We start from the raw sequence: 57,671 nt of genomic DNA on the forward strand, positions 1-57,671 counted from the left end.
TTCGACCTAACTCAGTCAAGGTCAGTGTCTTACATTCAATCAGTGCCTTAGAGGCCAGCATCAAGCTGTTTAATCGTTTTAGGTGAAGTTCTGGGCAGTATTGGTGTAAAGAATGTTGTAGGATATTGGCTTCGCGCATCTTGTTGTCCAAGTGTAGTTTTTAGCGAAACCATTTGATCATGCAACAAGATGCGCTTCCACCCTAATTTGATGATTTATTTGTAAATCATCAGGGGATTCTTCAGAGCAAAGTCACAGATGGGATCATTCCACTCGATTGATATGCCGCTATCATAGGCTATCGACTCGCTTTGAGTTGATAGCCGAATCTGTGGTTTCTGACGTTAGCATTCCTATGAATGCAGAAATCACGCTCCTGATGGAACAGAAATCTTCGATAGTAAATCAAGCAGATAGTACCGTATCTCCTGTGATAGCGGGGGCTTGGAGTCAGTTAGTCCTGCGTAAACATCTTTATTACTTACCGCAGAAAATTGATCTCGACATTGCTAACCAAGCTTATCGAGTCCATGTCTGGCCATTATTTCTTTGGCGTACACGTATTACTTGTGTGGCGACTGGCAGAGTTGTCGTATCCGAATGTTTGGATGTGAGAAGGCGTCGTTCCCTCATCCGTTGGCTATATGCGAGTTTTATAGGATTGTTGCGGGTGCTAAGTTAAAATCGTTAGTTGTTTCAATTTAAAAAATAATACTTACAGTAAATATTATTTAGCCACATAACGAATAACAATAATTTCCATTTTCCGACTCAAGCTGAATCAATGCTGTATGATTTGTATTTTGATAATTTAAATCATGACACTTCAGAATTGCTTATTGTAATATCCGCGCAGTCTAATACTTTCGTTAAATCATTGGGGAATTATGATGAATAAATTATCAATTGTTGCTATCTCTTTATTATCAGCATTAGCGGCCACTCAAGTCTCTGCAGCAACCGACACTACTGGATTTTATGTGGGTGGTGCATTAAATAGAGTCACAGCTGATGCTTTTGATGGTTCAGAAACTGGTACTGGTGTAGGCGTATACGGTGGCTATAACTTCAATGAGTGGTTTGGTTTAGAAGCTAACCTGTTTGCCACTGGTGACTTAGGCGATAAGGATGTTGATATTAGTGCAGGTGCATTAAGCTTCACACCTAAATTTACTGCACAAATTAATGATATTTTTTCTGCCTATGCCAAAGTGGGTATCGCATCTATGGCTGTGAATGTTGATGGCTACGATGAAGACTTTACTGGTTTTGGTTGGACTTATGGTGTAGGTGTTAATGCCGCCGTAACAGAACACTTAAATATCCGTGTAAGCTATGATGTCACTACGGGTGATTTAGATGCAGACCGTAGCTATTTAGGATTAAAAGATATTGACACTGATATTAAGCAATTCGCTGTAGGTATGCATTATCAATTCTAATTTTTTTAGATTTGGCATATTTAATTCATGCCAATGAAAATGAAATGAATTTCAAATAAAAAGGGATGTGAAGATATCCCTTTTTATTGTTTGATTATGAATAAGCTTGTATTGATATAACGAGTAGTAACGTTATTTTATCTACTCAATCCATCGACAGTTCTTTTAATTTCCGCGTTAAGGTATTTCGTCCCCAGCCTAAACGTTTCGCCGCTTCCTGTTTATGGCCTTGGGTATGGCGCAGCGCAGTTTCTAGCAGTATGCGTTCGAACGCGGGCTGCACCTCAGTTAACAGATCGCTGTTTCCTTCCGAGAGTTTTTTGTCTATCCACTCAGTCAGTGCCGATTGCCAATCTTGGCTGCCTTTCGCCGTGTGGGTGACACTCACAGGGTCTTTCAGTAATTCTGGCGGTAAGTCTTGGGGTAAAATTTCTTGCCCCGATGCCATTACGGTTAACCAACGGCAGGTGTTTTCGAGTTGTCGGACATTACCTGGCCAAGGTAATTGGGAGAGTTTTACCGCGGTTTCCTTGGTCATTATTTTAGTTTCTACGCCAATTTCCTTTGCTGCCGAGGCGAGGAAATGGGTAGCGAGCTGGGGAATGTCTTCCCGTCTTTGTGACAGTGGCGGCAAGTGCACGCGGATCACGTTGAGGCGATGGAACAAATCTTCCCTAAAGCCGCCTTTTTGCACTAATAATTCAAGATCTTGGTGGGTCGCCGCTATGATACGCACATCGACTTGCACCGCATTATGACCACCGACGCGGTAGAACTGGCCATCGGCGAGCACTCTGAGTAACCGTGTTTGTACGTCTAACGGCATATCGCCGATTTCATCTAAAAAGAGCGTGCCACCGTTTGCTTGTTCGAAGCGACCTTGGCGGACATTGGCTGCGCCGGTGAAGGCACCTTTTTCGTGGCCGAATAGCTCTGATTCGATCAAATCCTTAGGGATCGCAGCCATGTTCAGCGCGATAAACGGCTTATCTTTACGTGGGCTGTGCTTGTGTAACGCGCCAGCCACTAACTCTTTTCCCGTCCCAGATTGACCATTGATCAGCACGCTGATCGATGAGCGTGAAAGTCTGCCTATGGCGCGAAACACTTCCTGCATCGCTGGCGCTTCACCTATGATTTCGGGTGTTTTGACTTGGGCTTCCTGCGCGGGTGCTGGGCTCTGTTCAGTAGCATGGGTAAGTGCGCGCTCAACCAGAGAGATAGCCTCATCGATATCGAAGGGTTTAGGCAGATACTCAAATGCGCCCGCTTGATAGGCACTCACTGCACTGTCTAAGTCTGAGTGCGCTGTCATAATGATCACGGGAATATGGGGATAATGCACCTGCAATCGTTCGAGCAGGCTTAAACCATCCGTGCCGGGCATACGGATGTCTGACACTATCACGTGCGGTTGCGATATTTCTAATGCCTGCCACAGGGATTCGGCGGCGGCAAAGCTGGCGGTGCTGAGCTTAGCACCTTGCAGTGCCTTTTCGAGTACCCAGCGTATCGAGCTGTCATCGTCGAGGATCCACACTTGTTCACTAATTCGCATCTTGCTTCCTCATACGGTATGGGTAGGTACTGTCGAAATTATTTAGCGCTTAAAATTGGTAATGAAATGATAAATTCTGTGTGCCCAGCGCTGGAGAGGCAATCGATCCTTCCCGAGTGTAAACGGGCAATATTATGGGCAATCGAGAGGCCTAAACCTGAACCTTGCTCACGGCTTGTCACCATGGGATAAAATAATGTGTCCATTAGCTCAGGCGGTATACCGGGGCCGTTGTCGATAATCGATAGGGTTAACACTAGCTTGTGGCGCTGTGATCCTATGGTGACTTGGTGTTGAGTGCGAGTGCGGATCAAAATCTCGCCCCCCGTATGCTCAAGTGCTTGCACCGCATTTTGTAAAATGTTCAGCACAGCTTGCTGCATTTGGTCAGGATCCATCTCGATATCGGGAATGGATGGATCGTAATCCCGTTTGAGCTGGATGTTAGCGGGCAGCGCCATTTCAACTAACTTATAGACCTTTTGCACCACTTGATGGATGTTGTGCAGACTGTGCTGTGTCGGCCTTTGCGGGCCGAGCAGACGGTCCACTAAATTACGCAGCCGATCGGCCTGCTCTATGATGAGTGTAGTGAATTCCTTCAGCGCCGGATCATCCAGCTCCCGCGATAATAGCTGCGCCGCACCGCGAAGGCCGCCTAAAGGATTCTTGATTTCATGGGCTAAGTTGCGCACCAAAAACTGCGCCGCTTGTTGCTGTGCATCTTGACTCAGTTGCTGATGAATGCGTCTTTGTTGGTCGACTTGGCGCAGTTCGAGCAGGCTGAGCTCTGCCTCATCATCGAGGGGAATAAGGGTTAAATCAACGGTATGATGTTGGCCATCGAGCGTGACTAGTGCTGCCGTATTGACCGTTAAGCCTTGGCCGGCTGTTACTGCATCCATTAATAGCTTGGCGTCGACACCGAGGATTTGATAATGCTCAGGCAAAGTTTGTTCTACGAGTCTATGGCTACCAACACCTAATAATTGCTCTGCTGCTGCGTTGGCATAACAAGGCTTGAGATCCTTATCTATGACAAGTACAGCGGTAACTAAATGATTGAGCAGTGTCTCTTTATCCATCGACCATTCCTAGAAATAGGGTTGCACCACTATGGTGCACCAATCTGGTGCAAGCTGCAACTTGTCTTCATCAAACGGTTTAGTCAGGAGGAGTTAATCTAACTTCATGTATTTAAAGTTTTTATACTAACTTTTACTATACAAATAGTGACATTAACGCTTAGCTGCTTGATGAAGAAATATCTTTCTTGGTGAACTTGATGCAAAGACTTTGCCGTTTTGAGTCAAAGCGTCAACGACTAAGGTATGTTCACCTCTGTCGATGTTTTTGAGTTTGAAGGTACCGCCAATTTGCGGCTGACCGACGGGGTTGCCATCGAGCTTGAGGGCCATCAAATACTGACTTTTTAGCTCTGGGGTGATAGTCGCAACGACGTCGAAATCGCCATTGTTATCTCTGACGGTTTCCTCTTCGGTCGGAGAGGTAATATTGACTTGATATTGAATAGATTCAATTGCTTGATTTGAGCTGTTTAAGTCTGTTTTGGGCAGAGGAAGGGCAATTTGATTTAAGGTCTTATCTTTTAGCTCAACGACTTGGGCATTTGGCTGCTGCTCATCGGAGTAATGGACTTTGCCATCTTTATCGACCCATTTATAAACAGTCGCTTGCGCTAACATGCTAAATAGCACTAAGCCGATGAGTGTGAGTGAACGCATGCTAAAGTCCCTGTAGCCTTGAGATAGAGTTAATCAAGATTAGTCTCTTTTACATCAAAAATCATGGTGTTTGTTGCGCTAAGTGGTTAAGGACGTCACCACAGAGAAGGTATAAAGTCGACAGAAAATGGGGAGGCAGAAACAGGGGTTAGTTAAAGTGGGTTAAGCTCGGGCACTAACATGTGCCCGAATTCTATCCATCAATTAAAGGCTTGCATCGAGTTGTTTCTCGATCTCACTCGCTTTGACCCAAGCGGCATGTTGGGATAATTGAGTGGCATAGCGTTCAATGTGTTCAAATTTCGCGAGATCGCCACTGTTCGCCAGTAGTTCTACAACAAAGGACATCATGATATCCGCACCCGTGAGCTTGTCTGCAACAAGATAGATTTTATCGGCCAACATATCATTGAAGTAATGGCTTATCTTACTGACTTCTATCGCCGCATAACCTTCAAGGAAATTGGTTTTACAACCGTCCTTTTGCACGAACATACGCAGTAACAAAGGCAGCATGGCTGAGCTTTCGGCAAAGTGTAGCCATTGCAGATAACTGACATAGTCTGCGCTGTCTCTGGCGGGGGCTAAGGTATCCGCCGCATATTTTTCAATAAGATATTCGGTGATCGCACCCGATTCTGCTATCACTTGACCGTCCATTTCGATAACGGGTGATTTACCTAACGGATGAATTTGCTTAAGTTCGGGTGGCGCGAGAAAAGTCTGGCTATCACGTTGATAACTCTTAATTTCATAGGGTTGACCGAGCTCCTCTAGCAACCAGATGATACGTTTAGAGCGTGATTTATTGAGATGGTGCAAGGTGATCATGGGCTTTCCTTTGGACAGTGAGAGTACATTTTGGCTGTCGCACCATTATGGTGCGACAGCTCTTTTTAACGCATTTAGCACACTTGTGCGCCTGTCTTTGTTCATTCCAAGCTGAGCGTCCGTATTTATCGCTTAGCCTCTCGCATTCAATTGCGCAACTATGGTTTCGGCTACGGCTTCGGATGATCCCGGATTTTGGCCTGTGATCAAATGGCCATCTGCGACGACAAAGCTTGTCCAGTCATCACCTTTGACATAATTGCCACCATTTTTCTGCAGCATGTCTTCAACCAAAAATGGCACGACATGAGTGAGTTGCACGGCTTCTTCTTCAGAGTTGCTGAAACCGGTAACACGCTTGCCGCTGACCAATGGCTTGCCATCACTGGTTTTAGGGTGCAGCAATGCAGCAGGCGCATGACAGACGAGCCCTAGGGATTTATTGGCTTGATAAAACTGTTCAATCAAGACGATAGAATGTTTATCTTCGGTAAGATCCCACAGTGGACCGTGGCCGCCCGGATAAAAAACCGCATCATAATCGGCTGCATTGATTTCACTTAAGCGAGTGGTATTCGCTAGCAGTGCTTGAGCCTCAGGATCTTTGCTAAAGCGCGCAGTGGCTTCGGTCTGAAAGTCTGGCTCATCACTTTTTGGATCGAGTGGTGGTTGACCGCCCAGTGGCGAGGCTAAGGTAATGTCAAAACCTTTATCTTTAAAAACATAAAAAGGTGAGGCAAATTCTTCGAGCCAAAAGCCGGTTTTTAAACCCGTATCACCGAGTTTATCGTGCGACGTGAGTACCATTAATATATTCATTTTCATGCATTTACCTTAGTTGCTCACATCAATCTGTGTGAGCTTTGGGTTTAGTTCATTTGACGTTAGAGGGCTAAAGTCAAAATGTCACGGCTCATGGCTGGGTCAATATTGCCATGTTCGCCGAGTGCCACCATGCCGTGCAGTTCAAGCTGTTTCACTACAGCATCAACGTGGCTGGCATCGAGATCATAGGCAGATAAATGTGTCGGTATGCCCATGGCTTCGAAGAAAGCCTTGGTTTTTGCGATAGCGGCGTCGATACGCTCGTCATCTGTACCTGTGTTGATGTGCCACACACGGTCGGCGTACTGGAGTAGCTTTTCGCGTTTAGCCTCTTTTGTACATTGCAACAGGGCTGGCAATACGATTGCCAATGTGCGCGCATGGTCGATATCGTAAAGTGCAGTTAGTTCATGGCCTATCATATGAGTTGCCCAGTCGTGGGGAACACCGACGCCAATCGTGCCGTTGAGTGCCATAGTGGCAACCCACATTAAGTTAGCGCGAATGTCGTAATCTTCGGGTTGAACTAGCACTTGTGGACCAAGCTCAATCAAGGTTTGTAAAAGACCTTCGGCAAATCTGTCCTGCACGGCGGCGTTAACGGGGTAAGTTAAGTATTGCTCTGTGATATGTACAAAAGCATCGACAACACCGTTGGCCACTTGGCGCTCCGGTAGGGTGAAGGTTTTAGTCGGATCGAGTATTGAGAATTGTGGATAAACCAAATCATTACGGAATGGCAGTTTAGCCTGTAGTGATTTACGGGTTACTACGCTGGCGTTGTTCATTTCGGAACCCGTCGCAGGTAAGGTTAAGACTGAGCCAAAAGGCATAGCTTGAGTCACATTGGCGCCCCAGCTAGTGAGAATGTCCCAAGGTTCACCTTCAAATACCGCTGCAGCGGCAACAAATTTAGTGCCATCGATAACCGAACCACCGCCAACCGCGAGGAGGAAGTCGATATTCTGCTCACGCACTTGGGCGACGGCTTTCATTAAGGTTTCATAGGTTGGGTTTGGCTCAATGCCATCGAATTCGACGACGAAACGATTGCCCAATGATTGTTTAACTTCGTCTAACGTGCCTGTTTTTCTAGCACTGCTGCCGCCAAAGAGGATCATCACTTTAGCATCGCTCGGTACTAGAGAATCAATTTCGGCGATAGTGTCTTTACCAAAACGGATGCGGGTCGGGTTGTAATAGTTAAAATTTAGCATGGATGATGTTATTCCTATTATTACTTTAAATGAGCAGCGTTAATTGAGCTGCATTAATTAATCGCCCGTTAAATTAGTAGACCAGTCGTCTAATTTTGGGGCGTGAAAATGTATTCTTTAAAAATCTGGGCTGATCGATATCAGCAGATATTAGTTTTGAGTCGGTTTAAATTAAGGAACCGTTTTGGGTGTTAAAATGGCTTTAGTCGTTACGAGTGCACGTTCGAGTGCCGCAGGGCTGTGGCCCAACTTGTTCATTAAGCTGGCGCCTAACCACATGTGATACAACATTTCTGCGGTCGATTGCGGATCTTGCTCGGCGATTGATCTATCGGTTATGCCCACTTGAACACAAGTTGTTAACCTCTCTATGATACCGGCGGAACCTTTAAGTAAGGCAACACGCATGGCTTCGGATAAATCGGCCACTTCGGCGCTGAGTTTCACGACTAGACACTTTTGATCTACGCAGCCATCGGCTTGTACGTGCAACCATTGTTGCCAGTATTGCATCAAGCGTTGATGTCCTGTCAGTGTCGAGTCATTGAATAATGCGTCTAAATCGAATTGATATTTTTCAAAATAATCAGTAATAAGCGCTTCGCCAAATTGTTCTTTGGATTTGAAGTAGTGATAAAACGAGCCTTTTGGCACTTCGGCCGCCTGCAGCAGTAGGGATAAGCCGACGCTGGAGAAGCCTTTGCGTACGATCAGCTTGTAGCCGATGTCGAGAATGTGCTGGCGAGTGGATTGAGTTTCAATTTTCATGTGGGATAGGATAAATCAAATTAGACCGGTCGTCTAGTGTTGTTTTTATCGGCGATTTCAACACATTCGATTTAGTATGCTTTGCATTGTGAGTTTTACGCTGCCTTGAGCTAGGTTAATAAAATTGCAAAATTGATAAATGTCAGATGGATAGGGCATTCTGATGGTGAAATGGTGAAATGGTGAAATGGTGAAATGGTGAAATGGTGAAATGGTGAAATGGTTCGGTAGGACAACATACTCACAGTGCTGAGATAAACCGTCACTGTGAGCATTCTATTCACGATTGATGTGAAATATTAATCGTACTGCCACTCAATCGAGATGATTAGAGGTAGCTACAGCAATATTCGGCAATGGCAGTATTGCGGATTTTAAAGCTAACATTCGCAGCCAGCTCAAATTGAGTGCCTTCGCTAAACTCCTGCCATACAGAGCTCTCCGGTAACAACACCTCAAAACGGCCACTGGTGACTTCCATTATTTCGCCTTGGGAGGTTGAGAACTCATATTCCCCTGGTAATACAACACCTAAGGTTTGCTTGCTGCCATCGGCAAAAAATACGCTACGGCTAGCCACTTTGCCATCAAAGTAGATGTTGGCTTTTTTAGATACTGACACTTGCTCGAGTAAACTCATTATTAATCCTCTATAAATTGGCTTGGGGTGAATTTATATGCATATTTAATAAATTTCAATGCATCATTTGTCGCATGGATGTGCGCATTCAATATAAGTTGATGCTAACGTTCAGTTTATTGCTTATTTCCCACTATATCATTTTGTGTGAAATGGTCGGTATGGTGTGGCTGTCATTTAAAGTTATTAATCATTTTTCTACTTAAAAATAATGAGTTGTCGGAATTTTAGTGAACTTTTGATGAAAATAGTCGGCACCGCTTTGTTTAGCTGAGATTCTTCTCCTATAGTTTTAAGGCAGGTTTGATTCTGCAAAGATTGAAGGAATGGAATTCGACGCGCGACAAGGAGTCTCACCATGGGTTTTACTCGTAAAATTCAGCTTATCAGTTTATTGATTGTCCTATTACCCCTCATATTTGCCACCGCAGTAGTGACTTACATTGCTCGCGATGAATTGTTTGCCGAGGCTCAGTCTCGTTTAGTGGCTGTGCGTGAGATCAAGCAACGGCAGATTGTTGGCATGTTTCAGGACTTTTCCGATAACCTGCAGGCCGTCAGCGCCGTAATTGCCAGCCAAAAAAGCCTCGATACTCTTACTGACATAGATCAAACCTTGCAGTCATTAAATAAATCCCTCGGTTTTTATGACCTATTTATTATTAGTGACGATGGCACCGTTTTATATACAGTGGCGAAGGAGTCTGATTTCGGCACCAATTTGCGTACTGGACCCTTCCATGATTCGGGATTAGCACAGTTATTCAATAAGGCATTGGGATCGGCGGGCACAGTATTACTACAAGATTTTTCCGCATACGCGCCTTCAAATGGTCAACCTGCGGCATTTATTGGCCAGTCGATTCAGTTTAATCAGCAAAGATTGGTGGTGGCGGCTCAAGTATCAATCGATCGCATTAACAGAGTTATGCAAATTCGTGAGGGTATGGGTCAAAGTGGTGAAACTTATCTCATTGGCCCAAATAATCGCATGCGTTCTGATTCCTTTCTTGACCCCATTAATCGCACTGTTACGGCTTCGTTTGCGGGAACGGTAGCTCAGAATGGTGTTGATACGCTGGCGGTAAAGGAGGCGCTGGCTGGTAAATCGGGTGTGATGCAAGTGAATGACTATAACAATAATCCCGTTTTATCCGCTTATTCTCCTGTCGTTGAGCTCGGTTTACGTTGGGGTTTGATGGCTGAAATTGATGTGAGTGAAATTGCTGCTCCCGCCTACCGTATGATGTTTATCGGTTTATCTGTTTGTGCAGCAGCCTTAGTGTTGGCATTCGCTGCCGCTAAGCTAGTTACAGGGTTTGTATTAAAGCCGCTCGGCGGTGAGCCTGAGGACATGTGTAACTTGACCAGTATGATCGCCTCTGGCGATTTAACTCATAATTTACCGCATGTTCAAACGGATAATCACCTGATGAGTTGGTTGGCGCGGATGCAAACTAAGCTCAAAGAAATCATCAGTCAGCTGGTGGGCGTTGGGCATGAACTTGAATCTGCCGCCGAACAAAACTCTGCCGCCATGACCCAAGCCGATTGCAGTATTCAGATGCAGGCTAAAGAAACTGATATGTTGGCCACTGCAGTTGAAGAAATGAGTTATGCCGCAGCTGAAATCAGCACGAATACGATGAGATCCTCCGATGAAGTGTCCGCCTGTACCCATTCGAGTGAAATTCTTTCGCAAAACTTGGCCAGTACTCGTAAAAGCTTAAAAGTGACCTTGAGTAGTTTTGCAACTATTCATCAACAGGTGGGCAGTCTTGAGGCGGATAGTCAGAAAATCGGCTCAGTATTGGCGGTGATAAATGCGATTGCGGAACAAACTAATCTCTTGTCTCTTAATGCGGCGATTGAAGCAGCGAGAGCTGGCGAGCATGGTCGTGGATTTGCTGTGGTTGCCGATGAGGTGCGTCAGTTAGCAGTGAAGGTTCAATTAGCAACTCAGGATATTGGGCAAGTGTTAAAAGGTATTCAGCAACAGTCAGGTGTGCTGGCGTTGCATAGTGTGACTTGTTCCACTGAAGCCTCTAAAACCGCAGAAGATGCGGATGGAATGCAGACCGCGGTGGATGATATTGCTTTGCGCTTAGAAACCTTAAAGGCATTAATGATTCAAACCGCAACCGCTGCGGAAGAACAAACAACGGTTTCGGCGACGATTGCGCAGGGGATTGCTGGCTTAAGCGTGGCGGCGGAGGAAAATAGTGCGGCTATCAGCCAAGTAGCAGCAAGTACGCGGAGTCTGTTGGGGTTAGCAAATCAGCTTGGTTTAACAACGGCACAGTTTAAGGTGTAGATATTTTTCGCTGCATTTACAGTGTTCTCACCTTAGTTGGTGCTGTAAATGTGACTGAGCTGGATGTTACACATCCGCCAGAAATGGATTTCTGGCGGATATTTTTATTAGGACTTCAGTTGGTTATCCCATGAGTGAGCATTAACGTTTACGCCAAATTGTCATTTCTGAGATGGAATGTTGGAATTTACGTTTAGTCTCGCGGATCACGAAGGGGATTTCCTTCACTGCGACCAGCTCAAATTTGCCGATCAAGGTTTCGGTCAAACCATCTAAGGTGGTGAAGTTCTCTCCTTTGACTTTAACGCCACCTAACCATTTATCCTTGGGCGTATAATCTTCAAGCCAAGTGTATGGCGAGGCAATCACAAGGTATCCACCTTGATTAATTCGCTGGGCAATACTGGTTAAAAAGTGTTTAGGCTCGTTCAACCTGTCGATAAGATTTGAGGCATAAACCAAATCATAACCTGTGTAGATGGGCTTTAAATTACAGGCATCACCTTGCATAAAGTTGACCTTTTTCGCCTCAAGCTCATATCCCAGTTTTACGAGACTCGCACTCTTAAATTCCTGTAAGTCGCCTTCGGTACGTATGGTGTAACGTTTTTCACCTTGTTCTGTCAGCGCATAGGCCTGTTGAATAAAGCGCGCCGAGAAGTCGATACCATCAACATGATCAAACACTTTTGCCAGTTCGAAACTCGCGCGGCCAACGGAGCAGCCGATATCGAGGGCTTTAGCTGTATGAGTCAATTGAATTTCACTCAGCGCTTGCTGCACACCATTGACGCAGAAGTTAGCAACCCCGAAATATTCGGCGCCATAGTGGAATTCAAGGTATTGGGAAATCAGTTCATCCGTTTCGTACACATTGACCTCGGCCATTTGAGCTGGATTTTGGGGGGATTCCACATAGCGAAAGCCCGCGTGTTGATAAAAATGTCGACGAAACGCATAGCGTGACGAAGCTATTGCCTCATTACCCGTAGAGATCCACGAGCCGCCTTTGATGAGATTATGTTTGCCATCGAAGGTTGGGGTGGAGAAATCATCGTAAAGTGGGTGTACGGCGAAGCCGTCAAAACCGTCGATTGCGCTTTCTGTCCATTGCCAAACATTACCGACAATATCGAAAAAGCCATTATGTTCGAAGCGATTCACTGGGCAAGAAGAGGCGTAATAAGCCAAAGCAATATTGCCCGGCACTTCATGCCAATCGGGCGCATCGGCGGGCACATTCTCGCGTAAGATGTACCACTCAGCTTCAGTTAATAGACGTATATTGCTTTGCTTTTGTTCGGCTTTCCAATTACAGAAGGCCTTAGCTTCGAGCTGATTCACTTCAACAGGCCAGTTTAATGGCAGCGGAATTTCTTCCACTAAGTTACGTTGCCACCATTTATCTTGTCTTAAGCGCCAAAAACGCGGCATTTGTGCTTGGGTATAGGCAAGCCAAGCTTGGCCTTCTTCATTCCAAAATTGGTGTGAGCGATAGCCGCCAGCCTCGACGAATGCGAGATATTCTTGATTCGAGACTAAGAATTTAGCAGCCTTAAAGTCATTAACGTTAAATATTTTATGGCCGTATTCATTGTCCCAACCGTAGGTTTGGTCTTGTTCAGTTTTGCCTAAGGTCACTTTTTGCCCTTTTACAGCCAATAAACTGTTGGTCTCGGCAGGGGCGGTGTCTTGGCACGCAGGCCAGAGGTGGTTGGGCGCGACATATTCCAGCGGCAGTTGGCGGATGATCACCGATGAGGTTTCTAAATGAATACGCTCATGTTCAATGCCCATCAAAATGATCCAAGCTGGACTATTTTGAGTGATAGGTAACGCTAGAGGCATTTCATCGATAACACGATTGATGACAGCATTAACTTGTTGGCGATAGCTTCGCACCTCTGCCACATCCGGCCACGGATAATGTTGTTCGTTCAAATCATCCCAAGACATCTCATCGACACCAATGGCGAACATGGATTCGAAGTTGTCGTTTACTCGTTCATCGAGAAATTTACCGAGTTTGAGTTTGTTGATATAGAAAGTGGCCGTATGGCCAAAGTAAAAGATTAACGGATGGCGCAGCGGCTCGGCTTTGAGGTAATAGGCGCTATCTTCTTGGATCAAATCATACAGAGACTCGTATAAAGCCCATGTCTGATTAAAGTATTGCTTAAGCTCTTGACGCTTTCCGGCCTCAGTTTCACCAATGAGCTTAAGGGTTTGAGGGGGTTGCGTTATGGGCTTATCCATAGGCAAGTAAACTCCGTATTTATCGGCCTGCGGTGCAAGCATGGGAAGATTAATCTATCGTGTGTGACTCTATACGCGATTACTGAGCTCAGGATCACTTTGTCAGCTTAATGTGTCGGTTTGAGGCAAAGTGTTTTACAAACTAACAGAAAGACCAATTGAGTCCAACATCAGTGCTGGAGCTTAAAGCATCTCAGGTATGACCCTCTGGTTTGGGATTATCTTACAAAGAAAGTGATGCTATCCCTTACAGGGATTAAAATTATTTTATCCCTGAAGAGTATTTTCTCTGTCGGGGTTAAGGCAGAATGATCCCGTCCGTAAAATTATTATGCAGGATATAACGGGATGACAATTAACGCATTATGGATACCCGCCTGGTATGAGCTTGATCCGTCGATCGTAGTGGGTGTGACTGAGGAGTTTGTTTTTCACAAGACTGCCGCAAACGAGGCGTTAAAGTTTTACAGCGGTGCAAAGGAAAACGATGCCGTTAAGGCAACCGGAACTATTTCGGCCATTAAGCACAATGTCTTGGGGGACATTGAAAGTGTCGATGCGCAGGGGCTCGATTATACGCTTGTGTTGCAAGATGGACGGCGTTTGTTAGTCAACGCAGAGGAAAACCCTGGCTTGGTTTATGAGTGGGTTGATGATAGTTGGCAGCCTTCAGATATGGTCATTACAGATTGGACATTAACAGTACAATTTGCGTCTTTATCACCATTGACGCCAATAAAGTAATTGAAGGTTTATCGTGAGTAACTAGATGGCAAAGTGCAGTTAGCGCTCGGGATCCGAGGTTGACTGCACTTTTACTTGTTCAGCAAGTTGTTGGTATTCTTGTTTGATTTCTGCAATATAAACATCGTGAAAATTCAATTCATTAAATTCATCTATACAGAGCTGATAACGGCGTAGCTGCTCAGATTTTTCTTCGGCGGTATCCCATATTTCCATTAGCATAGCGTTTGATTCCATTCATAAATTTAATATATGTATCCAGCATGCATTTTAACTATGTCTACTGATAATTAATCGAGTCGGCTTCAAAATGGTTACGCTTCATTTTGTCCTGAGACGTTATCTTTTCTATAAATCTATTTTAAACAAAGTGTTAGAGTTAACATCTATGTTATACCGTATGAGTGGATAACTGTTTTCCTCATCTTCTTCGGGACAAATGCTTACATCAAGGCGCTGCCATATCCTTATAGTGTTTCTATCTCGATGATTGGATTGTGCCTGTGAGCATTTTGCTCTAGATTGATATTTCTTTGTTTTTATCTTCTGGCCTTGATGCTTTTTTGCCCTTTGGAGCCGTGTAATGGCTAATATTCTGTTAGTTGCCAATCTCAACTGTGATCGGATCTTACTGCTTGATAAACCTTTAAAAACAGGTGGACGTTTCCATTATCAAGATGGCGGCCAAAGGCTCGGCGGCGGTGGGGCAAATACCGGATTAGGTTTAGTCTGGGCAGGGCATAGCGTCGCGCTGGTGAGTCAAGTGGGCCGTGATGACATGGGGGATTGGCTCATTGCAGAAGCCAGTACTCAAGGGCTCGATTGTCGTTTAGTGCAGCGCCGTGCCGGCAATACATGCGAAATGCTGCTTGTAATGACGCCAGATGGCGAGCGCACCATTATTCGGCCACAAAGACCCATATTTGAATTATCTGTACCGCCGAAATGGCAGCCATGGGACGCGCTGTATTTTAATACTTCCGCTGAAGGCTCTGTTAGCTGGGCAAAAACAGCTTTAGAACATTGTCTTGTGGTCGCGCAATTAGCCAAGGACGACAGACAGAGACCTTGTCATATTTTATTGGCCTCCATGAGTGATATTCAGGGGCGTTGTGATGGCGCATCTTGGGAATATGGCAAAAGCATTGGCGGCGATTGTCTGCGTTACTTTATTGTCACCGATGGTATCAATGGGGCTAAGGTTTACACGCACGATCAAGTGCAGCATGTTGCTGCTATCCCTGCCACAGTTGTTGATACCACAGGCGCGGGTGATGCCTATGCGGCAGGGTTGATCCACAGTCTCTGCATCGGCCAGTCGATTACTGAGGCCATGGCAGAAGGGGCGATTTGGGCGGCATTTGCGGTGGCAACTGATAGTTCTATTCCGGGTGAGGCACTAAAACAGTATTTAGAGGCGAAGCAAATCGCATGATAAATCTGCGGGCGACCAGTTTGAGTCATCTTTTTGTCATACGGCCTTGCTAGAGTATGTCTTGTGGCGCATAGCTTGTCCCTTAACGTTTTCTTGTACTTTTCTCCCATTTATTGGTTAGTATGTTTTTGCCTCGTTTCCCCAACGAGGCATTTTTTTGCTCAAAATAAAGTTATTCCATCGTAGAACGCCAATACGACAGAAATCTTGTGCGGCCATGGCGCAATTGCGTTAACATTTATTCAACTAAAATAGTTATCGTTAAATTAAAATAATAAGCCACTCAAGGTGTTCTGTAGTCTTTGGAGTTGAGAATGGGCAATAACGCTTGGAATGATAAAAATAAATTTATTTGGCTTCTGTCTGTTTTGCTTTTGGTCGCCTTTTTAGTGACCAGCGGTATCAGTTACAAAGTGGCCCATGATTCACTGAGCCAACAAATAGAGAGCAATACCTTACCGCTCACAAGTGACAATATTTATTCAGAAATTCAACAGGATTTGTTACGACCCATCTTTATTTCATCCTTGATGGCGCAGGATACCTTTGTTCGGGATTGGACCTTAAGTCATGAGCAAGAGCCCGAAAAACTCATTCGTTACCTTAAGGAAATCCAAGAGAAATACGGTACAGTCACTAGCTTTTTTGTGTCTGAGAAAAGTCGAAATTATTACCATTCCACGGGCATTTTAAAAAAAATCCAAGATGTAGAGCCTGACGATGCTTGGTATTTTCGAGTGCGCTCTTTACCCGAATCTGAGCATTATGAGGTCAATATTGATGCCGATACGGCAGACCGCAGTAAGACAACCGTATTTGTTAACTATAAAGTTTTTGATTTTGAAGGAAAATTCATTGGTGTTACCGGTGTGGGGTTGGCGGTTGAAAAGGTTAAAGCCTTAATTGAGTTATATCAAAAGCGTTATAACCGCCGAGTGTTCTTTACCGACCGGCAAGGTAATGTCACTTTGCATGGCGATCAATATGACGGTACGGATTCGCTGCAAACGAACGTAGGGCTTGATAATTTGGCTACGCGTATTTTAACCAGCCCAAGTGCCGCCTTCAGCTATCAGAAAAACGGGAAAACGGTTTATCTCAATAGTCGCTTAGTTCCTGAGTTTAAGTGGTATTTAATTGTTGAGCAGGAGGATGCGCCACAGGAGCGGGAACTGTTAAATACGTTTTGGGGTAATTTGGCGTTAAGCCTAATGGTGACTCTAGGTATTTTATTCATCTCAAACATGACCTTAGGTCGTTATCAGCGCAAACTAGAAATTATGGCGTCTACCGATAAGCTCACTGGCGCCGCTAACCGTCAGGTGTTTGATGAGTACTTTAGGCAGGCGTTAGATAAAGCTAAGCAGACACAATCGCCGATTTCAATACTCTTGTTGGATATCGACCACTTTAAAAAAGTGAACGACAGTTATGGGCATGGGATTGGTGACTTAGTATTAAAAACCATGACTAATATGCTGCGTGGCTTACTACAACAACAGGATATTTTATGTCGCTGGGGCGGTGAGGAGTTTTTAATTTTACTCCCTGAGATGGATTTATCCCGAGCGGCAGAACTGGCAGAACAGATCCGTGACCTCATTTCCCAGCGGGAAATTAAAGTGAATGGATTGCACATTTCTATTACTGCCAGTATTGGTGTTGCTGAGCATCAAGTGCAAGAGCCCGCGGAGGATCTTATTAAACGTGCCGATCTGGCCTTGTATCAGGCAAAAGAAGCGGGCCGAAATCAAGTGGTGTTAAATCATTCATAGACTCTACTCGGTTCTTCTTGGCAGCAATGTTTAGTCTACCTTTGTGGGTTATGGCGCGGGTTGATTGTGTTATTGGCGTATCGCGGTTTACACTCTGACAGTAATGCGCGATAGGTCATTGATTTGGAGTTGCTGATGTCAAAGTTGTTGATTAATAAATTGTCTGGATTGTACTTAGGAACCCATCTTCAAGAAATGTCCGGTGTTGCTACGGGGATTGATGGTAAGCAAGCAGCTCAACAACTGTTAGTGCATATCGACCATGTTGAAGGGGACACGCAGGCCGATCCAAAACACCATGGCGGCCTTGATCGCGTGCTACATCATTTCCCCCGCGAGCACTACGGCCAATATCGTCGTTGGGACTTAATCACCCAGCTCGAAGATGCGCCCAGCATGGGAGAGAACATTAGCACAGTTGGACTGAACGAAACTCAAGTCAATATTGGCGATATCTTGCAAATTGGCGCAGTAAAAGTGCAAGTGACTCAGCCGCGTTCACCTTGTTTTAAATTGAATCTGCAATTTGGTCACAGAGAATTCGCCCTCGCTATGCAGCAAAGCCAATTATGTGGTTGGTTTTATAGAATCTTAACCCCAGGGATTATTCAGTTAAACGATAGGATTGAATTAGTTGAGCGTCGTACTGATATCAGTGTTGCCGAGGCCATGTCACTCTATTTCTCGCCAACGTTTAATGCCAGTGCCTATGATCGTTTAGCTTCCTGCGAGGGATTAGCGCTGAGTTGGGTTAATAGCCTACAACGCCGTTTAGCATTACAGACAGTAGAAGATTGGCAAATGCGTTTATATGGGCCGAGTGGAAAATAAGGCTTTATATTCAAAATGATAAAACAGGGATGACCTATGATTGAACCCGTTACAAAAAGTGATAAAGATTTTGGCTTACTGGTATACGCCTCAAGTTTTATTGGATACCTAGTGCCGTTGGGCTCTATTCTTGGTCCTTTGATCATTTGGCTGATGAAGCGTGAAGAGTCCGCATTTGTCGATCAATGTGGCCGTAGTTGTTTGAACTTTAAATTGAGCCTGTTGATTTATGTGATCATCAGTGGCGTATTAGCTTTGGTCGGAATAGGTTTCATCTTTTTAGCCATACTCGGCATATTCGATTTGGTGTGCACTGTGCTGGCGATTATTAAGGCCAGCGAAGGTAAAGTGTATCGCTATCCATTAACGATTAAATTTATTGCTATGGATTAATTGCCTCTGCGAGTTAAAGAAAAACGCCTTAGATAGAAACATCTAAGGCGTTTTTTATGGCGTAAGTTTTAAGGTTTTACACCTTAAACTTGGCCACTAAGGTATCTAAGCGGTGTGACAGTTGATTCAAGGCTAAACTCGCCTGTGCCGCCGCTTGTGCAGTATTGGCAGTACGTTGAGTAATGTCATTGATTTCAGTGACGTTACGGTTTATGTCCTCCACCACTGTGGATTGTTCTTCCGTTGCCGCAGCAACTTGAATGTTCATGTCGCTGATAAGACCAATGCGATCGCTAATGCCAATTAACGATTTGCTGGCTTCATCGACGGCCACAACGCCTTCGTGGGAGCGGGTACGACTCTGGGCCATCGCATTAACCGCGCGGCTGGCTTCCGATTGCAGCTTGTCGATCATGCCTTGCACTTCATTGGTCGATGCCGCGGTGCGTGAGGCTAAGTTACGCACTTCATCGGCCACGACAGCAAATCCGCGTCCAGCTTCACCGGCACGTGCCGCTTCAATGGCCGCGTTGAGGGCTAACAAGTTAGTCTGCTCAGAGATAGCGCGGATCACATCTAAAATACCACCGATAGATTTAGTGTGGGTCGCGAGGGACTCAATCACTTCACCCACTTGGCCAACGTCTTTTGACAATTGGTTAATGGTATCGCGGGCACGGGTTACCACAACTTGGCCGCTGCTGGCTTCAGTATCTGCATCTCTGGCGGCAACCGCAGCTTGGGCGGCATTACTGGCAATTTCGTTAACCGTCGCGCCCATTTCATTAATGGCCGTTACCACCATCATAGTGCGATCTTTCTGCTCGTGGCTGTCTTCTAAGGTTTGCTGTGCCTGATTCGACACATCCTTAGCCGAGAAACCAAGCTGTTCGCTGGTTTGTGCCACTTCGATGACAGATTCCTGTATCTTGCTGATAAAGCTGTTAAATCCTTTAGCGAGCTGTGCAATTTCATCTTCACCATTGACTGGTAGACGTTGACGTAAGTCACCTTCGCCTTCGCCTATGTCGTGGAACATAGCGGCAACTTGGGCGATTGGACGACTCACTGAACCTGCCACCACGATGGCGAGTACAATAAAGCCCGCTGCAATTATTAGCGTCCAGATTAAGATCTGATAAGCCGCTTCGGTTAATAGTGCGAACACTTCGGCCTCTGGCACCTGTGCGACTAAGTACCAATCCATAGATGCGATATAACTACTGGCAACCAGCATGTTTTCGCCATTGATTTTGGTATTGATCAGATTGAAATCACTGCGGTTTAATAATGAGCTTGAACTCGCATCCTTGTATAAGTTGCTTAGGCTACTCTTACCAATTTGGCTCGTATCTGGGTGGAGTTTTACCTCACCTTTAGCATCCACTAAGTAGACTAAACCAGTTTCTTCAATTTTAAACGAGCTCAGCAAACGCACCATGTCATCGAGTGATTTAGCGAGCCCGACTAAGCCGCGACCATTGGGTTGTTGGTAGTTAATGAAGAGTTTGACTTCGCCGTTGGCCTCAGTAAATACGTTCAACATACGTTCTTGGCCACTGTCTCGGTAACCAAAAAACCAGTCATCCTGCGCAGGAGTGAGCACTCGCAGAAAACCATCTTGAGTGTAGTAGGCGGCAGTTTGTCTATCTGCGTAGGAAGCTTGCGCTAGCTTATACTGACGAGTGATGTCTTTGAGTTGGGCTACGACTTGGGGTTCTTGGGCTTGTGGTCTACCGTCTTCGAGCCATTGCAGTAACATGCGGCTACTGGCCAATTGTTCTGCAGCATTCATCAAAGTGGAAATGTCGAGATCGATCTTATTGCGAATTTGCATCATTAAGCTCGGTAATTCCGAGCCTAACATCCTTTGTTGTACGACATTTTTCGCGCTACGTTGGCTTAATACGCCGACGAGTATGGTCGACAACAGTACTGCAAATGTCACTGTTAATAGAATTTTCTGCTTAATGGTGAGGTTATTAAATATCATAAATATCAATATGCCTGTGTTGGACTATTTTGAGTTATCGGTCAACGCACTCTTGTACGGTAAAAGATTATCGGACAGAAATGTTAAAAGTTAACCTTAGTCTAGGCCGATTGCCGAATAAAACAGCGTATAGAACACTTATTTGGCCTAACCTGTTGGTCTTGCTGTAGATCTAATTATGTAGAGTATAGATGGAAATGAGATGGTGATTGAAAACGAACTCTTTTTTGTGTGGCAATTGTGGCCAATGTCGCGAGTAAGGGCAAGCAAAAAAAGTGAACTATTCGTGTAAAAGGTGAAAAAAAGGCGCTCCACTGAGCGCCATTATTTACATTTATCATCCAAATGTTACATGTTGGGGTAGTTTGGACCACCACCGCCTTCCGGTGTAACCCAAGTGATGTTTTGGCTCGGATCTTTAATGTCGCAGGTTTTGCAATGAATGCAGTTTTGCGCATTGATTACAAACTTGGGTTGACCCGCCTCTTCGACGATTTCATACACGCCGGCTGGGCAGTAACGCTGTGCTGGCTCATTAAACTGAGTCAAGTTAATGCCCAGTGGAATGCTGCTGTCCTTGAGATGTAAATGGCAGGGCTGATCTTCCTCATGATAAGTGCTCGACAGATACACTGAGGACAGTTTATCGAAGCTAAGCTTGCCATCGGGTTTTGGATAATCAATCTTGCTGTAAGCGCTCACAGGTGCCATTTGCGCATAGTCTGGGTGCTCATCACGCAGTGTGATAGGGAACTTTCCGCCAAACCAGTTTTGATCTATATAGTTGAATGCGCCGCCTAAATAGGTACCAAATTTGTGCATCGCTGGACCAAAGTTGCGGGATTTATGCAATTCTTCGTATAGCCAGCTTTCTTCAAGGTGGGTTTGGTAACAGTCGAGATCTTTACCGCCTTCAACCCCAGCCATCATGGCTTTACCTAAGGTTTCTGCTGCAACAATCCCGCTCTTCATCGCAGTGTGAGTGCCTTTGATTTTAGCAAAGTTCAACGTACCCGCGTTGCAGCCTATGATAAGACCGCCAGGAAAACTCATCTTAGGTAGCGAGTTTAAGCCGCCTTTAGTAATCGCGCGGGCGCCATAACTAAGGCGTTCGCCACCCGTTAAATACTTAGCAATCACAGGGTGGGTTTTATAGCGCTGGAATTCGTCAAATGGGCTCAGATGCGGATTTTTGTAGTTCAAATCAATAATAAGGCCGACCGCAATTTGATTATCTTCCATGTGATAAAGGAAGCCGCCACCCGATGCGCCCTCGGTTAATGGCCAGCCACCAGTGTGAACGACTTTGCCTTGTTCGTGTTGTTCGGCGGGGACTTTCCAAATTTCTTTGAAGCCTAAACCGTAATGCTGTGGTGTTTTACCATTATCTAAATGGTATTTTTCGATAAGTTGCTTGCCTAAGTGGCCGCGGCAACCCTCGGAGAAAACGGTATATTTAGCGTGCAACTCCATGCCTGGCATAAAGCTGTCTTTGGGTTCGCCATCGGCACCCACTCCCATATCGCCAATCAAAATACCTTTAACGCTGTTATCGGCGTTAAATAGTAGTTCACTGGCGGCAAAGCCGGGGAATATTTCGACACCGAGTTCTTCTGCGCGATTGGCAAGCCAGCGGGATAGATTACCGACGCTGATAATAAAATTGCCGTCGTTGTGCATGGTTTTTGGCACAAAAGCATTAGGCATGACTCTGCCGTCGGTGGCTGAGCTGAGTAGGTAAATTTCGTCGTGGGTGACAGCGGTTTTTATTGGAGCATCTTTTTCGCGCCAGTCACTGAATAGCTCGTCTAGCACTTTTGTCTCGAACACAGCGCCTGACAGAATATGCGCGCCCACTTCTGAGCCTTTTTCTACCACACAGACGGTAATTTCTTTACCTGAATCCTGTGATATTTGCATTAATCGACATGCCGTGGCCAAGCCAGCTGGACCAGCACCGACGATAACAACATCGAATTCCATTGATTCGCGTTCCATCAGTTCACCTCTTCCTTCACGTTTCCCCGATTTTTATCGAGTGTTGTAGTTTGTAAACGGGCGTTTTATTGCTTGCACCACCTTACCTGAAAATAAGATAAGGTCACAGTGGATTAAGCTGCTGTTTAGTCTAATTCAATACAAATCTTTAGGTGAGGACTGTCACAGATTATTCACGCTAGCGTGATCTAGGTTAATAAATACCTGTTTAGGGGTATAGCTAGTGAGTACTTTCGGCCTATAATCACCGACGACGGTTCTCCGAGCTTGCCTGCCTAAGTCGAAAGATATGGAGGTGTAGCCGTGGTAATAATGCCACCGGGGTGGGATAAGAAATGCTCTCACCTCCCACACTTGGAAAGGTGATCATGTCTCAATTACAAGACAGCTTTGGTCGAAAATTTCACTATTTACGGATGTCAGTCACTGACGTTTGTAACTTCAAATGCAGTTACTGCCTCCCTGATGGTTATCATCCTGAAGGTAAACCAAAATTCTTATCTCTCAATGAGATAGAAAACTTAGTCTCCGCATTTAGCCAAGTCGGCACCCAAAAAATCCGCATTACAGGCGGTGAACCTACCCTGCGTAAAGACTTTACCGACATCATTCGTGTCGTCGCTGATAACCCGCGCATTCATACTATTGCGACGACCACTAATGGATATCGACTCGAAAAGCATGCCAAAGAATGGTTCGATGCTGGCTTGCGTCGTATCAATGTGTCCGTGGATAGTTTAGATCCCAAAATGTTTTACCAGATCACTGGCGAAAATAAGTTTGATGAAGTGATGCGGGGGATTGATGCCGCCTTGTCAGCAGGTTTCGAGCGAGTAAAAATCAACGCCGTACTGCTTAAAGGCTTAAACGATAAAGATTTGCCACGTTTTTTACACTGGATTAAACACACGCCAATCGACCTGCGTTTTATCGAGCTGATGGAAACGGGTCTTGGTCGTGAGTATTTTGAAGCACATCATCTAGCGGGCGCTGACATCAAAGCGCAGTTACTGGCAGATAGCTGGCAATTAGATACGCCAAGCGCCTCCGATGGTCCAGCCCAAAATTTCAGCCGCAGCGATTATCAGGGCCGTATCGGCTTGATCATGCCCTATGCCAATAATTTTTGTGCTACCTGTAACCGTTTACGGGTATCTGCTAAGGGTAAATTGCACTTGTGCCTCTTTACGGAATCCGGTGTCGATTTACGTGATCTGCTACAGCATTCTAACCAGCAAGCGGAATTAATTGAGCGTCTGCACGGTCAATTAGCCCAGAAGAAAGAAACCCATTACTTGCATCAAGGCATCACAGGTGTCACTCAGCATCTTGCCTCTATTGGCGGCTAGACCTGATTTTAGGTCTGTGGCTATAGCCAATTTAGCGCGAGTAAAAGCTCAATTTCCCTTGTACCCTGTTTTGACCTCAATTAAAGGATCGCTCCAATGAGCAATGTATTTACTCATATTAATGCCGATGGCAATGCCCATATGGTCGATGTAACTGAAAAAGCCGTTACCGAGCGCGAAGCCCGTGCAGAAGCTTTTATCGAGATGGCGAGCACGACACTCGAGATGATCATGAGTGGCAGCCACCACAAGGGTGATGTGTTTGCGACCGCGCGTATTGCGGGCATTCAAGCCGCGAAAAAAACTTCAGACCTTATCCCTCTCTGCCATCCGCTGATGCTAACGAAAGTTGAAGTCGATTTAGAGGCACAACCTGAACATAACCGCGTGCGTATTACTAGCCTGTGCAAGTTATCCGGCAAAACGGGCGTAGAGATGGAAGCGTTAACTGCAGCTTCAGTGGCGGCGTTAACTATCTATGACATGTGCAAGGCCGTGCAAAAAGATATGGTGATCTCCCAAGTCCGTCTGTTGGAAAAGCGTGGCGGCAAGTCGGGACATTTTAAGGTTTAGCGTATCAAAAACGAGAGAAGACTATGATTAACGTGTTGTTTTTTGCTCAAGTTCGAGAATTGTTGGGCACAGCTAAATTAAGCCTAGAGGCGAGCGAGCAGACACAAACTGCCGAAGCATTACGGGCAACGCTGGCGGCAACCGACGACAAATGGGCTAAAGTATTAACCTCTGACAAATTGCTGGTGGCGGTAAATCAGACCATTAGCCAATGGGATACACCTGTAAACGATGGTGATGAAGTCGCCTTTTTCCCACCGGTTACAGGAGGTTAATATGCGTTTATTACCCGCAGTTCGAGTGCAAGAGGTCGATTTTAGTGTTTCTGACGAATATCGCCTGCTAGCTCAAGATGATAGCGATGGTGCCGTAGTCACTTTTGTCGGCAAAGTGCGTGATTTTAACGATGGTGCCGCGGTGACAGACTTAACCTTAGAGCACTATCCGGGCATGACCGAAGCCGTGTTAGAACAAATCGTTGCCGAGGCGCGTAGCCGCTGGCCGCTCAATAAAGTGACGGTTATTCACCGTGTCGGTACTATGGCTCTGGGTGAGCAGATTGTGTTTATCGGCGTAACCAGCGCCCATCGCAAGGCCGCTTTTGCTGCCTGTGAATTCTTAATCGACTTTTTAAAAACCAAAGCGCCATTCTGGAAATTAGAAGCGGGCGAGCAAGGTAAAAGTTGGGTTGAAGCGAAAGATGCCGATGAACAGGCGGCTAAGCTATGGCAACACAAAGACTAGTCGCGTGGCAGAGATACTCGTAGTCGCAACGCAGCTTGCCAGTTTAAGACCCGCGCGAATATTGCACTAAGGTGACCCAATGCAGAGTTTGACCCGTTTCTTCCATACCTGTGTTTTTGCATTACTCTGGTGCTTGGCGGTCGCGCCATCGTTCAGTCGAGCGGCGGATAATACAGGGATTCCCGCAATTGCCGCTGCCTCAGATTTACGTTTTGCCCTCGATGATATTAGCCAAAAATTTACCAATGAAACTGGGCTAAAAGTAAAAATATCCTATGGATCATCGGGCAATTTTGCTACTCAAATCCAAAACGGTGCGCCCTATGAATTATTTTTATCTGCGGATGAAAAATATATTCAACAATTGCATAGTGCTGGCGTTGCCCGCGATGCTGGCGTGCTTTATGCCCAAGGGCAACTCGCTATTGTTGTACCTAAAACTGGTCGTTTGTCCGTTGATCCTGAACTTAAGGGGTTAGCTGAAGCACTCACTGCAGGAAAAATTACCCGTTTTGCTATTGCTAATCCTGATCACGCTCCCTATGGCGAAAAGGCCAAAGAAGCATTGCAGTTTGTGCAGTTGTGGGATGTGATTCAACCTAAATTGATCCTTGGGGAAAATGTGTCCCAAGCAGGGCAGTTTGCGATTAGTGGTTCAACCCAGGGCGGGATTATTGCGCTCTCTTTAGCTATGTCTCCTACTTTTGCCAAACATAGTGATTACGCCATAGTGCCAGCAAAAATGCATAGCCCACTGTTTCAGCGTATGGCATTAATGGCCAAGGCGAGTGAAACTGCTCAGCATTTTTACGATTATTTAAGAGCCGATAGTGCCCGTCGTGTTTTGGCCGATTATGGTTTTTCATTGCCAGAGCAACCATGATGGATTGGCAGGCACTTTGGTTATCGGTCAAGCTGAGTGGCATCACAGTTTTAGTGTTGATTCCTCTAGCTATATTGGCTGGACGGGCATTAGCCTATCGTCAATTTGTCGGCAAATCTTGGGTCGAGGCGCTGATCATGGTGCCCTTAGTATTACCGCCGACTGTGATTGGTTATTACTTGCTGGTGGGGCTTGGCAGTCAAAGTTGGCTCGGACAATGGATTGAGCAAGTCATGGGTCAGCAACTCGTGTTTCACTTTTCTGGTCTGGTTATCGCCTCCGTTTTAGTCAATATTCCCTTCGCAGTGCAGCCGATACAACGCGCCTTTGAAACTGTACCTAATGATGTTCGCGACGCAGCGGCTTGTTGCGGTATGAGTCGACTTAAAATTCTACTTAAAATTGAATTGCCTATGGTGTGGCCGGGTGTGTTAACGGCATTAGTTTTGTGCTTCTCCCATGTGCTTGGGGAGTTTGGCGTTGTGCTGATGATGGGCGGCAATATTGCTGGCGAGACCAAGACGATTTCGATTGCAATTTATGACAGTGTGCAATCATTCGATTTTAATGCTGCTGGCACTATGTCATTAGTCTTATTGCTGTTTGCCGTGACGGCGTTAGCACTAACAACCAGTCTATCGCGGCGTTTAGGAGGTCAGCGTGGCGCAAATCATCGCTGATCTGCAGTGTCAGATCCAAAATCATAAACACATTAAACTCAACGCCGATTTTCGCTGTAAAGCGGGTGAAGTACTTGCTGTGGTAGGGCCGTCTGGCGGTGGAAAAACCACGCTGCTACGGATGATCGCTGGGTTGAATCATCCCGATACGGGACAAATCCACTTTGGCGATCGACCTTGGTTTGATGATAAAGCGCGCATCGCCTTAAGCCCGCAGCAACGCCATATCGGTTATATGCCACAGCATTTTGGACTATTTCCTAACCTTACCGCCCTAGAGAATGTGGTTGCTGGGCTTGATCATATTCCCAAGGCTGAGCGCATACCGCGCGCGAAAGATTGGCTCGAACGGGTCAATCTACAGGGATTACCCGATAGATTACCGGCGCATTTATCGGGCGGCCAGCGCCAGCGCGTTGCGCTTGCCAGAGCGCTTGCCCGCGAACCGTCGGTTTTGTTGCTGGATGAGCCTTTTTCTGCGGTGGACAGGGAAACTCGCGAGCGTTTATACCTTGAGCTTGCGCGCCTCAAAGAGCAGTTACTCTGCCCAGTGATTATGGTCACCCATGACTTAAATGAAGCCTTACTGCTGGCCGATTCGATGATTTTGATCAGCCAAGGCAAGATGCTGCAGCAAGGTGCACCTTTCGAGGTATTGTCGCGGCCACGAAATGAAGCTGTAGCTAGGCAGATGGGGCTAAGAAATATTTTTGATGGTGAAGTGGTATTTCAAGACTGCACTAAAAATCTCACTTGGCTTAAATTTGGTGAACAGCTAATTGCCTGCGACTATGGCAAAGATCGCCCTGTGGGAAGTCGAGTCCGTTGGGTTATCCCCAATCAAGGTATTCGTTTTAATTCGATTTCCAAAGGGCGTTTATGCCGCAGTTTTAATAAATTAGATGTCACGATCGACGCTATGCTGGTGATGGGCGAATCCGTTCGGCTTATCTGCTACGTCACTGGCACCCCATTACAACTTAACACTGAAGTTTCGCTGCATTTTGCCCAAAAGCTTGCTCTTACTAAGGGGATGCAAACTACGGTGGCACTCAAATCCGAACAAATTCATATTTTGGAATAGCTTAGCCCTTAGTCCACCATGATAACTTTGAGTAAACCTGCCACCATATTAGGTGCGATTTCGCATTATCGCGTCTAGCTCACTTATCAATTGGGCTATTGTTGTTTGAAATTGAGCTAATTCCGCTTCAGCATTATTATTTCCCTGTTGCCTGATTTTTTCTTCGAGTATCCAAGCGTGCTCCGCTATTGATGTGAGCCCTAACATACTGATAGTTCCCGCACTTCTATGGATCTTATCCGCAAGTTGAGGTGCTTTAAGTTGAATATCCTGAAGTGAGGTTTCGAGCTCAGTTTTAAACATTAATAACATTTTGCTTAATGTCTCTTCCCGACCAAAGGCATCCTCTAATATTTTTATATCGATAAGTGCTGGTTTTGCAGAGGGTAGCCATTTCAAAAGCATTTCATACAGCTCATCTAAGTGCAGTGGTTTTGCCAGTAAGTCATCCATCCCAACTGCGATGCACCTTTGCTTCTGCTCATTTAGCACGTTGGCCGTGAGTGCGATGATGGGAATATGTTGCCCCTCAATTTCCTGCGATCTCATTTGTTTGGCAAAAGTGTAGCCATCCATCACTGGCATGCGGCAATCGCATAGCACTAAGTCATATTGAGCCTTTTGCATGAGGGCGAGCGCTTGGGCACCGTTATCTGCAATATCACATGTTAGGCGTAGCTGTTTCAGCTGTCGCTGCACCAATATCTGATTAAGTTGATGATCTTCAACTAATAATATTTTGCATTCTGGCCAGTTAAACTTAAATTGAATATCCCTTTGCGGGGTTGAGACGATAGTATCAATCCACCCCATGTTGATGTAACACACATCCTTCACAGCTTGCGATGTTAAGGGGTTAGCATTCAATAAACATTGCTCATTTTGATACCTATAACCCAGTGCTTCATTGAAGTGAGTGCAGAGTATATGTTGCCGATCATCCGAAGCATTATCAGTAAACAACAGGTCTGCATTGGCTTTATTCTCTGTTAATACAATGCCTAATGAAGCTAAATGCCAAGATAAAGTGTGACGTAGTTTTATATCGCCGATGGCGATATATGCTTTTAATCCCTGTAACTGCTCATCAAATTCATTCTGAGCCACCACAGGTAACCGAATGCGTAAACCAATAAATGTGCCTAAATGAGGGGCGCTATTCAGGATGATGTCGCCGCCCATCATTTCGGCGAGTGTATGGCTAATGGCAAGGCCCAAACCTGCACCACCATAGCTACGTGTTGTCGAGACATCAGCTTGCTCAAAAATATTGAATATTCGCGCTTGAGTCTCAGTGTTCATGCCGATACCCGTATCTTGTACGCCAATGAGCAGTAATTGTTGACCTTCTTGTTCGGCTTCAAGCTTGACTGAGACTTCAATAAACCCGCGTTCAGTGAATTTAATGGCGTTATTTACCCAATTGAATAGGATTTGCTTTATGCGAAGACTGTCTCCTGTTACCCGTGCAGCTACGCCTTGGTCAACGTGTAAGTAGAGGCTTAAGCCTTTGGTGCGTAAATCATTCATGACCATATTAAGCGTACTATCGAGAACTTCACGTAATAGAATAGGGGTTGATTCTAAGCGCATTTTCCCCATGTCTATTTTAGAGAAATCGAGAATGTTATTAATGATCTGGAGGATTTCTTCCGCGCCATTACTAATGATTTGCACCATTTGTTTTTGTTCTATGCCAAGAGGGGTAAAGCTGAGTTGCTCTGCCATACCCACGAGCCCATTCATGGGCGTGCGGATCTCATGGCTCATGGCTGCGAGAAACTCAGCTTTTCTTTTAGTGGCTTGCTCGGCGTTTTCTTTTGCGATGGCTAAAGCATTTTCGACGATGCGCCGTTTATTGATTTCTTGCCTGAGTTTTAAATAGGCTATGGTTAAGCCGCCAATGAAAAGCAGTAAACCTATCGCAATCGGCAGTAGTGTTTTGAGTAAAGTGTGCCAAGAGATGCCTTCGCTGTAATTTACGGCTAGCCAAGTATTGCGGATCTGCTGTTTTTCTTTCTCACTCATACTGGAGAAAACACGGTTAATTAATGGGATAAGTGGCCAATAAGGTTCACGAACGGCAACAGCGAGTTCATCTTTATAAGGCGTTGGTGCCGCTACTCGTAATTCATCGTCAAATTTGTCGTCGATAAGCATAGTCACAACGGCCAAATTACCTATGTAAGCCGCAGCTTTGCCCTTTGCGACTAAGGTCAGACCTTCGTCGGGATTGGCAGAAACTACAACATCGATATTCGGATAGGCTTTTTTAATGCTTGGCAGCAGTAGATTATCTGTGATGACCACGCGTTGAAAGTTCAGTTCTGACAGCCCCGCGATTCGCGGACTGTTGCGGGCAGTGGCTATAACAATAGGGAAAGACGTAAACACTTCGCTCATGTGCCAGTCTGGATATTGTGCTTTCAATCGCGTTGGAATAATGGCGAGATCAATCTCATGGTTAACGAGTGCGCTTTGGATTTCATCCCACGTTCTGGTTTTTTGTGCCGCATAATCTAGCCCTAGTTTTTCTCTAAATTGCTCAAGGTAATCAGCAAGTAAACCAACCAAGATGCCTTTATTGTTAACCGAAGAGAATGGCATCCAATGACTTACAAATCCGACTCTGAGTGAAGGTAAACCTGCCAGCCATTCGCGTTCATTGGGTCTAAGTAGAAAATTACTGTGGCCTAAAAAATGAAGATCGCCCATACCCAGCCAAGTCACTTCGAGAGCATTGCGCTCTTCTACACTCAGAGCCATTAAGGCGTTATCGAGTTGTGTTACAAGCAGGCTATTGTTCTTCGTGATCCCTAAATGTAAGTTTTCCATCATCAGGGGGGCTTGGGCAACGATAAGAAGTTCAGGGTGTGCGCTAATGTATTGGTTAGCAACATGAAGATTACCGATATAGGCATCGGTCGTTTTATCAATGACGGAGGAAAGTGCTTGTTCTGTATTAGAAAATGTTACTTCTGTTACGGTTGGATAATGCAGTTTGACTAATTTCTCAGTCGAGAATCCTTTTTCAACGGCGATCCGAGCTTGGCCAAATTCACTCACATCGCGAAAAAATCGGCTGTCGTAACGGATAACGACAACAGTAGGGGAGGTGTAGTATGAGCGGCTAAACATAAGGCATTGAGTACGTTCAACAGTACGAAAAGCGTCAAGCAAGACATCGACTTCCCCATTACAGCCAGCAGAATAGAGGCTCATCCAATTGGGATAAACCTTCCAGTCAATTTGATAATTAAGATTTTTGGCGAGCAGTTGTATGAGTTCGACACTAAATCCCGTTGTTATCTGGTCATTAATTTGTTGAAAAGGTCCCCAGCCGTTGGCGAGTACGCCTACTCTAATTGTTGTGGTTTTGGGCTGTTCGGCATGTGTGATAAAAGTCATGCATAGCAGGGATAAGCAACTGAAGATGCAAAGAAGTTGGTAACGCATTTTTTGAGTCGCACTCATCTCTATGACCAAAGTGTATTAAGTCTCGAAAAAAACACCGATGCCAAGTAGTATAGATAAGGCATCCATAAGTTCACATTATCACAGGAGTTATATATGGCTTTTAAGATCATCCTTGCCGACGATCACCCTATTATACTCACTGGCGTGCGTAGTTTAATGGCTGAAATGCAGCCAAGTTGTGACATTGTTGCTGAAGCAAATAATGTTTCCGAATTATGGAGTACATTAGAACAACATGAATGTGACTTATTGATCACAGACTTTAGTATGCCTAATGATGACAATGTTGATGGTATGGCCATGATTAAACAGCTGAGACGAAAATATCCAAACTTACCCATAATAGTGTTGACGCAAGTGCATAATTTAGGTGTATTACAAGCGCTGTTACAGCTTGGAATACAAGGCTTATTATTAAAAAAATCAGTCATTGCCGAATTAGAGAAAACAGTTAAAAAAGTATTGTTAGGCTCTGTTTACATTGGCGAAACCGTCCGTGAATTATTAAATGAACAAGGTATTAATCAATATGCCATCCCAGTTGAACTTTCATTGAAAGAACTAGAAGTGGTACGTTTACTGGCAAATGGTATGTCAGTAACTCAAGTTGCCAGTTATTTACACCGCAGTGTAAAAACCATTAGCACCCAAAAAACCAATGCGATGCAAAAACTCGGTTTAAAAAGTGACAGTGAGTTGTTTCATTATGCACAGCAACAGGGCTTATTTTAATGTTAAAGTGGGGGGATTTCAGCCTCGAACATAATCGTCACATCCCCTTGGTAAGTACTTCCTGGATATTTCATCATTTCAGTTAAGTTGGCTTTGTCAATTTCAAATGCAATTTTTCTTTTTACGCCAATGTATATGCCATCATTGAATAGGCGGTGTTTTGATTTAGTCAATGGTGCATGCTCGCCTAAGCCTGTTACATAGCTGACATTAAGATCTATTTTGTGATTATTTTTAATATTATTTAGTTGGCATTTGTTGTTATTTTGATATTGGCAGTAACTAAGAGATACGTTAGCCTCTGCACTTTTCCATAATCTAAATGGTAATTCTGCTTTTAAATTAGGTGGGGTTTTACCGCTGTTTATCCATGGTGCCCAGCCCTTGGGTGGCTGCAAGATCACTTTATTGCTGCCAGCTGGGAACTCAACCTTAAGTTGATGCGTGACCCTTAAGGTAAATTCTATCGTTACGTTTGAGTCTGAATAGGTTGCATCACCAAAGTCGAGATCTTTATTGCGTCCAAGGCTCAACGTTAAGCTGCCCTTATAAGTGCCATTTTCCATTTTTAAAGGATCGGGGGGTTGCAGCTTATAGCCAATATAAATCCTTTGGAGAGTAATGTTTTTTGAGGTGAATGTGGTGTTGAATATATTGTTGTAACAAACCCCCCCTGATTTTTGGTTAGCATTCTTTATATCATAGAAATATTCAAATCTACTTGGGCTAGCCCAAGTTTCTTGTCTAAAACTACAATCACCCTGCACAGTTTTTTCTAGCCAAAGTGTCCCATTCGTGCCAGCTTCTCTTATAATATTTGGTATTTGAGCTGCGCCAATTTGCGTTAATTTGAACTTCATTTTATGGACGTTGCCACTTCCCATTTTAGTTAACTCAACGGTCTTTTCGCCGGTAAATTTCTGATAGGTAATGGCATGTTCCAATTTATCATCATTGCTGACGAGTCGTGAGGTAATCTTTATTGGTATATTTATGGCCTGCTCTTTTTCTAGTGAGGCAGTGCCGTTACACCAGAATCCTTCCGCTTGCCATTCTACTGAACATGGTGTCGTGTTAATAAACTTACTACCATTAATATCATAGGGTGCAGGTTTATATTCAGCAGTAACCTGAATGGTGGCGGCCTCTGTTAATGGGCTGAGTAGTAGATATCCCATCAAAACATATAAAGGGTAACGATAATTCACTTGGCTAGGTTCTCTGTTAATGTTTGCTGTGCCCATGATTGGGCATTACAAGTGATATTGCCTAATAGCAATAGATTCTGTTCACGTTTTACTCGGTGTAAATCGAGTTCAAGGTTGCACTCTTGTATACCTTGATACTCCACTTGCAAGCTCGGATGGTGTTCACTCATTTCGACGGCAAAAAAGCCATCGGCCTCACTCAAGCTTCGTCCCGCATGGTTGGCGATAAGTGCGCCTTTAAGCGGCAATCCCTGTTGATCAACCAAGCGGCCAATCACAGTGACAGTCTTCATGACTCTGATTTGTTGGTAACTGACGCCTCCCTTATTGAGGTGGTAGTGCAATACGCTCGGTTGGATGACTGAAGGTGTGTCATCAAAGTCCTGTATGGCGAGTTGTACGCTACCACTGCGATAGGCGGTCACTGGCACTAAGTTGCGCCCAGGCTTTAAGGTGACACTGCCACCGTGCTCATCTTCTGCTTGTAAAAGGATGTCTGGGGTATCAGCCATGACATCGATTATCATGCCTGCATCGTGGTTTTGGCTTTGGCCTGAGATACTGAGTTCACCCTGTTGCCCCAGTGCAACCATACTATCGAGGTTTATGCCGCCTGTGATGCCGCTGTTATAGGACGATGACTGTGCATAGGCATCCCCGCTAACAATATCGTTGCTAAAGCGGCTATTGGCGGTTGCACCAACCCCATAGCTATCCGTGTTTAGCCCCATCCCTATGGTTTCAATGCCACGCCAGTCTAGTTGCTGTTGGTAATCAACATAGGCATGCTGTTCTTGCCCGCCAGAACGTGAAGTTCTGCTGCCTAAGCCACCACCCATTCGACGCGTTTGATCGCCTAAGTTCATACTGAAATAAAGTGCTCCGCCTTGGTCGCGCTGGCCTGAAGTGTTAATGCTGCCAGGACGATCGAACGCATTTAAACTCCAGCTCATTTGGCGTCCCCAGAGTTTGCCGCTGTACTGCCAACCTAAATCAATGCTTTGACCTTGCTCGGATTGATGTGACAAATAGGCCGAAACAGAGTGACCATTTCCTAAGTTATGTTGCAAAGATACACTCGTCTTTTGGGGATTAGAGTTCGTGATATCACTACTTTGCGATTGATTGAGCTGTTGCTGATGGCTGAGTACAAAGCTGCCGTGTCTATAGCTATAAACTGCTTGTAAATCAAAATCGCTGCCCTGTTGTTCATTCATCACCCAGTTACCAAAAAAGCGCAGTTGTTGGTTCCAGTCCCAATCAGCCGAAATGCTGTAGTGCCAACCTTTATCCATAAATTGAGCCGCGGCGCCAATGATGATCGCCGGTGTTAATAAGTAGTTTGCGAGTACCCCCGTGCTGAGTCCGCGTCTGCTTTCATCATCCCAATTCGTTATATCTTGTAACTTTTCTCCAGCAAACAAGTTCACCCGAAAGGGTTCTTCAGTGTTTTGCCATTGAGTGGGTTTGTTAATGATTTCTCGACGACGTTCAGTGACTTGGCCATCTTCTAGAATCCGAATTTCAACTTCATATATGCCAGATGGTAATACCTTAGTATCAATGGCTTGTAAGCCTGCGTTAATTTGTTGCGAGTTGATCAATTGTCCATTTTGGTAGATTTCTACCACACCTGCACGATTCGGAGTGACATAAATGGGTGTTGCACTGGCATAGGCTTGATCGACCAATAACTGATTAGAGTCACCCAACATCACGCCCATCACAGCTTGTGAGCTGCCGCTATAAATGATGGGCTGACGAACTAAACCTTGGGCATAAGGGGAGAAATACCCGAGTCGATAGAAGTGTCCTTCGTTTTGACGTTCTGTATACAACTGTTGAATAGTCGAGTTGAGTGTCTCTTCATTATTTTGAGTGACTTCACCTTCAAGTAGTGTGGTCCACTGGCCTAAACTTGCTTGGGCTTGCAAATTATAACGGCCTGCGTAATCGCTCTCATTGGATTGACTCCAATTGAGTTGTTGTCGAAATAGCGCGCCGTAGCTTCCCTGTTCAGGCAAGGCATAGTAGTGCGAGCTTGATGGCTGCTTTTCGATATTGGCCGTTAAAATGGATAATTGAGAGTTCTCCAAATTATATTCAATCGCTAATATGCCGCCCTGACAGTCTTTTGGGCACAAACCCAACTTATGTTTTTGGTTTAATTGCGCTATCCATAATTGTTGCTGACGTTCGTCAAGATCGCTTTCGCTCACGTCAATGAGTTTTAATAGTTGCACACTGGTATCGAGTCCTAACACTATTTCACCTTCGCCAAGCAATTTATTATCGATGGTGATTCTTACTGTTAATGGGGCATTAAAAAAATGCTCAGAAAATCCATCGGGCAAGTCTTGATATTGCCTTAGCAGTTTGAGTGAGTCTGATGGCGTATTATTCGCCAAAGAGCAAGAGCTAAAGATTAGCGTTGCGATCAGAATAGTCAGGATTAAAGATGACAAGTGTGTTGCCTCATATCGAAAAAATGAAAAGCATGAGTCGTTAACTTGAAAATTAATAAAGCTCCCTTTGCGGGAGCTTTTTTGAAATTTAACTTAATAAATCTCTATGGTTTTTTAGGTGGTGTTTCAGATTCGAAAATCATATTGACCATGCCTTGGTAGTTACCTGCGACATAGCCGCTTGCTGGGACAGTTGGAATGATCTCTAGTCCAAGGGTTTTACCCGTTTTAGCATTGTCGACATCGACTAATTCTGTCGCAGATGTCTTCAGTTCAATACCGCCCACTTTTACTGTTAGTGCAATATTATCATTGCCACTGGCGATAATGGCTGGGTTTGATAAGTAACCCGTAATAGCACCAATGGTACTTTTCACTTCTAGTTGCTTATTTAATTGATCTAGTTTTTTTGTATGGACGTTATATGCTAACTTTTGCTGGCTGTTGATCCAGTTATCATTGCCTGTTGGTTGCACAAAAAAGTTCTCTGACGGAATTTGTGCAATCACAGTGACTTGATGTTCAATCTTTTCAGCCGCAAAAGAGTTCATGGCCACTAATAAGGCAATTGGGGTCGCCTTCCATATTTTCATAACAGTCTCCTTTTAGGGGTGCATTAGTTACCAATAACTATGCTTTTGGTTTTATCACCTTCAATTAATTGGAAGTGATAGCTTTCGTTACTATTTTTTACCAGTTGTTTTTTTGAACCGGGTAAAATATGCAATTTTGTCGCAGTGGAACACTCTTTGGTTTTTTTGTTACATGATTCAAAAAATCTAAAATAATAGTCGTATTCCCATTATTTTTTATTTCTGCGCTATTTGTGTTTTCTGTTATTTCAGTCGAGTATTTAGGTTCTTCTGGGGTGATAAATAAAAATGCCCCATAACCTGTTAGTATTTGTATTCCGGCAGTGAGTTCTTCACGATTTTTTTCAGTTTTTTGCTCATCAAATCCATCATTGTTTTTTGGCTGCACTGGTACAAAGCGAACTCTAAAGTAACGTTCAGTTTCTTTTTTATCTAAGAATAACAATCTCGTTGCTTGTACTCCCTTGGCTGGAATAATTAAGCGAGACGGGCTAGCTATCAAGGCGCGGTTTTCTGCGTCTTGTTCAGGCACTTCATAGGGTTGGCCATTTTCATCATATTTTATTTCGTTAATCGATATTTTAATAAATGCGGTTGAATCGCCCATGTTCATTATTTTTTTCAAATAAGTGGTTTTATTGCTAGGCATGTAGTCAAATAAGGTGCCTATGCTTATTTCTGCCGCCTCATAAACTTGAGAGCTATAAAAAATAATACCAAACAGTGCTAAATATAATCGCATTATTATTGATTTACCTTGTATTAAGTTACCTTGGTTTCATGTTTATTTGATGTTGCTATGGGTTGATTTTTGATTGGATTAACATTTAGCTGTATTTTATATGGGGGATTTTTGTGCGTTAATAGGATTAGTCCTATAATAAAGTGCAGTGATTTTTTGTTTTTAGGATTTATCTGATAGAAGCGAGTGCCAATTTAGTTAAAATAAATCAGATTATTAATATTCTGTAGGTATCTATGCTGTCAGTTAAGCGTAAAAAAGTGAGTGAAGATATTACAAGCTGCATTATGTCTGATGTGGTTATGCCTTTTTATCAGCCTATTATCGGGATTGATAAAACCGTTATAGGATATGAAGCACTTGCACGCCGTTGGGATGCCAAGCGTCATGCATATACAGGTATTGATTTTTTATTGTTAGATAAAAATGCTGCTTTGCACATTGATATATGGATGTTGAGGTCGATTATCAAAGACTTACCGCGATTAGCCGATCAAGGTGTTGGCATACTGTCCATTAATTTAAATCCTATGCCATACAGTGTGACTTACCAAAATTTATTACAAATGCTGTTGCTTCAAGCAAAAGTGCTGTGCATCAAAATTTGGTTTGAAGTGTTAGAACACACTTTATTAGATGATAAACAGCATGAATTGATTGAAATGTTACGGGCACGAGGAGCCTGCATCGTACTGGATGATTTTGGCACCCAAGAATGTAATTTCTTGCGTATGATGGTATTGCCCTATGATGTCATCAAGTTAGACCGTTCCCTTTTGCTGCAAGCTTGTCGCTCTTCACATTCAATGCGTATGTTGACGAGCTTAGTTGAGTATTTACAGCGATTAGGAATGCAGGTTGTTTGTGAAGGTGTGGAGACTTTGACGCACATTGATGTGGCAACCTTATTGGGATGCGATTATCAACAGGGGTATGCCTATGCTATGCCTGCGCCGATTTCACACTGGGATCGTTAGGGCGAATCACGCATTAGCTGCAAATTAACTGAGGCTGTTTATTTCGTTTTTCGCTTACCGAGTAATCCAATCCAAAATGTCCCTTCCAATAGCATGCCTAAGATGATGAACACCAATGCACTGGTGGCGCTGCCATAGGCATAAGCGCTTAATGCTGCTATTAGTAACAAGCTTAAGCTTATCCATCGTATGACTGGTTTCATTTTCGCTCCGATTAAAAAATACCATTACCTGATGCTAAGTTATCGACTTTAGTCGAGGGCGATTTATTTGCCAATCCCACTTTTTAATGACACAGATAGACTAAAATACCCGCTAAAATTCAATCCTCTTGATTCTAAATGGCGAAATTGAGGGTTATCACTGAAAATGTCATGTTTAAAAATCCTCAGATGATCAAAGCTTAATCTTGTTTCCATCGGTGTTTAAGCTGGTATTAGGTAGACTTTACACATTAGCCACAAAATGATTTAGTGTTTGGCTTATCAGCGATTTAGGTTCTGTTGACGTTGGATTTCAGATCAATTGATGGCCGAACCAGAGTTAACGCTGACACAGTGTGATTCTATATCCAGTGGTAAATTGTGAGGGATTAGCTTGGAATTGCATACAGGCGCAATAGGTCCATCGACTTCTAACTGATTGTCTCATAAGATACAAACTTAGCTGATTTAAATGGAGGGGCCATGAGACTATGGTTGCTAGGATTCATGTTGGTATCTGGTGTCGCAACGGCGGCTCAGAGCATGTATTCGATGTTTGCGGGTGGAGACTATGTACCGCCGTTGAGCGTTATGCAGCAGATTGAAAAAGGGTTCTCCGGTGTGATTGCCGAATTTCATATGGAAGAGCAAGAGGGTGAATTAGTCTATCAATTTGAGTTAATTAATCCTTTAGCAAACTCTATAACGCGGTTTGAATATCGTGCCCGTGATGGTAAGTTACTGAAACAAAAGGCGAGTAAAGTAAGCGCCGATGATCTGGGTGAGGTTGAGGCAACGCGTATGATCGCGGCAAAAGATCAAACCTTTTCAGGTCTAATCGTTAAGGCCACTAAAGATCATAAAGCCTTCTTAACCGAAGCAAAGTTAGACCACGACTTAGGTATCAGTTATTTAGAACTTAAGCTGCTAGACGATACGGGTAAGTTTAAGTTGGCCTTTGATGTCGAAAATTTACGACCGTTACCTTTACTCAAGTGGGATTGAAATATCTAAGTCAATCGAGTGCTCATACGAGTGCTTAAGATTGAGGAGCGCAACATACAGATGAAAATACTTTTAGTTGAAGATGATGCGACGACGATTGATTACATCGTCAAAGGATTTCTTGAGCAGGGCCACAATATCGAAACGGCGAGCGATGGTCATCAAGGCCTGTCACTCGCGACGAGTAGTCAGTACGATCTCGTGATCCTCGACCGCATGTTACCTCAGCTCGATGGCTTAAAATTGCTGGCCGCCTTAAGGGCAACGGGTAATCAAACACCAGTGCTGATTTTATCCGCTTTAGCGCACGTTGATGAGCGAGTAAAAGGCCTGCGCGCGGGCGGCGACGATTATATGACTAAGCCGTTTGCTTTCTCCGAGTTATTAGTTCGCGCTGAAAAACTGATGCACCGTGGGCAATCTGTGCCTGTGACAACTGATCTCGTTGTTGGTGGTTTGAAGATGGAGTTACTGACCCGTAATGTCACTTTAGACGGGCAGGAGTTGATGCTACAGCCAAAAGAGTTCCAGTTACTTAAGTATCTGATGGAACATGCTAATCAAGTTATTAGCCGCACCTTATTGTTCGAAGCAGTGTGGGATTATCACTTCGACCCGCGCACGAACGTCATCGATGTGCATATCGCAAAATTACGCCGTAAATTTGAAGAGTTAGGCCATGGCGAGCTTATCGAAACCGTGAGGGGAGCGGGTTATCGCTTACGACAAAGGCATTAAGCCTTACCAAAGCAGCGCCTGGCGCATCACAATCGTTTTTTCGACCTTAGTGATAGTGATCATCGGGGCGTTGCTATTTGCCCTTTATCGACAGTTGATTATTGAGCAGCAGTATCAAGTGACTCAATATTTAGAGTCAGAGACCCAACGTTATCAGCAACTTGCCCTAACGGTTGATCGCCGTAGTTTTGCCGCTCAAATCCGCGCCGCCGATCCACAAACGGCCCTGATCGCTTGGCGTAATAGCTACGATATGGTCGGTGCCTTGAGCTTTATGCCCGAAGGCATGCCCATGCTGCCGCAAACGCGGGATTTTCCTATCTTAACTGGTGGCCCAGATAAGCTGCATATTCTTACCGGCGGCCTAGTGATGACCCGTTACGGCCCAGTGTTGATTGCGACCCGTACCGATAACTTAGCGACATTAATTGATAAGTTTATCAGTGCCGCTGCAACGGCTGTCATGCTTACCGTAGTGTTGACTTTAGCGCTCGGCTATCTGTTTTCTAAGGCGATTTTACGTCGATTAGTGCAATACAACCGCTTGAGTGAACAGATTGAACGCGGTCACTACGACACCCGCTTACCCTTGAGTTGGCGTCAGGATGAGTTCGATATGTTGGCGCTGCAGTTTAATAATGTGCTGGATATTCTCGAAAATAACCTGATGGCAGTGCGTGGTGCGACCGATAATATCGCCCATGATTTACGTACTCCACTGTCACATATCCGTATTGGTATTGAAGAGTTGGCGAGTAAGCCGAGCAACGAGATTAGCGAAGGTTGCGCCATTTTGACCGAGGAGCTCGATCATTGTTTAGCGACGTTTGATGCCATGTTGTCGCTCACGCGTATCGAAGAAGGTCAGCAGACACTCGATTTGCAGGAGTTAAGCCTAGCGCAACTGTGTACTGACTTATTGGATATGGCCGATGCTGTGGCTGAATCTAACGAGCAAACCTTGAGTTTATCGTTACTGACAGATCATAAGGTTTTTGGTGATAAATACTTATTATTCCAAGCTTTATATAATCTTGTCGATAATGCGATGAAGTATTCTGGCCAAGGTGCGCGGATTGAGATTATTCAGTCAGGCCCACAAATTCAGATCCGTGATAATGGCCCTGGTATTCCAGATGAGAGTAAAGAAAGAGTGTTCGAACGTTTAGTGCGCCTCGACCCTAGCCGGCATTTACAGGGCACTGGTTTAGGATTATCTATGGTCAAAGCGATTCTCTCACGGCACAATGCCAAAATTAATCTCACGGATAATCATCCAGGCTTAGTCGTCACTATTCAGTTTTAAGTCGATGATCCGCATTACAACGTCGAGTACTCCATGTATCGAATCATAGCCGATGAGGCTGATTTTATTGTTATTTCCAAATCAGCCAAAGTGCATTTCCACAGCCAGGATGGGACTGCAGGCGTGGTGGCGCAGGCTGAGCAAGATTTAGGGATTAAGCTTTTTGCTGTTCATCGACTCGATACGCCCACGTCCGGTCTGTTGATTCTGGCTAAGAGCGCGGTCGCCGCTAAGCAATTTACTGAGCTGTTTACCGCCCATAAAGTGCAGAAATATTACCTCGCCCTCGCGAAAGGCAAGCCGAAGAAGAAGCAAGGCTGGGTGATTGGTGACATGGCAAAGTCGCGTCGTAGCATGTTTAAGTTACTGCGGACTAAAGAGAATCCAGCGATTACGCAGTTTTTCTCCTTGAGTGTTGGTGAGGGGTTGCGTTTATATTTGCTTAAACCCCACTCAGGTAAAACCCATCAATTAAGAGTTGCCTTGGCGAGCTTAGGTGTACCCATTTTAGGGGATGATTTATACGGCGGTGAGGCAGCTGATCGGTGTTATCTGCATGCCTATTGTCTGCATTTTCGCTATGGTGATGACGTGACAGGTTGGCATGATTACGCTTATCGGGATTTGCCGACTCAAGGTGAGCATTTTGGCGCTGAAGGTGTCACTGAGGCGCTAGTTTCATGGCGTGAGCCCGATACTTTGGCTTGGCCTGCGAAAGGAGATTAATCTTTGCAGCGTTATGTTGCGAAAGCCTAGCAAGCTTGGCAAATACGGTCTCTGCCCTCAGATTTTGCGCGGTACATAGCTTGGTCTGCTTGAATGAGTAGTTTGTCAGGTTGGCATCCTTGATAAATCGTGGCGTAACCTAAACTGGCATGGATTTTAATCGTAACACCTTGCCAGATAAATGAATTTTCCTTAAGTACTTGATGCAATTTCTCGGCGACGACTCTGGCCGCGGGTGCATCAGTCGCGGGTAAAATCACCAGAAACTCCTCTCCACCATGACGACATAGGGCGTCATTTTCTCGCAATACCGATCCAAACAGTCTCGCCGCCGTCAGCAGGGCGAGATCGCCCGCATCGTGCCCATATTGATCGTTGATATCTTTAAAATGATCAAGATCCAATAAAATCATACTGTAAGGTACTTTATCCCGCAGCCAGCGTTGATGGATATTGTTTAAAAACTTATGCATAGCACGGCGATTCCACAGGCCTGTAAGTTGGTCCCGCTCCGCTAACATGCGGATTTTACTGACAAGCCGAGTCATGGCATTACCTATCATCACGATATTGATCAATAGGGCCAGAAATACATAGAACCAAAGCACAGGTATGGCTTCTTGCGTGTGCATGGCGATAAACATCGAACTTTCTTCGGGAGAGAGTAAGGCGATAAAGATACGAATGATAAAAATACCCACCATGGCGACTAAGGGCATGACCATAGCGATGGCAACTCGATTTCCCGTATCGCGTTTGATGGCAAGATAGTTATCTCGAGTTAACATGGCGAAAATGAGCGCGGCGCAGGCTGAGAATACGATGGCCAAAATGCGTTCGGAGCTGAAATTAGGTGGAACCAAGAGCATCACACCAGCGGTGAGTGCTAAAAGAATAAGATCCGATTTTACGCTGGGCTTGAGTCTAAAAAGCGCCTTTGTTCCCCAACGCGCTAGAATGAAGCCAAATAAAATCGCCATATCCGAGCAGAACCAAAAAAAGTAACTGGAGGCTTCGGTGCGTTGGCTGTTGAGTATGATGCCAAGGAGGACGAACAAGTTCGCCAGAGAAAAGCGCATACTGGCTTGAGTGGCAATTTTTAAAGGTTGTGCAATGAGTCCCCATGCGACGGCAGCCGTGCTAGTAAGCAGGCAAATAAACTTGATGAGTAATAAGGCTTGGGGATCAAATATCATTCTTTTACTTCATATTTTTCTTTAACTATAGATGCTTTTAGGGATTTTCGGTTGGAGTTTGCTGGATATCTTAGTCTACTTTGTACAGATAATGAGTTGAATATCCTTTTTCATTTTAGGGAATGGTAAGGGCCTTCATTTAGGCTGCGGCTGGGATTATTTACGCCTTGCAAACTAAAAGGTTTGCAAATTCTGAGTCTTCCTGCGAAGTTAGATCTTGTTGATTTGCCTACAATCTCCGTTTTGAGGATGTTCTGTTATGGATACAAATAAACTACTTTTAGTCATTATTGCGATTTTATTGCCGCCAGTTGCTGTATTTTTGAAGGCGGGAGCGGGTAAAGATCTGCTAATAAACATAGTGTTATGTTTACTGTTCTGGTTCCCTGGTTTATTACACGCACTCTGGGTCGTGACCAAGGCATAATTTGCTTTCTTCCACACAATAAAAAAGCGCAATGTAATTGCGCTTTTTTATGTTTCAAAATGGGTCTTTCACTTAGAAAGGCAAGGTGTAGCCTATTGTTGCAGTACGTCCCATCCCTTTGAAATAACGATCATTTGTACCCATGGTTTGTGAGTAATAATTGAAATAATCCTTATTAAATAGATTTTGCAAACCTAGGCTCAGGGTGCCAGTGTAAAGCGGCATTGAGAAGGAAGCATCGACTGTCGTGTAACCATCAAACTCTGCATACTTATTGCCCGCCGCGTTTTTAAAATCGCGGTCCATGTAGTAATTGGCTTGAACGCGGGTCGACATTTCATTATCGAAGCTATGGGTCCAGAACAGGTTGATACGGTTTGGCGAAATATTTGCACCATCGAGATCGGTATCGACTTGGCTATCACCATTTGAATCGTATTCCCCCTGCTGGAAGGCGATATTCATGCCGAGATCATCATTGCTGGTAATGTAGGCGGTGACATTGGCTTCAATACCATCGATCACACTCTTTTCGCGCTTCACGTCGTAGAAACCATCACTATTTAAGGCCAAACGTGAGCCAAAATCAGTAGCGGAACGATAGTAAGCTAGCTTGGCGCTTAAGTATTTACCTTGGTAATCGGCGCCGACTTCAACGTTATCTGTGACGATCGGTGTGAGCGCCAGTGAGCCATCTATGCTGGGATTATCGCCGGGGAAGCTTTTACCATCACGCAGAATTCGGCCGATATCCGGCATGCCAAAACCTTGGTTATAGCTGGTATAAACGCGAATGTCAGGAGTGATTTTATAAGAGATACCGACGTTAAATAAGGTTTCATCGAAGGTGGCTGAACCGCCCGCAATTTGCTTATTGCCTGCACCCCATAGGGTTTTGTAGTCATCGACACTTAACTCGGCATGTTCGTAACGAACACCAGTCGATAAGGTTAAATTTTCAATTAAGTCATAATCTAACTGCAAGTAAGGCGCGACGTTGTCATAGGTACTTTCGGGAACCCATGAAAAGCCAGTTTTTACTAAATCTTGCTCAGTGGTATCGCGAAAAAGGTCGACACCGTAGGCCGCATCAATTCCTGATCCAGCAATATCCTTAGCGATCAAGGCGCTTTTTAAACCCCATTTAACCGAAGAGTTACGCGATTGCTCGTAGTACAAGCTTTCGCCTTTACTGCCGATACCGCATTGGATGACTTGATCGCTGTCTTCGAAGGATGGATCGTAGAAGCTATCGAAACAGCCACCGCCATAAACCGCTTTAAAATCTTGATTAAAGAGTTGCAGGCTAAGTTGTTGGCCACCAATATTGGCGTGGGTGTAAGTCAAACTTGTGGTGGTCACTTGGTTGTTGGCGGCTTCCCATGGCTGAGTTTCTTTAACTGCACCTGTGGGGACACCATTGGGCTTGTCACCTGCAACGGGCATCCAATCGCCATTGTTGTCTGCATTGTAATGGTTAACCATTAATTCAAGGCGAGACTCATCGAAGTTATGGCCAAGCTTGATGAAGAAGTCTTTACTCTGACTATCCATCGACTCGCCTTGAGTCGTGTCGACACCCACTACGTTATGATTGGCATCGTAATAGACGCCATTATTGCGGTAGCTAACCGAACCTATCATGTCGATAAATTCTGACTCGCCAGAAAACGCATAGCTAGCACCAAAGCTTAAGCCGTTGGATTTCATTGAATCAGGCACTGTGACATCGAAACTAGCAACCTGTTCGCTGTCGCCTGTAGGCTTTTTAGTGATGTAGTTGATGATGCCGCCTTGGGCACCGAGACCATGCATGGCATTGGCGCCGTGAATGATTTCGATGCGCTCAATCATGGCAGGATCTATGGTTTGTCCCTCTCTACCACCACTGCGAAGTGGGTTCGATTGAGGCACGCCGTCGATCATAATCAATGGCGGACGACCACGCAGGGTTTCACCTGTGTTACTCATCTTCTGGCTGCTCGGTGAAAAGCTAGGCGCTAAGTTACCGATAATCGTCGATAAATCTTTAGTGGTGCGGAACTGTTCTTCTAATTGGGCACGGTCGATGATAGTGACAGTATTGGGGATCGAGCTGGGAGATTTATCCATTCGACTTGCGGTGACAGTGATTTTTTCTATGTCTTTATTTTTGTTGTTTGGACTGTTGTCGGTGGCATCTTGGGCCGCAGCGGATTGGGTTAACGCTGCCAATACGGCTAAAGCAACAAACGAGGTTTTGAATGTCATATAACTTCCTGCTAAGGGCGAATGAGTTTGTTACACCGGCTCCCTTGGCATAGGTTAATATTCCATTAAATTGTATTGCAAATGATAACGATTTTTATTATTTGCGATTTTAGGGGAGGAATTACAGCTTGTCTAGTCACGCCATACAGGAAATTACATGATTTGACGACAGTATGAATAAATTGCGACACAGCACTCGGTATCGAGAGATTTTACCGTAAAGGCCATACATATAATGCGATTTCATGTCGGTAAGGCATTACCTTTTTTGGCATTTGTCTTTGATTTAGGAGATCTATGCTTAGTCGCATGTTTGATTATTTGATTGGGCTACGCGTTTGCCTTAGTGCTTTCGATTGTCTGGCGTGTTGATGGAAGGCTATAATCGCACCCCTTTATACCGTATCTCGCATTGGTACTCTGATGAACCGTAAAAAGAAGATTAATCAAACCTTGAAGAGCAAAGCAAAAAAGGCCAATGCCAAACTGCAATCTAGCAATAAACCTAAATATATTGCGAAGGCAGAGAGAGAAGCATTAGCTGCGGCAGTTGAGCATGAAATCCCATCAAAAACCGCAGAACCTCAGCTTGATATTGGACTGCCAATAAGCTGATTAAAGTAAGTAGTTAAGCCTATAGTGCAGTTAAATACTCGATAGGGTTTTGATAAAAGGCCTTTTTATAACCTTGGGTTGAAGTATCCATCAGCCAAGGTTTAGGCAATAAGCTCAAAATGGAATAGTGCAAATGGGGCGGTTTACCTTGTGCATTGCCCGTATCGCCGACAGTACCCAAAGTGTCACCTTGGTAGGCAATCAATCCCGTGGCTGATTCAATTTGTGCTAAATGGGCAAAGTAATGAATTTGCCATTTCGGACCTAAACCAACCACCACATTTCCTCCTTTGAAGAAGTCACCTCGATACAAGATCAGCATAGGCGTTGGCGCAATCACTGCGGTGTTTTTGGCGGCGAAAATATCTATCCCCTTGTGAACGCCCGATGGACCCCAAGGTTCATACCAAAAGGTTTGGCTGTTCCAATCTTTACTGCTGGCACCTTTTACTGGGATCGCGGGTGACTCAGGGATCAGGTAACCACCAAGTAGCAGTAACGTCAGCGCTAATCCAACATATTTCAATTTCATTTTTTATCCTGCATTAAGTGTTTGCGTACCTTAAGTTTTAATGAAACTCGCTAAATTCCCGCCAACTTTCAGGATATTGTAAGTGCTCGGCTTCTGAAAGTGATAGCCAATAGGGGCGCCAAAAATAGCTGCACCAAAAGTCGATATTACCTTGAAGACTGCCGAGGGTATCGGGATCGATATTAGGAAAGCTTTCCCATGGATTGGGCGGGGCGGATTTGAATCTGATTAATGCTTCTAGCAAGGGTTTGTCATTGGTCACTAAGGTTATGCACACACCCGCAAAATCGTCATATTGGTTCAGTAATACGCAGGTCGCTTGGGTTGGATGTTCGATAAAACCGTTAAAGTTGACCGTTTGCTCGGGCAATGTGTTAAAGCCTGCCTGGCTAAGTAAAGTGTTTAAGGCCTCTTTCCCCTGGTAAGTCAGCAAGCAATGTAATTGATAAGCAAAAATATCTGCTCTGTCCATAGGTACAACGAGTGGATAGGTTTGTATGATTGGCAAGCTGATATTGGGCATCTGGGTTTGATGAAAAACAGTGTGTAACTCAGTTTGTGGCCTAGATTGCTTGAGGCTATCACTATTACGCACAAGGCGTTGTTTAATCCAAGTTAATACTGACATTATTGTTATTTCTCAGTGAACCTTACTGGTGAATGGCGTATTTGCGGATTCTGCTATCGGGGATGCTGTGATTTCCGGGGCCTGCCATCTTAACCAACCTTTTACTCGAGGCGCATCAATATACCAGAGGCCGTTTTGTTGAATTAATGCCAACCGTTCGCGTGATTGGCCAAAGGGGCCGGGATTTTGCTGGGCAATTTCAATACTGCTATCGGTAACTGAGGCAATGATTGCAACGTGACCGTAGGGGTTAAATATCCATGGAGAAAATACGAGTAGATCATCCTGCATAGGTTTGGTCTGACTCGCATTAGTGTATTGCCACATAGCACGTTTTTCATTCCACATGCCATCGCTTAACTTGTTATCAAAAAAGTCTCTAGCATGGCCTAAAGCGTCAGGCATTTTATGCTGGTAGCGTTGGTAAAAGTAGCGCTTAACAAATTCAACACATTGATATTGAATACCTAAGTTATAACCATCTATAGATAGGTTACGTCCTGAATGGGTATTAACTCCTCCGTTATAATAGATATTAACCCCGTTTAGAGTGTCGATGACTTCTCCTACTTGATGGTGGGAATTAAAGTTAATCCGAGTTATCAGACTGTAGGCACAGTATACGAACCCCATCAGTATCGCGAAAAAAGCTAATAGAATGGATAAGCGTCTAATCATCTTTAGTACGGCAAGCTAAAAAGAGTTGTTGAGTAAGATACTTATCTCACTTTCGGGCTGCGTATTTTATGTTCTGAAGAACATGGACGTCTAGGGTGTGGGTTTTATATTGGCACAGGTTAATACTTTTGTGTGATCTAAGGCTATCTAAAACAAAGGCCGCATTAGCGGCCTTTGTTATTTTGGCGGTTAGAGTAAAGCGGTTGCGAGTAGATAACCGACAGCCGATGCTGTCGCTACACCGATAAAGCCTGGAATGATAAAGCTGTGGTTAATAATGAACTTACCTATTTTAGTCGTACCTGAACGGTCAAAGCCGATACAGGCCAGATCACTTGGATAGGTTGGTAGCACGAAATAACCGTAGCTTGCAGGGAGGAAGGCGATTAAGAGTTTTGGATCGACCCCTAAGGCGAGTCCCATAGGTGCGATTGCTGTGAGTGCTGCCGCTTGGCTATTAACAAGCTTAGAGATGAGAAACAGCACTAAGGCATAGGTCCAAGGCTGGCTTTGTACTACATGGGACAGGTTTTCCTGCAGTACATCCATATGGCTGATGAAGAAAGTATCGCTCATCCACGCCACACCAAATACTGAGAAAATTGCCACCATGCCCGCTTTAAAAACGGGACCGTTAGAGATGTTAGTCGGTTTGACTTTACAGGTCATCAGGATAAATGCACCTGCAATTAACATCATCATCTGGATCACTAAGTTCATCGAGAGCAAGGTCGACTTACCTTTAACGTCAAAGGCGGGACGCAATTCACTAAATGAACCTAACAGTACCACAGCAGCGATAGCGGTGAAGAAAATCCCCGTTGCCCAGTAAGCTTCCTTCGGATATTTTTGATTTAACAGGGTTTCGCTTTTGTCATAGATAAAGGCTCTTTGGACTGGGTCTTTTATGCGTTCTTGAAACTCTTCGTCTTTATCTAAATCTTTACCACGACGCAGACTCCAAAGTGCAGCAGCCATGACACCGCAAAGTGATGCTGGCACTGACACCATTAAAATTTCGAGCAGATTGTAAGCGCGGCCTACACCCTGTTGTGATGCCAGAATCGACACCATAGACACTACCGCTACCGACACGGGCGAAGCACAAATCGCCATTTGTGAAGCGACAGATGCCACCGCCATTGGGCGTTCTGGGCGAATATTTTTCTTCAGCGCGATATCGGAAATAATCGGGAACATGGTGTAAACCACATGACCAGTACCGCAAAGGAAGGTCAGCGTCCACGTGGTCAATGGCGCCAGAATCGTGATGTATTGTGGATGACGGCGCAGTAAGCGCTCGGCATACTGCATCATCACATCTAATCCACCCGCGGTTTGCAATACGGCTGCACAGCCAATGACTGCAAGTATGGTTAGCATAACTTGCACTGGCGGTTGTCCCGGCGCTAAACCGAAAACAAAAATCAGTAAAAATAAGCCAATACCGCTGATGAGGCCGAGTCCCATGCCGCCGTAGCGGGTACCTAGCAGTAGGCAGCTAAGCACTACTATAAATTCCATTAAAATCATCCGATTTACCTCTGCGGAACTTACCGCTTAGCTATTAGTTGAGTGATGAGTGTCTTCAGGAACATTCTGCGGAGTAAAAGTGTTTGAAAAATTGCGCTGGCGCATGGTGTAAATAAAAAATGGCATTAGTTTTTTCGGAAATTTGACCTAACGCTAGAAACACGTGGCGATAAGTTGCATTCTGGTTACGAGTTTTACGGATTGGGCTAACGCTTTGAGCTCACTCCGTTTAAAAGAACGATAACAATACTCAAGGATAAGCCCGTGAAACCTGCCACCTTTAATACCGAAGCCTTTGATGATTGGATCCGCAGCCGCTTTGTGGAACTCAATTCCGAGCTAGAACAGCTTTACTACCAACAAACAGATCGGGCCAATGTGCTCGATATCGGCGCAGAAGCTAAGTTGGCGCTGGAGAGCGAAGGGCGAGAGTTGATTAAGACCTTGCTCGATGAGGGGAATACTGATGAAGGTTTCGACAGTGCCTTCGATTTACTCGGCAATGTGGGCTTGTATATGGCGGCCTGTCGGCGCCATGAAATTACCGAGCCCTCGCGGGAAACAACATCGCCATTAGCTGAGGCTTCTGCGCTCGCCATGCATATTGGCGCTTCAATAGGCGTCACTCCGCGCTTTGCCACCGCACATTTAACCACTCACAATCGTGCCCACAATGGCATTTATAAGCGCTTTACCGATTTGCCCGCTGAAAAGTTGTTTGTGGATTACAACACTAAAGGCATTTTGGCCTATAAACGCGCCGCCGATGCGCTATTAAAGATCCAGCCTTTGGGCATTTCCCATCCCATCAGTCACGATTTACTGCGAGTCGCTAAACAGGCCTTGCAGGATGTGATTGAGTCGAATACCCAATTATTTAATCGATTAGATACTGACCGTTTCTTTTACTGTGTTCGCCCTTACTACAAACCTTATCGGGTGGGCTCGGTCATTTATCGTGGCGCCAACGCTGGGGATTTTGCGGGGATTAATGTCATCGATTTAACGCTAGGTCTTTGTTTTGCAAACGAAGCTTCCTACTCGCAAATGCTGGTGGACAAGTTTTTGTACATGATGCCAGAGGATCAACAGATATTGCGTGAGTGCATGCGTCGGCCGAATTTGATGGATGACTTCCTGCAGGCAAAAGACTGCTCAACCCAAGATTGGTATCAAGAAAACTTGCGACTCTTTATCGAAGTCTGCGAATTACATGGCGAGACTGCGATTCAGCATCATAATGAGTTAGTAACTAAATATATTGCTGAGCCTTCGACAAGTATGGAGCAGCAGCATTTAGCTAAAGTTACCGCGAGTGGTCCGCCACTGCATGTGCTACTCGGCTCATTGGAGCGACTCAGAGACAGACGCGCCGCCGCTCAGCGCAGCGATATTCGGACTCGTTATTGTGATATTAAAAAACTAAAAGAGAGTTTGAGATAACACTATGTTTGAAGATTTTAAAAAGGACTTTTACCTAGCAGGTCCAGGATATCTATTAAACCATTCCGTTGGCCGGCCATTAAAATCGACCGAGCAGGTCTTTAAAGAAGCCTTTTTTGCGCCTTGGCAGGAGTCGGGGCGTGAACCTTGGGGCCAGTGGCTGGGTGTGATTGATGATTTTACCTTTGCTTTATCTAAGTTATTTAACGGCCACCAAAAGGATTTTTGCCCTCAGGTCAATCTTTCCAGTGCGCTGACTAAAATTGTCATGTCCCTCGACAGATTGAACCGCGAACACGCCGTTGTGTTAATGAGTGAGATTGATTTTCCCAGCATGGGTTTTGCCCTTAAAAAAGCGCTGCCTGCCAGTTGCGAAGTACGCTTTATTCCTAAAGGGCTCGATATCACCGACCCTAATGTGTGGGATGCGCATATCAGCCGCGATGTGGATCTGGTGTTTGTCAGCCATGCTTACTCGAATACGGGGCAGCAGGCGCCATTAGCCAATATTTTCACTATAGCCCGTGAGCGAGGTTGTTTGAGCTTAGTGGATGTAGCGCAATCGGCGGGGATTATTCCGCTGGATCTTGCGCGCCTACAACCCGATTTTTTAATCGGTTCGAGTGTGAAATGGCTCTGCGGCGGCCCTGGTGCTGCCTATCTTTGGGTTAATCCCGCCATATTGGATAGTTGTCAGCCTAAGGATGTTGGTTGGTTTAGCCACGAGAATCCGTTCGAATTTGATATCCATGATTTTCGTTACCAGCATTCCGCACTGCGCTTTTGGGGAGGGACACCATCAATCGCGCCTTATGCCATTGCCACCCATAGCATTCATTATCTTGCTGGTTTAGGTACCCCGTTGCTGCGTAAATACAATCAGCAATTGATTGATGCTGTGGCGCAAGAGCTCGACCATGAGTTTGTGTCGCCGCGGGATACTGAAAAGCGTAGCGGCACGCTTATTCTGCAGTTTGGTAAACAGCAGCATCAAATGATGGCGGCATTGGCGAACGCGAATATTAGTGTCGACGCCCGCAGTATGGGGATCCGGATTTCTCCGCATATTTATAACAATATGGCCGATATCAAATTGTTACTTGATGTGATTAAAGCAAATCGCTAACTTAAATGATTTAAAATGGCTTACTAGGCTAGGTTGTACTACGTAATGACAACTAACAAGGCACAACACTCTGGGAGGCAAACCGCGACATGGTCGTTCCCGTATGCCGGCGTTAACTCACCGTCACACAGGCAACTTGAGGTTATTTATTGGATGCGATCATGCTTAAATCTTATAGTCATAGCGGCAGACCATAGGTCGCGGGGTGTGGAGCTTGGGATCGCTGGGCGTGATCGCTAAATCTGCAGGTAGCATAACAGTATCGATGATCAACGCACTGCTCATATCAACGAGTGTCAGCGGGATGGTAAAGAGCAGCAAGGGCGGGGCCGCCAACGCGGAGATAATCATACACTCCTCGCCATTATCAACAGCCGTTTGAACACTAGAGAAAGAGTGGCCCCAAGTTGAATCTTCTCCCATCCTCGACGTTATCGTTGCACATCCCGTGAGAGAACAGCACACGACCAACCAAGTCAACCAACGCATAACCACTCCATTGTTTATATGTGAAAAACTGCATTGCTTCGGTATGATCTACTCACTTGATCAACTGAGAGCGTTAGTGATGTGGAACCAGATCTGGTTTCATTTGACGCCAACCTGTTCTGTTTCAACAGCTTGGCATTCTAACTATATGATTATATCTGTCAATTATTCATCAACAGAAACGAGATACAACCAAGCTCAATAACCTAGTTGTTAACGGCGACTATTGTTTTGGATTGGTATTAATCATGGAGGTTTGTATGCCGTGCCCTCGCAGAACTCAGATGAGTTTTGAACATACTCTTTAAAATCAGTCTCCACTTCCCTCACTGGCCATCTAGCTACTTTTATTACTTTCCTTAAAACTGCTTCAGTAAATATTCGCTTGAGGGTAGGCCGAGAGCATATTATGTTGCTGATTTAAAATGGATGGCTGGATTTACTGCTTAGCGATGACCACGCTACAAGTAGAGTCTACCGAGAGGTAACAGGATGAACAATAAAGCAGCGCCGCAGCTGTCGGCGTCGACAGAGCAAGACACACAACCGTTGAACGACAGCCGGTATGAAGATCTGCCGCGCAGTGAGTACCTGCAATTACCCCAAGAGGAGCAAGACCGGCTCAATAAGCTACGTCAGCAGCGGGTGCGTGAGGCACCCACCCTCTATGAGTGGGATATTAAGGTAGCGACCGTGTATGGCATGGGGTGGCTCGTTGTCATTATTCCCTGCGGGATAATGGTGCTGATTGGCTTGGTGGCGTACTGGTCTGAGTCTGACCAATGGTATGGTTTTTTTTTCATGGCACTGATTTTTGCGCCATTTATCCGCTACCTCTGGTTGGCCGACAAACAGTACCATTATCGGCTCACCACCGAGGGGTTAGTTACCACCTATCATGACGTTATTCCGGATGCCGCCTACGCGGTAGTGCGGGGGCTGGCTTGGTTTGGGGTGGTGGTTTGTATTGTCGGGGTGGCTTTTTTAGGCCCGGCCGCCTTGGTCGGCGCGGGTGGTTTTGCCGTGATGGCATTTTTCTTCACAGGTTTTAAAAATATAGAGACAACTTATGAGAGTCCTATAAAAAATGGGCATCGTCATTTGATTAAGGTAACGCGGAATCGTCCATTTATTGCCTGCCAATCGGATGTACGAACAATGGGCTTACGTGCAAGTATCCGTTTTCATTGCCCATTGGATAAGATGCACATTATCTTGTCATTGCTGATGACGCAGTTACCTGATTCTGAAATCCGTGTATTTAAAAATGAGCGCGTGTTAGATGGCGTACCATTTGCGTCATTTGAGTCAGGCGAACCTGCCCAACTGGCAGATTTTGCCCCTGAGAATACCCATGCCCTCTAACGCTTTCTTTCGCGCCTGTTATTGGCGTGAGATTCGGTGTCATCAGTGGCAGCTTTGCCACTAAGATGCTGGCAGGCCTTATAGCGGCAAGATCGTCAAGGGCGAGAAGACATTAAGTACGAGCTGTGTGGGTAGGTTAACGATGACCGTGCAGTCCGTGGGCACAGCAAAGGAATAGCTATATGAATAAGAGAGCAGCGCCGCAGTTGGCGTCGACAGAGCAAGAGACACAACTGTTGGACGACAGTCGGTATGAAGACCTGCCGCGCAGTGAGTACCTGCAATTACCCCAAGAGGAGCAAGACCGGCTCTACAAGCTGCGTCAGCAGCGGGTGCGTGAGTCGCCCACCCTCTATGAGTGGGATATTCGGGTGGCGACTGTGTATGGCATTGGGTGGATCATGGTCCTTATTCCGTGCGGGATTACGGCTCTAGTTGGGTTGGTGACATACTGGTATGGATTTGAGCAATGGTATTATTTTCTCATCATAGTGATGATTTTTGGGCCATTTATGCGCTACCTCTGGTTGGCCGACAAACAGTACCATTATCGGCTCACCACCGAGGGTTTAGTTACCACCTATCATGATGCTATTCCGGATGCCGCCTACGCGGTAGTGCGGGGGCTGGCTTGGTTTGGGGTGGTGGTTTGTATTGTCGGGGTGGCCTTTTTAGGCCCAGTAGCGCTGATTGGTGCAGGTGGTTTTGCCGTGATGGCATTTTTCTTTACTGGTTTTAAAAATGTAGAAACCACCTCAATAAGTGCTATCAAGCGTGGACATCCCCACATGATAAAAGTGACCCACAAGAGGCCATATATATCGTGTGATACAGACAGGTTTTATTTCGGATATTATTCAAATCTCGACTGTTATTGCCATCCCGAAGATATGCATAAAGTGTTGTCGCTACTGATGAAGCAATTACCGGGGTCGAAACTCTTTTTATTGAAAAATGAACGAATAGTTGGTCTCTCTAAAGTTGGCACCCGTGACGGCGAACCAGTCCAATTGTCAGATTTTGCCCCTGAGAATACCCAGCCCAGTTAACGTTTTTCTTGCGCCTATTATTGGCGCGAGATTCGGTGTCATCAGTGGCAGCTTTGCCACCAAGATGCTGACAGGCCTTTCGCGGCAAGGTCGTCAAGGGCGAGAAGACATTAAGTACAAGCCGTGTGGGTAGGTTAACGACTACCGTGCAGTCCGTGGGTACAGCAAAGGAATAGCTATATGAATAAGAGAGCAGCGCCGCAGCCGTTGGCGTCGACAGAGCAAGAGACACAACCGTTGGACGACAGTCTGTATGAAGACCTGCCGCGCAGTGAGTTCCTGCAATTACCCCAAGAGGAGCAAGACCGGCTCTATCAGTTGCGTCAGCAGCGGGTACGCGAGGCATCGACCCTCTATGAGTGGGATATTCGGGTGGCGACTGTCTATGGCATGGGGTGGCTCGTTGTCATTATTCCCTGCGGTATAATGGTGCTGATTGGCTTGGTGGCGCACTGGTATGAGTCTGACCAATGGTATGGTTTTTTTTTCATGGCACTGATTTTTGCACCATTTATCCGCTACCTCTGGTTGGCCGATAAACAGTACCATTATCGGCTCACCACTGAGGGGTTAGTTACCACCTATCATGACACTATTCCGGATGCAGCCTACGCGGTAGTACGGGGGCTGGCTTGGTTTGGAGTGGTGGTTTGTATTGTCGGGGTGGCCTTTTTAGGCCCAGCAGCGCTGATTGGTGCAGGCGGAATGGCTCTGGGGGCATTTTTCTTTACTGGTTTTAAAAATGTAGAAACCACCTCAATAAGTGCTATCAAGCGTGGACACCCCCACATGATAAAAGTGACCCACAAGAGGCCATATATATCGTGTGATACAGACAGGTTTTATTTCGGATATTATTCAAATCTCGACTGTTATTGCCATCCCGAAGATATGCATAAAGTGTTGTCGCTACTGATGAAGCAATTACCGGGGTCGGAACTCTTTTTATTGAAAAATGAACGAATAGTTGGCCTCTCTAAAGTTGGCACCCGTGACGGCGAACCAGTCCAATTGTCAGATTTTGCCCCTGAGAATACCCAGCCCGGTTAACGTTTTTTCTCGCGCCTATTATTGGCGCGAGATTCGGTGTCCATCAGTGGCAGCATTGCCACCAAGATGTTGACAGGCCTTTAGCGGCAAGGTCGTCAAGGGTGAGAAGACATTAAGTACAAGCCGTGTGGGTAGGTTAACGATGACCATGGAGTACCGTGGGCACAGCAAAGGAATAGCTATATGAATAAGAGGGCAGCGCCGCAGTCGGCGTCGACAGAGCAAGAGACACAACTGTTGGACGACAGTCGGTATGAAGACCTGCCGCGCAGTGAGTACCTGCAATTACCCCAAGAGGAGCAAGACCGGCTCTATCAGTTGCGTCAGCAGCGGGTGCGAGAGGCGCCCACGCTTTATGAGTGGGATCTTAAGGTAGCGACTGTGTATGGCATGGGGTGGATCATGGTCCTTATTCCGTGCGGGATTACGGCTCTAGTTGGGTTGGTGACACGCTGGTATGGATTTGAACAATGGTATTATTTTCTCATCATAGTGATGATTTTTGGGCCATTTATGCGTTATCTCTGGTTGGCCGACAAACAGTACCACTATCGGCTCACCACCGAGGGGTTGGTTACCACCTATCATGACGTTATTCCGGATGCCGCCTACGCGGTAGTGCGGGGGCTGGCTTGGTTTGGGGTAGTGGTTTGCATCGTTGGCGTGGCGTTGTTAGGCCCGGTCGCCTTGGTCGGCGCGGGTGGTTTTGCCGTGATGGCATTTTTCTTCACCGGTTTTAAAAATGTAGAGACAACTTATGAGAGCCCTATAAAAAATGGGCATCGTCATTTGATTAAGGTAACGCGGAATCGTCCATTTATTGCCTGCCAATCGGATATACGAACAATGGGCTTACGTGCAAGTATTCGCCTTCATTGCCCATTGGATAAGATGCATATTATCTTGTCATTGCTGATGACGCAGTTACCTGATTCTGAAATCCGTGTATTTAAAAATGAGCGCGTGTTAGATGGCGTACCATTTGCGTCATTTGAGTCAGGCGAACCTGCCCAACTGGCAGATTTTGCCCCTGACAATAA

At 45.2% G+C, this 57,671-nt stretch carries 54 protein-coding genes, 1 pseudogene and 1 riboswitch (1 of these 56 running past the window's edge); of the genes and pseudogenes, 29 read left to right on the top strand and 26 right to left on the bottom strand.

Translation table 11 applies throughout. The annotated features are described in order from the left end of the window. Window positions 1-139, bottom strand: a pseudogene (locus tag L5M10_RS04335) (IS4 family transposase); the annotation flags it as partial. A 78-nt stretch (window positions 140-217) separates the two neighbouring features. Here L5M10_RS04335 and L5M10_RS04340 point away from each other — a divergent pair. Together L5M10_RS04340 and L5M10_RS04345 are read left to right on the top strand one after the other, a co-directional pair. After that, complete coding sequence (locus L5M10_RS04340) at window positions 218-682, top strand: hypothetical protein (RefSeq protein WP_317630136.1); 465 nt, start codon at window positions 218-220, stop codon at window positions 680-682. Between the two features lie 208 nt (window positions 683-890). Further along, entirely contained in the window at window positions 891-1,442 is a 552-nt protein-coding gene (locus L5M10_RS04345) for a porin family protein (RefSeq protein ID WP_263254904.1), read from the top strand. A gap of 145 nt (window positions 1,443-1,587) precedes the next feature. On the opposite strand, the gene glnG is transcribed toward L5M10_RS04345, so the two are convergent. The 8 genes from glnG to L5M10_RS04385 all read right to left on the bottom strand — a co-directional run bounded on the left by glnG (window position 1,588) and on the right by L5M10_RS04385 (window position 9,026). Beyond that, window positions 1,588-3,000 carry a nitrogen regulation protein NR(I) gene (gene glnG, locus L5M10_RS04350; protein WP_263254905.1) on the bottom strand — a complete coding sequence of 471 codons (1,413 nt, stop codon included), beginning with the start codon at window positions 2,998-3,000 and terminating at the stop codon, window positions 1,588-1,590. A gap of 38 nt (window positions 3,001-3,038) precedes the next feature. Continuing rightward, window positions 3,039-4,085 carry a nitrogen regulation protein NR(II) gene (gene glnL / locus L5M10_RS04355; RefSeq protein ID WP_105251067.1) on the bottom strand — a complete coding sequence of 349 codons (1,047 nt, stop codon included), beginning with the start codon at window positions 4,083-4,085 and terminating at the stop codon, window positions 3,039-3,041. 153 nt (window positions 4,086-4,238) lie between these two features. Continuing rightward, window positions 4,239-4,745, bottom strand: coding sequence for a DUF4124 domain-containing protein (locus tag L5M10_RS04360; RefSeq protein ID WP_263254906.1), 507 nt, complete (start codon window positions 4,743-4,745; stop codon window positions 4,239-4,241). A 204-nt stretch (window positions 4,746-4,949) separates the two neighbouring features. Beyond that, window positions 4,950-5,576: a glutathione S-transferase family protein gene (locus L5M10_RS04365; protein ID WP_263254907.1), complete on the bottom strand. Its 627-nt coding sequence runs from the start codon at window positions 5,574-5,576 to the stop codon at window positions 4,950-4,952. Window positions 5,577-5,708: 132 nt separating this feature from the next. Beyond that, the gene (locus L5M10_RS04370) at window positions 5,709-6,401 is read right to left on the bottom strand and encodes a type 1 glutamine amidotransferase domain-containing protein (protein WP_263254908.1); all 693 of its coding nucleotides are present in this window, start codon (window positions 6,399-6,401) and stop codon (window positions 5,709-5,711) included. A 59-nt stretch (window positions 6,402-6,460) separates the two neighbouring features. After that, window positions 6,461-7,618, bottom strand: a complete 1,158-nt coding sequence (locus tag L5M10_RS04375; RefSeq protein WP_263254909.1) for an iron-containing alcohol dehydrogenase — start codon at window positions 7,616-7,618, stop codon at window positions 6,461-6,463. Window positions 7,619-7,789: 171 nt separating this feature from the next. After that, the gene (locus L5M10_RS04380; RefSeq protein ID WP_263254910.1) at window positions 7,790-8,386 is read right to left on the bottom strand and encodes a TetR/AcrR family transcriptional regulator; all 597 of its coding nucleotides are present in this window, start codon (window positions 8,384-8,386) and stop codon (window positions 7,790-7,792) included. Between the two features lie 328 nt (window positions 8,387-8,714). Beyond that, window positions 8,715-9,026, bottom strand: a complete 312-nt coding sequence (locus tag L5M10_RS04385) for a pyrimidine/purine nucleoside phosphorylase (RefSeq protein ID WP_219254978.1) — start codon at window positions 9,024-9,026, stop codon at window positions 8,715-8,717. A 358-nt stretch (window positions 9,027-9,384) separates the two neighbouring features. On the opposite strand from L5M10_RS04385, the gene L5M10_RS04390 reads away from it, so the two are divergent. Continuing rightward, on the top strand, window positions 9,385-11,340 hold the full coding sequence (locus L5M10_RS04390; RefSeq protein ID WP_263254911.1) for a methyl-accepting chemotaxis protein: 1,956 nt from the start codon (window positions 9,385-9,387) through the stop codon (window positions 11,338-11,340). A 141-nt stretch (window positions 11,341-11,481) separates the two neighbouring features. On the opposite strand, the gene ovoA is transcribed toward L5M10_RS04390, so the two are convergent. Continuing rightward, on the bottom strand, window positions 11,482-13,596 hold the full coding sequence (ovoA, locus tag L5M10_RS04395; RefSeq protein WP_263254912.1) for a 5-histidylcysteine sulfoxide synthase: 2,115 nt from the start codon (window positions 13,594-13,596) through the stop codon (window positions 11,482-11,484). Between the two features lie 348 nt (window positions 13,597-13,944). Here ovoA and L5M10_RS04400 point away from each other — a divergent pair, with 348 nt between their 5' ends. Then, the gene (locus L5M10_RS04400) at window positions 13,945-14,340 is read left to right on the top strand and encodes a hypothetical protein (RefSeq protein WP_198572490.1); all 396 of its coding nucleotides are present in this window, start codon (window positions 13,945-13,947) and stop codon (window positions 14,338-14,340) included. Window positions 14,341-14,379: 39 nt separating this feature from the next. Here L5M10_RS04400 and L5M10_RS04405 read toward each other — a convergent pair whose 3' ends face one another. Beyond that, window positions 14,380-14,562, bottom strand: coding sequence for a hypothetical protein (locus tag L5M10_RS04405; protein WP_113941356.1), 183 nt, complete (start codon window positions 14,560-14,562; stop codon window positions 14,380-14,382). 361 nt (window positions 14,563-14,923) lie between these two features. Between L5M10_RS04405 and L5M10_RS04410 the strand changes: the two genes are divergently transcribed. From L5M10_RS04410 to L5M10_RS04425, 4 genes are all read left to right on the top strand, one after another. After that, the gene (locus L5M10_RS04410) at window positions 14,924-15,775 is read left to right on the top strand and encodes a PfkB family carbohydrate kinase (RefSeq protein ID WP_131525131.1); all 852 of its coding nucleotides are present in this window, start codon (window positions 14,924-14,926) and stop codon (window positions 15,773-15,775) included. Window positions 15,776-16,089: 314 nt separating this feature from the next. Continuing rightward, complete coding sequence (locus L5M10_RS04415; RefSeq protein ID WP_263254913.1) at window positions 16,090-17,550, top strand: diguanylate cyclase; 1,461 nt, start codon at window positions 16,090-16,092, stop codon at window positions 17,548-17,550. Between the two features lie 135 nt (window positions 17,551-17,685). Next, a complete protein-coding gene (locus tag L5M10_RS04420) occupies window positions 17,686-18,381 on the top strand; it encodes an MOSC domain-containing protein (protein ID WP_263254914.1) in 696 nt (231 codons plus the stop codon). A gap of 36 nt (window positions 18,382-18,417) precedes the next feature. Further along, complete coding sequence (locus tag L5M10_RS04425) at window positions 18,418-18,774, top strand: DUF4870 domain-containing protein (RefSeq protein WP_105251079.1); 357 nt, start codon at window positions 18,418-18,420, stop codon at window positions 18,772-18,774. Between the two features lie 76 nt (window positions 18,775-18,850). Here the strand turns inward: L5M10_RS04425 and L5M10_RS04430 are convergent, their stop codons facing one another. After that, window positions 18,851-20,767: a methyl-accepting chemotaxis protein gene (locus tag L5M10_RS04430; protein WP_263254915.1), complete on the bottom strand. Its 1,917-nt coding sequence runs from the start codon at window positions 20,765-20,767 to the stop codon at window positions 18,851-18,853. Between the two features lie 348 nt (window positions 20,768-21,115). Next, a complete protein-coding gene (locus tag L5M10_RS04435) occupies window positions 21,116-22,765 on the bottom strand; it encodes an electron transfer flavoprotein-ubiquinone oxidoreductase (protein ID WP_263254916.1) in 1,650 nt (549 codons plus the stop codon). 247 nt (window positions 22,766-23,012) lie between these two features. Beyond that, a riboswitch (molybdenum cofactor riboswitch) is annotated at window positions 23,013-23,146 on the top strand. On the opposite strand from L5M10_RS04435, the gene moaA reads away from it, so the two are divergent. The 7 genes from moaA to L5M10_RS04470 all read left to right on the top strand — a co-directional run bounded on the left by moaA (window position 23,134) and on the right by L5M10_RS04470 (window position 28,078). Beyond that, a complete protein-coding gene (moaA, locus tag L5M10_RS04440; protein WP_263164940.1) occupies window positions 23,134-24,114 on the top strand; it encodes a GTP 3',8-cyclase MoaA in 981 nt (326 codons plus the stop codon). (Overlaps the previous riboswitch by 13 nt.) A gap of 96 nt (window positions 24,115-24,210) precedes the next feature. Continuing rightward, entirely contained in the window at window positions 24,211-24,687 is a 477-nt protein-coding gene (moaC, locus tag L5M10_RS04445; RefSeq protein WP_006079755.1) for a cyclic pyranopterin monophosphate synthase MoaC, read from the top strand. A 23-nt stretch (window positions 24,688-24,710) separates the two neighbouring features. Further along, window positions 24,711-24,962, top strand: a complete 252-nt coding sequence (gene moaD, locus L5M10_RS04450) for a molybdopterin synthase sulfur carrier subunit (protein ID WP_006079756.1) — start codon at window positions 24,711-24,713, stop codon at window positions 24,960-24,962. A gap of 1 nt (window position 24,963) precedes the next feature. Next, window positions 24,964-25,431, top strand: a complete 468-nt coding sequence (moaE, locus tag L5M10_RS04455) for a molybdopterin synthase catalytic subunit MoaE (protein WP_263147854.1) — start codon at window positions 24,964-24,966, stop codon at window positions 25,429-25,431. A gap of 79 nt (window positions 25,432-25,510) precedes the next feature. After that, complete coding sequence (modA, locus tag L5M10_RS04460) at window positions 25,511-26,314, top strand: molybdate ABC transporter substrate-binding protein (RefSeq protein ID WP_263183889.1); 804 nt, start codon at window positions 25,511-25,513, stop codon at window positions 26,312-26,314. Then, window positions 26,314-26,994 (top strand): molybdate ABC transporter permease subunit, encoded by a 681-nt coding sequence (modB, locus tag L5M10_RS04465; protein WP_105251087.1) that lies wholly within the window; start codon window positions 26,314-26,316, stop codon window positions 26,992-26,994. Before modA ends, modB begins: the two co-directional genes overlap by 1 nt. Then, window positions 26,975-28,078, top strand: coding sequence for an ABC transporter ATP-binding protein (locus tag L5M10_RS04470; RefSeq protein ID WP_212600245.1), 1,104 nt, complete (start codon window positions 26,975-26,977; stop codon window positions 28,076-28,078). Before modB ends, L5M10_RS04470 begins: the two co-directional genes overlap by 20 nt. Window positions 28,079-28,126: 48 nt before the next feature. Here L5M10_RS04470 and L5M10_RS04475 read toward each other — a convergent pair whose 3' ends face one another. Further along, window positions 28,127-31,552 carry a response regulator gene (locus L5M10_RS04475; RefSeq protein ID WP_263254917.1) on the bottom strand — a complete coding sequence of 1,142 codons (3,426 nt, stop codon included), beginning with the start codon at window positions 31,550-31,552 and terminating at the stop codon, window positions 28,127-28,129. 96 nt (window positions 31,553-31,648) lie between these two features. Here L5M10_RS04475 and L5M10_RS04480 point away from each other — a divergent pair, with 96 nt between their 5' ends. After that, entirely contained in the window at window positions 31,649-32,287 is a 639-nt protein-coding gene (locus tag L5M10_RS04480) for a response regulator transcription factor (RefSeq protein ID WP_263237579.1), read from the top strand. Between the two features lie 2 nt (window positions 32,288-32,289). Here L5M10_RS04480 and L5M10_RS04485 read toward each other — a convergent pair whose 3' ends face one another. The 4 genes from L5M10_RS04485 to L5M10_RS04500 all read right to left on the bottom strand — a co-directional run bounded on the left by L5M10_RS04485 (window position 32,290) and on the right by L5M10_RS04500 (window position 37,295). Beyond that, window positions 32,290-33,531 carry a hypothetical protein gene (locus L5M10_RS04485; protein WP_263237578.1) on the bottom strand — a complete coding sequence of 414 codons (1,242 nt, stop codon included), beginning with the start codon at window positions 33,529-33,531 and terminating at the stop codon, window positions 32,290-32,292. Further along, window positions 33,492-35,960, bottom strand: a complete 2,469-nt coding sequence (locus L5M10_RS04490) for a fimbrial biogenesis outer membrane usher protein (protein WP_263237577.1) — start codon at window positions 35,958-35,960, stop codon at window positions 33,492-33,494. Before L5M10_RS04490 ends, L5M10_RS04485 begins: the two co-directional genes overlap by 40 nt. Before the next feature lie 104 nt (window positions 35,961-36,064). Then, the gene (locus L5M10_RS04495) at window positions 36,065-36,553 is read right to left on the bottom strand and encodes a fimbrial protein (protein ID WP_263237575.1); all 489 of its coding nucleotides are present in this window, start codon (window positions 36,551-36,553) and stop codon (window positions 36,065-36,067) included. Window positions 36,554-36,650: 97 nt separating this feature from the next. Continuing rightward, entirely contained in the window at window positions 36,651-37,295 is a 645-nt protein-coding gene (locus L5M10_RS04500; protein WP_263254918.1) for a hypothetical protein, read from the bottom strand. Between the two features lie 236 nt (window positions 37,296-37,531). Between L5M10_RS04500 and L5M10_RS04505 the strand changes: the two genes are divergently transcribed. After that, window positions 37,532-38,272 carry an EAL domain-containing protein gene (locus tag L5M10_RS04505; RefSeq protein ID WP_263237572.1) on the top strand — a complete coding sequence of 247 codons (741 nt, stop codon included), beginning with the start codon at window positions 37,532-37,534 and terminating at the stop codon, window positions 38,270-38,272. A gap of 38 nt (window positions 38,273-38,310) precedes the next feature. On the opposite strand, the gene L5M10_RS04510 is transcribed toward L5M10_RS04505, so the two are convergent. Continuing rightward, window positions 38,311-38,475, bottom strand: a complete 165-nt coding sequence (locus L5M10_RS04510; protein WP_105251095.1) for a hypothetical protein — start codon at window positions 38,473-38,475, stop codon at window positions 38,311-38,313. A 483-nt stretch (window positions 38,476-38,958) separates the two neighbouring features. On the opposite strand from L5M10_RS04510, the gene L5M10_RS04515 reads away from it, so the two are divergent. From L5M10_RS04515 to L5M10_RS04530, 4 genes are read left to right on the top strand one after another with little or no spacing between them, the layout of a single operon-like run. Next, window positions 38,959-39,480: a hypothetical protein gene (locus L5M10_RS04515; protein WP_113941345.1), complete on the top strand. Its 522-nt coding sequence runs from the start codon at window positions 38,959-38,961 to the stop codon at window positions 39,478-39,480. A gap of 60 nt (window positions 39,481-39,540) precedes the next feature. Next, window positions 39,541-40,218: a response regulator transcription factor gene (locus L5M10_RS04520; RefSeq protein ID WP_006079763.1), complete on the top strand. Its 678-nt coding sequence runs from the start codon at window positions 39,541-39,543 to the stop codon at window positions 40,216-40,218. A 49-nt stretch (window positions 40,219-40,267) separates the two neighbouring features. Beyond that, entirely contained in the window at window positions 40,268-41,524 is a 1,257-nt protein-coding gene (locus tag L5M10_RS04525) for a sensor histidine kinase (RefSeq protein WP_105251097.1), read from the top strand. Between the two features lie 33 nt (window positions 41,525-41,557). Beyond that, a complete protein-coding gene (locus L5M10_RS04530) occupies window positions 41,558-42,250 on the top strand; it encodes a TIGR01621 family pseudouridine synthase (protein WP_263254919.1) in 693 nt (230 codons plus the stop codon). 26 nt (window positions 42,251-42,276) lie between these two features. On the opposite strand, the gene L5M10_RS04535 is transcribed toward L5M10_RS04530, so the two are convergent. Next, window positions 42,277-43,446: a GGDEF domain-containing protein gene (locus tag L5M10_RS04535; protein WP_263254920.1), complete on the bottom strand. Its 1,170-nt coding sequence runs from the start codon at window positions 43,444-43,446 to the stop codon at window positions 42,277-42,279. A 259-nt stretch (window positions 43,447-43,705) separates the two neighbouring features. Here L5M10_RS04535 and L5M10_RS04540 point away from each other — a divergent pair, with 259 nt between their 5' ends. Further along, entirely contained in the window at window positions 43,706-43,873 is a 168-nt protein-coding gene (locus L5M10_RS04540) for a YqaE/Pmp3 family membrane protein (protein WP_006079767.1), read from the top strand. A 72-nt stretch (window positions 43,874-43,945) separates the two neighbouring features. Here the strand turns inward: L5M10_RS04540 and L5M10_RS04545 are convergent, their stop codons facing one another. Further along, window positions 43,946-46,123, bottom strand: coding sequence for a TonB-dependent receptor (locus tag L5M10_RS04545; protein WP_263254921.1), 2,178 nt, complete (start codon window positions 46,121-46,123; stop codon window positions 43,946-43,948). A gap of 423 nt (window positions 46,124-46,546) precedes the next feature. Here L5M10_RS04545 and L5M10_RS04550 point away from each other — a divergent pair, with 423 nt between their 5' ends. Continuing rightward, a complete protein-coding gene (locus tag L5M10_RS04550; protein ID WP_219234725.1) occupies window positions 46,547-46,738 on the top strand; it encodes a DUF2986 domain-containing protein in 192 nt (63 codons plus the stop codon). A 19-nt stretch (window positions 46,739-46,757) separates the two neighbouring features. Here the strand turns inward: L5M10_RS04550 and L5M10_RS04555 are convergent, their stop codons facing one another. The 4 genes from L5M10_RS04555 to L5M10_RS04570 all read right to left on the bottom strand — a co-directional run bounded on the left by L5M10_RS04555 (window position 46,758) and on the right by L5M10_RS04570 (window position 50,109). After that, a complete protein-coding gene (locus tag L5M10_RS04555; RefSeq protein ID WP_168826445.1) occupies window positions 46,758-47,270 on the bottom strand; it encodes a M23 family metallopeptidase in 513 nt (170 codons plus the stop codon). 37 nt (window positions 47,271-47,307) lie between these two features. After that, entirely contained in the window at window positions 47,308-47,898 is a 591-nt protein-coding gene (locus L5M10_RS04560; protein WP_263237563.1) for a hypothetical protein, read from the bottom strand. A 12-nt stretch (window positions 47,899-47,910) separates the two neighbouring features. Then, the gene (locus L5M10_RS04565; RefSeq protein ID WP_411568907.1) at window positions 47,911-48,531 is read right to left on the bottom strand and encodes a CHAP domain-containing protein; all 621 of its coding nucleotides are present in this window, start codon (window positions 48,529-48,531) and stop codon (window positions 47,911-47,913) included. Between the two features lie 234 nt (window positions 48,532-48,765). After that, window positions 48,766-50,109, bottom strand: coding sequence for an anaerobic C4-dicarboxylate transporter (locus L5M10_RS04570; protein ID WP_105251110.1), 1,344 nt, complete (start codon window positions 50,107-50,109; stop codon window positions 48,766-48,768). Between the two features lie 264 nt (window positions 50,110-50,373). Here L5M10_RS04570 and L5M10_RS04575 point away from each other — a divergent pair, with 264 nt between their 5' ends. Together L5M10_RS04575 and L5M10_RS04580 are read left to right on the top strand one after the other, a co-directional pair. Further along, window positions 50,374-51,552 carry a PrnB family protein gene (locus L5M10_RS04575; protein ID WP_263237559.1) on the top strand — a complete coding sequence of 393 codons (1,179 nt, stop codon included), beginning with the start codon at window positions 50,374-50,376 and terminating at the stop codon, window positions 51,550-51,552. 4 nt (window positions 51,553-51,556) lie between these two features. Next, window positions 51,557-52,678, top strand: coding sequence for an aminotransferase class V-fold PLP-dependent enzyme (locus L5M10_RS04580; protein ID WP_263237558.1), 1,122 nt, complete (start codon window positions 51,557-51,559; stop codon window positions 52,676-52,678). Between the two features lie 165 nt (window positions 52,679-52,843). On the opposite strand, the gene L5M10_RS04585 is transcribed toward L5M10_RS04580, so the two are convergent. Beyond that, window positions 52,844-53,167, bottom strand: a complete 324-nt coding sequence (locus tag L5M10_RS04585) for a YceK/YidQ family lipoprotein (protein ID WP_105251113.1) — start codon at window positions 53,165-53,167, stop codon at window positions 52,844-52,846. A gap of 492 nt (window positions 53,168-53,659) precedes the next feature. Here L5M10_RS04585 and L5M10_RS04590 point away from each other — a divergent pair, with 492 nt between their 5' ends. The 4 genes from L5M10_RS04590 to L5M10_RS04605 all read left to right on the top strand — a co-directional run. After that, window positions 53,660-54,532, top strand: coding sequence for a hypothetical protein (locus L5M10_RS04590; protein ID WP_263254922.1), 873 nt, complete (start codon window positions 53,660-53,662; stop codon window positions 54,530-54,532). A gap of 182 nt (window positions 54,533-54,714) precedes the next feature. Beyond that, window positions 54,715-55,581, top strand: coding sequence for a hypothetical protein (locus L5M10_RS04595; RefSeq protein WP_263254923.1), 867 nt, complete (start codon window positions 54,715-54,717; stop codon window positions 55,579-55,581). Between the two features lie 180 nt (window positions 55,582-55,761). Then, window positions 55,762-56,631 (top strand): hypothetical protein, encoded by an 870-nt coding sequence (locus tag L5M10_RS04600; RefSeq protein ID WP_263254924.1) that lies wholly within the window; start codon window positions 55,762-55,764, stop codon window positions 56,629-56,631. A 183-nt stretch (window positions 56,632-56,814) separates the two neighbouring features. Next, window positions 56,815-57,671, top strand: partial view of a hypothetical protein gene (locus L5M10_RS04605; RefSeq protein WP_263237554.1) — the 5' portion only. Its footprint extends 13 nt past the window's final position; only the first 857 of its 870 coding nucleotides appear in the window; it begins with the start codon at window positions 56,815-56,817; its stop codon lies beyond the right edge, outside the window.

The sequence above is a fragment of the Shewanella sp. SM32 genome (assembly GCF_025654235.1).
In the GTDB taxonomy this organism is placed as follows: Bacteria; Pseudomonadota; Gammaproteobacteria; order Enterobacterales; family Shewanellaceae; genus Shewanella; species Shewanella oncorhynchi.

Coding starts and splice junctions, on each gene's coding strand:
- L5M10_RS04550 (WP_219234725.1), top strand. CDS start 46,547: ATGAACCGTAAAAAGAAGATTAATCAAACCTTGAAGAGCAAAGCAAAA.
- L5M10_RS04495 (WP_263237575.1), bottom strand. CDS start 36,553: ATGAAAATATGGAAGGCGACCCCAATTGCCTTATTAGTGGCCATGAAC.
- modA (WP_263183889.1), top strand. CDS start 25,511: ATGCAGAGTTTGACCCGTTTCTTCCATACCTGTGTTTTTGCATTACTC.
- L5M10_RS04600 (WP_263254924.1), top strand. CDS start 55,762: ATGAATAAGAGAGCAGCGCCGCAGCCGTTGGCGTCGACAGAGCAAGAG.
- L5M10_RS04410 (WP_131525131.1), top strand. CDS start 14,924: ATGGCTAATATTCTGTTAGTTGCCAATCTCAACTGTGATCGGATCTTA.
- L5M10_RS04535 (WP_263254920.1), bottom strand. CDS start 43,446: ATGATATTTGATCCCCAAGCCTTATTACTCATCAAGTTTATTTGCCTG.
- L5M10_RS04590 (WP_263254922.1), top strand. CDS start 53,660: ATGAACAATAAAGCAGCGCCGCAGCTGTCGGCGTCGACAGAGCAAGAC.
- ovoA (WP_263254912.1), bottom strand. CDS start 13,596: ATGGATAAGCCCATAACGCAACCCCCTCAAACCCTTAAGCTCATTGGT.
- moaD (WP_006079756.1), top strand. CDS start 24,711: ATGATTAACGTGTTGTTTTTTGCTCAAGTTCGAGAATTGTTGGGCACA.
- L5M10_RS04595 (WP_263254923.1), top strand. CDS start 54,715: ATGAATAAGAGAGCAGCGCCGCAGTTGGCGTCGACAGAGCAAGAGACA.
- L5M10_RS04515 (WP_113941345.1), top strand. CDS start 38,959: ATGAGACTATGGTTGCTAGGATTCATGTTGGTATCTGGTGTCGCAACG.
- L5M10_RS04430 (WP_263254915.1), bottom strand. CDS start 20,767: ATGATATTTAATAACCTCACCATTAAGCAGAAAATTCTATTAACAGTG.
- moaE (WP_263147854.1), top strand. CDS start 24,964: ATGCGTTTATTACCCGCAGTTCGAGTGCAAGAGGTCGATTTTAGTGTT.
- L5M10_RS04385 (WP_219254978.1), bottom strand. CDS start 9,026: ATGAGTTTACTCGAGCAAGTGTCAGTATCTAAAAAAGCCAACATCTAC.
- L5M10_RS04475 (WP_263254917.1), bottom strand. CDS start 31,552: ATGAGTGCGACTCAAAAAATGCGTTACCAACTTCTTTGCATCTTCAGT.
- L5M10_RS04345 (WP_263254904.1), top strand. CDS start 891: ATGAATAAATTATCAATTGTTGCTATCTCTTTATTATCAGCATTAGCG.
- glnG (WP_263254905.1), bottom strand. CDS start 3,000: ATGCGAATTAGTGAACAAGTGTGGATCCTCGACGATGACAGCTCGATA.
- L5M10_RS04505 (WP_263237572.1), top strand. CDS start 37,532: ATGCTGTCAGTTAAGCGTAAAAAAGTGAGTGAAGATATTACAAGCTGC.
- L5M10_RS04375 (WP_263254909.1), bottom strand. CDS start 7,618: ATGCTAAATTTTAACTATTACAACCCGACCCGCATCCGTTTTGGTAAA.
- L5M10_RS04480 (WP_263237579.1), top strand. CDS start 31,649: ATGGCTTTTAAGATCATCCTTGCCGACGATCACCCTATTATACTCACT.
- L5M10_RS04530 (WP_263254919.1), top strand. CDS start 41,558: ATGTATCGAATCATAGCCGATGAGGCTGATTTTATTGTTATTTCCAAA.
- L5M10_RS04545 (WP_263254921.1), bottom strand. CDS start 46,123: ATGACATTCAAAACCTCGTTTGTTGCTTTAGCCGTATTGGCAGCGTTA.
- modB (WP_105251087.1), top strand. CDS start 26,314: ATGGATTGGCAGGCACTTTGGTTATCGGTCAAGCTGAGTGGCATCACA.
- L5M10_RS04585 (WP_105251113.1), bottom strand. CDS start 53,167: ATGCGTTGGTTGACTTGGTTGGTCGTGTGCTGTTCTCTCACGGGATGT.
- L5M10_RS04425 (WP_105251079.1), top strand. CDS start 18,418: ATGATTGAACCCGTTACAAAAAGTGATAAAGATTTTGGCTTACTGGTA.
- L5M10_RS04565 (WP_411568907.1), bottom strand. CDS start 48,531: ATGGGGTTCGTATACTGTGCCTACAGTCTGATAACTCGGATTAACTTT.
- L5M10_RS04435 (WP_263254916.1), bottom strand. CDS start 22,765: ATGGAACGCGAATCAATGGAATTCGATGTTGTTATCGTCGGTGCTGGT.
- L5M10_RS04500 (WP_263254918.1), bottom strand. CDS start 37,295: ATGCGATTATATTTAGCACTGTTTGGTATTATTTTTTATAGCTCTCAA.
- L5M10_RS04510 (WP_105251095.1), bottom strand. CDS start 38,475: ATGAAACCAGTCATACGATGGATAAGCTTAAGCTTGTTACTAATAGCA.
- L5M10_RS04365 (WP_263254907.1), bottom strand. CDS start 5,576: ATGATCACCTTGCACCATCTCAATAAATCACGCTCTAAACGTATCATC.
- L5M10_RS04400 (WP_198572490.1), top strand. CDS start 13,945: ATGACAATTAACGCATTATGGATACCCGCCTGGTATGAGCTTGATCCG.
- L5M10_RS04420 (WP_263254914.1), top strand. CDS start 17,686: ATGTCAAAGTTGTTGATTAATAAATTGTCTGGATTGTACTTAGGAACC.
- L5M10_RS04540 (WP_006079767.1), top strand. CDS start 43,706: ATGGATACAAATAAACTACTTTTAGTCATTATTGCGATTTTATTGCCG.
- moaA (WP_263164940.1), top strand. CDS start 23,134: ATGTCTCAATTACAAGACAGCTTTGGTCGAAAATTTCACTATTTACGG.
- L5M10_RS04520 (WP_006079763.1), top strand. CDS start 39,541: ATGAAAATACTTTTAGTTGAAGATGATGCGACGACGATTGATTACATC.
- L5M10_RS04485 (WP_263237578.1), bottom strand. CDS start 33,531: ATGGGCACAGCAAACATTAACAGAGAACCTAGCCAAGTGAATTATCGT.
- L5M10_RS04580 (WP_263237558.1), top strand. CDS start 51,557: ATGTTTGAAGATTTTAAAAAGGACTTTTACCTAGCAGGTCCAGGATAT.
- L5M10_RS04360 (WP_263254906.1), bottom strand. CDS start 4,745: ATGCGTTCACTCACACTCATCGGCTTAGTGCTATTTAGCATGTTAGCG.
- L5M10_RS04555 (WP_168826445.1), bottom strand. CDS start 47,270: ATGAAATTGAAATATGTTGGATTAGCGCTGACGTTACTGCTACTTGGT.
- L5M10_RS04415 (WP_263254913.1), top strand. CDS start 16,090: ATGGGCAATAACGCTTGGAATGATAAAAATAAATTTATTTGGCTTCTG.
- L5M10_RS04570 (WP_105251110.1), bottom strand. CDS start 50,109: ATGATTTTAATGGAATTTATAGTAGTGCTTAGCTGCCTACTGCTAGGT.
- moaC (WP_006079755.1), top strand. CDS start 24,211: ATGAGCAATGTATTTACTCATATTAATGCCGATGGCAATGCCCATATG.
- L5M10_RS04380 (WP_263254910.1), bottom strand. CDS start 8,386: ATGAAAATTGAAACTCAATCCACTCGCCAGCACATTCTCGACATCGGC.
- glnL (WP_105251067.1), bottom strand. CDS start 4,085: ATGGATAAAGAGACACTGCTCAATCATTTAGTTACCGCTGTACTTGTC.
- L5M10_RS04405 (WP_113941356.1), bottom strand. CDS start 14,562: ATGCTAATGGAAATATGGGATACCGCCGAAGAAAAATCTGAGCAGCTA.
- L5M10_RS04390 (WP_263254911.1), top strand. CDS start 9,385: ATGGGTTTTACTCGTAAAATTCAGCTTATCAGTTTATTGATTGTCCTA.
- L5M10_RS04370 (WP_263254908.1), bottom strand. CDS start 6,401: ATGAAAATGAATATATTAATGGTACTCACGTCGCACGATAAACTCGGT.
- L5M10_RS04560 (WP_263237563.1), bottom strand. CDS start 47,898: ATGTCAGTATTAACTTGGATTAAACAACGCCTTGTGCGTAATAGTGAT.